Here is a 57272-nt window from a genome sequence, read left to right as displayed (position 1 = left end):
TCGCCGGCGGCCGCGATGATTGCCGCGGTGGTCCGCCGGCGGTCGATCGGGCCGCGGTGGTGCGGCCGACGCCGCCGGGTGGCGCGCTGCGGCAGCCCGGGACGGAGCAGCGCCAACATAGCCGACAGCTCCTGCCGCTCGCGGCCGCTGAGCGCGGCGAAGTCCTTCTGCCGCAGTACCTCCGATGCACTTGCCCGCCCACGCACCGGCGCTACCTGCGCCTCGTCCTGGGGTCCGGCGCCGTCGGTCTCGGCGGCGTCCAGCAGCGTGAGTTGCGGCTGCGGCGGGGTGCCGAGCAGCGGCAGCGGCGCGCCTCCCCGGCCATAGCAGATGGCGAAAACCTTGTCGTAGACGTCGATGTCGTCAACGCAGCCGAGCAGGGTGAGCCGCCCGGCCCAGTACACCTGCAGCGGCTCGGTGCCCAGCTCGCGAACCGCCGACAAGAAGGTCGCGGTCCGATCGGTGCCGACCGGCACCCCGGCCATCGCCAACCGGCGGGTAAAGGCGACCAGCGACGGCAGCACTGGCGGCGTCGTCAGCCCGGTGGGTGCCGTCAGCCCGGGGGGTGCCGCCGGCCCCGGCGGCGATCCGGTCGCCGGACCGCGGCCGCTCATGCCGACCCGGTCAGCAGGGCCCCCGAAGCCCGCACCACTTCGATGTCCTCGCGGTACTTGAGCGCCGCACCGATGGTCGCCAGTCCGCTGCGCTCGTCCAGCCGGGTCACCCCGATGGCGGTCAACGCCCGCGCCCAGTCGAGCGACTCGGCCACTCCCGGCGGCTTCAGCAGTGCGGCGCCGCGCAGCCGCGCCGAGGCACCAGCCACGTCGGCGGCCAGCTGCTCGTCGATGCCGGGCAGCCGCCGACGCAGGATCTGCACCTCGCGGACCAACGTCGGGTGCTCCAGCCAGTGGTAGAGGCAGCGGCGTTTCAGCGCGTCGTGCACCTCGCGGGTGCGGTTGCTGGTGATCACCACCATCGGCGGCTGCTGGGCGACCACCCGACCCAGTTCCGGGATGGTCACCGCGTAGTCCGCCAACACCTCGAGCAGAAACGCCTCGAACTCGTCGTCGGCGCGGTCGATCTCGTCGATCAGCAGCACCGCGTCCGGCGTCCGGAGCGCGGCCAGCACCGGCCGGGCGAGCAGGAACCGCTCGCTGTACAGCTCGTCCTCGACGGCCGCTACTTCCTCGGGGGTGGTGTCGGTATCCGTTCGCAGCGCCTGCACCGCCCGCAGATGCAGCACCTGCCGCGGGAAGTCCCAGTCGTAGAGCGCCTGGGAGGCATCGATGCCCTCGTAGCACTGCAACCGGATCAGGGTCGAGCCCTTGATCTGGGCCAACGCCTCGGCCAGCGAGGTCTTGCCCACCCCCGCCTCGCCCTCCAGCAACAGGGGGCGCTGCAGCCGGGCGGCCAGGAACACGGCGGTGGCCAGCGCCGGGTCCGGCAGGTAGCCGGTGCCGCTCAATGCCCGTTCCACCGCGTCCGGACTCTCGAATGCCACCCCAGTGTCCGTCATCGGCTCCGTCATGCCCTCCACTATCCCCGACGGCGCTTATCGTCTTCGCAGGCGCTTCTGAACGTGTCGATCCTGGTACTGGAGTGACAAAAGTGAACGGTTTCGCAAGCGCCTGCGATGTTGATAAGCGGTGCACGGGGGCACGGCTACGCTGGGCGACATGCCTCCCGTGTCGCTCGGACTGCCGTCGGTCGACCGCCGGCCCGACGCGGCCGCCGGCCCGGCACCGGCCGACCGGCCGGACTCGCCGTTCCTGATCGACTCCTACGGCCGGCGGGCGACCGACCTGCGGGTATCGCTGACCGACCGGTGCAACCTGCGCTGCACCTACTGCATGCCGGCCGACGGCCTGGACTGGCTGCCGACCCCCGACGTCCTCACCGACGACGAACTGATCCGACTGATCCGCATCGCCACCGACTCGCTCGGCGTCGACGAGGTCCGGTTCACCGGCGGAGAACCGTTGCTGCGCAAGGGCATTGTCGACATCATCGGCGCCGTCGCCGGCCTACCGCACCGACCCCGGATGTCACTGACCACCAACGGGCTCGGCCTTGCCCGCAAGGCCAAGGCGCTGGCCGCTGCCGGACTCGACCGGGTGAACATCTCGCTGGACACGCTGCGCCGGGATCGGTATGCCGAGCTGACCCGCCGGGACCGGATCGACGACGTGTTCGGCGCGCTGACGGCGGCGACGGCGGCCGGGCTGACGCCGGTCAAGATCAACACCGTGTTGATGCGCGACGTCAACGACGACGAGGCGCCCGAGTTGGTCGCGTTCGCCCTGCAGCACGGCTACCAGGTCCGGTTCATCGAGCAGATGCCGTTGGACGCCGGACACGGCTGGGACCGCGGAACCATGGTGACGGCGGAGGAGATCCAGGCGGCGCTGGCCGGCCGGTTCCGGTTGTCGCCGCACCGCGAGCCGCGGGCGGGCGCGCCGGCCGAGCTCTTCGACGTCCGCAGCGGCGGCGGCGACCTGCTCGGCACGGTCGGGATCATCGCGTCGGTGAGCCGGCCGTTCTGCGGCGACTGCGACCGGACCAGGCTGACGGCCGACGGGCAGCTGCGCACCTGCCTGTTCTCCCGGACCGAGACCGACCTGCGCGTTCTGCTGCGCGGCGGCAGTACCGATGACGAGATCGCGAACGTCTGGCGCACCGCCATGTGGGGCAAGCTGCCTGGTCACGGCATCAACGATCCGTCGTTCCTGCAGCCGGACCGGCCGATGAGCGCGATCGGTGGTTGATCCGATGACCAGCACGACGCCGGGCACCCGAGCGACCGCCGACACCGTCACCGTGCGGTATTTCGCGGCGGCGAAGGCCGCCGCGGGGCGCACCGAGGAGCAGCTCCTGCTGCCCGATCCGGCCGAACTCGGCGCCTTGCTGGACCGGCTGCGCGGCGCCCACGGCGAGGTGCTGAGCGCAGTGCTGCAGCGCTGTTCGTACCTGATCGACGAGGTGGCGGCGCACGACGGCGGAGCGCAGCTGCGGCCCGGCGCCGTGGTCGACGTGCTCCCGCCATTCGCCGGCGGCTGACGGCCCCGGTATCCGCCGCGCGGCATCCAGCCTCTTGGAACCGTGGGGATTCGCCACCGAAACGCCGCGCAGGCTGATGCTCTTTGGGTGCGGCTGACGGATAATCGCGACGACGATCTTCACGATCCCTCGCACGACCGGGCGTCCGTCACCATCGGTGACCAGCCGGCGTGCCCTGTAGATGCGGAGCAGCTATGACCCAGCCCCCGACTCCTCCCCCAGGCGACCAGGGCGGTTATCCGAACCCCGCTCAGCCGCCTCCGACGCCCGAGCAGCCGGCCGGTGCGGGTTACCCGCAGCCCGGCCAGCAGCCGCCCCCACCGCCGCCGAACCAGCAGTTCCAGGCGCCGCAGGGCCAGCAGTTCCCGCCGCCACCGCAGAACCAACAGTTCCAGGCACCCGGCGCACCGGCCCGGCCGGCGGCGGCGTTCGACCCGGCCTCGGTGTCCAAGAGTGACTGGACCGTGTTGGGTGTCGGCGTGCTGATGCTGATCTTCAGCTTCTTCGGCTGGTACAGCGTCAGCAGCACCCTGGGCGGCGGCGGCAGCCTCGGCGGCTGGAACCGCTGGTGGATCATCATCCAACTGCTGCTGCTCGCCGTGCTGGTGATCAAGGCGGTCCAGATCTTCACCGGGAACCTGAAGAAGGAGGTCCCCGGCATCGCACTGGTCGGCCTCGGTGTCCTCATCGTGGTGCTCAGCCTGATCGCGCTGATCGAGAACTTTGCCAACTCGACGTCCGAGACCGTCGGCGCCTTCACCGTGTCCGGCGGCCCCGGCTTCGGCATCTGGGCCTACCTGATCCTGTCCATCGTGTTCACCTATTTCCTGGCACTCGGCGCGCAGAAGGAAGGCGGCAAGCTGCCGTTCAAGGTTCCCGGGCCGGCCGGCTTCTGAACCGACTCGCTGGACCGTCAGACCCGATTTTGCGTTGAGCCCGGCCGGGCATGTGCGTTCATCGCACATGCCCGGCCGGACCGCGTTACGGTGCTCGATGCGCGTCCAACGGCCGCGCGTGACGTGACGATCCAGGAGGAACAGTGACTCAGCCCCCACCGGGTGGTTATCCCCAGCAGGGTGGCCAGCCGCAGCAGAACCCGCAGCAGGGACAACCGCCGCAGGGTCAACCGGGCTACGGGCAGCAGGGCGGCGATCAGGGGTACGGCCAGCATTCCGGACCACAGCCCGGCTACCAGCAACCGCAACAGCAGGGCTACGGCCAACAAGGCCAGCCCGGGCAGCAGGGCTACGGCCAGCAGCCGCAGCAACAGGGCTACGGCCAACAGAGCTACGGCCAGCAACAACCAGGCCAACAGCAGTACGGCCAGCCGCAGCAACAGGGCTACGGCCAACAAGCCGGCCAGCAACAACCAGGCCAGCAACCGTACGGCCAGCCGCAGTACGGCCAGTACCCCCAGGGCGGCTACGCCGGCCCGGGCTACGGGCAGCAGACTGCCGGTGGCTTCAATCCGGCCGCGGTGCACTGGTCGGCCTGGGCCGCGATGGGCGCGGCGCTGCTCGCCTTCATCTCCGGGTTCCTCCCGTATTGGGGCGGCACCGCCGAGTTCCAGGGCATCTCACAGTCCGACTCGCTCAACAGCTGGACGAAGTGGTGGTGGCTGCCGAGCATCCTCGCGCTGGTGGTCGGCGTCCTGTTGGCGCTGCTCGTGTTCAACCTGGTGAAGTCGTCCCAGCTGCAGCCGATGTGGTTGTTCTACGCGGCCCTCGTCGTCGTGGTGGCGACCATCGGCGTCGTGATCCATGCCCTCACCGTCGACCGGTTCTGCTTCGGTGGCGAGTGCGGGTCCATCGACGAGGCGAAGGCATCGATCGAATCGGCCGGCGGCAAATTGGACGTCGGCGCCTCGTGGGGGCTGTGGGTCACCCTGGTGCTGTCCATCGCATTGGCCTACTTCCTGTTCGAGTACGCCCGCCGGAGCAAGGCGGCACCGCAGGCCGCGGGTGGCTTCCAGCCGCCATACCCGCCGCAGCAGCAGCCCTGGCGCTGAGCCGTCAGCGGCGCCCCGATCGCTGCTGACCGGACCCGGACGGCGGTCGCACCTCGGTGCGGCCGCCGTTCGGCGTCATCCGGGTCCGAACCCGCCGCGTCGGCCCCAGGTGAACCGCGTGCAGTCGGTGGGGAACGAGAACCAGGCCAGCGCCCGCTGCGGGGTGATCACCCGCAGGCCACCGCCGTCTTCGCCGGACCACGAGTCCGGACCGGGCTGGTAGCCGAGGTCGTGGTACTTGCCGAAGGCTGCGGCCAGTTCCGCGCCGAGACCGTCCGGCTCGGCCCTTGTCGGCTCCGAGATGCCCTCGATGATCACCGATTCCTTGCCGTCCTCCAGGCTCAGCGACACGTGCGGGTTGGCCTGCAGGTTCCGGGCGTGCACGGTGGTCGGGGCACCGTCGTAGAAGAACTTCCCGGCGACCCAGACACCCCAGCGCGGGATCAGGTGCGGCCGGCCGTCCGGCCGGACCGTGGCCAGCCAGTAGTGCAGGGCGGGAACCAGCCTGGCCTGGACCTGATCCCAGGTCAGCAGGCCGTCAGCGGTGTCGGGCAGGCCGTAGCCCTCCGGAAGGGTCGGCCGCTGCGCGACCGGGGAATCGCTGAACTGCTCTGTGCTTTCGGTCATGCCGCGGACCGTACGACAGCGGACCGACACTCGCGCTGCGGCAGAAGGTCAGGTCTGCTACGGCCAGTCGCCCATTCCGGCCGAAATCGGGCGGAATCGCGGCACTGGCCGCAGCACAGCTGAATCTTCCGGTGCAACACCACCGGCCGCGCTGGCGGATCGCCGGTGGCCGGGGAACGATCATCGTCATGAAGCTCGCAGACCAGATCGTCCAGCAACTCCAGCAGGCAGGCGTCCGGCGGATCTACGGCATCGTCGGCGACAGCCTGAACCCGATCGTCGACGCCGTCCGCCGGACCGGCGGCGCCTCCAACGGCGGCATCGACTGGATCCACGTCCGGCATGAAGAAGTGGCCGCCTTCGCGGCAGGCGCCGATGCCCAGCTCACCGGCGAACTCGCGGTCTGCGCCGGATCCTGCGGCCCCGGCAACCTGCACCTGATCAACGGCCTGTACGACGCGAACAGGTCGGGTGCGCCGGTGCTGGCCATCGCCAGCCACATCCCGAGCGCGCAGATCGGCCAGGGCTACTTCCAGGAGACCCACCCGGACCGGATCTTCACCGAGTGCTCGGTCTACTCGGAGCTGATCAGCACGCCCGCCCAGTCCCCGCGGGTGGTGCAGGCGGCGATCCAGCACGCGATCGGCATCGGCGGCGTCGCGGTGATCACCCTGCCGGGCGACATCGCCGACGAGGAGGCGACGAAACCGACGCCGATGCATGTGCCGTTCCGCCGCGGCGTGCTGACTCCGTGCGAGGAATCGGTGCAAGAACTGGCCGACGCGATCAACACGGCGAAGACCGTCGCGATCTTCGCCGGCGCCGGGGTGGCCGGCGCCCACGACGAGGTGCTGGCGCTGGCCGAGCTGATCGGTGCGCCGGTCGGACACTCGTTGCGCGGCAAGGACTTCATCCAGTTCGACAACCCCCACGACGTCGGCATGACGGGCCTGCTCGGCTACGGCGCGGCCGCCGACGGCATCGAGGGTGCCGAGCTGCTTCTGCTCCTGGGCACCGACTTCCCGTACGACCAATTCCTGCCGGAGGTGAAGACCGCCCAGGTGGACCGCAGGCCCGAGGTGCTCGGCCGGCGCACCCACGTCGATGTGCCGGTGCACGGCGACGTCGGCGCCACCCTGCGGGCGCTGGCCGGCCGGGTCCGGCCGAAGACCGACCGGAAGTTCCTGGAGAAGACGCTCAAGAAGCACGACAAACTGATGACGAAGGCCGTCGGCGCCTACACCCGCAAGGTCGAGACGATCACCCCGATCCATCCCGAGTACGCCGCCTCGGTGCTGGACGAGCTGCTGGCCGACGACGCAATCGTCACCGCCGACACCGGGATGTGCAACGTCTGGTCGGCGCGGTACATCAACCCGACCGGCGACCGCCGGTTGATCGGCTCCTTCCTGCACGGCTCGATGGCCAACGCGCTGCCGCAGGCGATCGGCGCCCAGTTCGCCTACCCGGGACGGCAGGTGGTGTCGATGTCCGGCGACGGCGGGCTGTCCATGTTGCTGGGCGACATGATCACCGCCGTCAGCTACCGGCTGCCGCTGACCGTCGCCCTGTTCAACAACTCGACGCTGGGCATGGTCAAGCTGGAGATGCTGGTCGACAAGCTGCCGGATTTCGGCGTCGACGTGCCGTCCACCGACTACGCGGCGATCGCCGCCGCGATGGGCTGGCATGCCGTGCGGGTGGAGGATCCGCGGCACTTGCGTGACGCGTACGCGGCTGCGTTGGCGCACCCCGGCCCGTCGCTGGTGGACATCGTCACCGACCCGCGCGCGCTGTCCATCCCGCCGAAGATCACCTCGGGGCAGGTGTTCGGCTTCGCCACCGCGATGAGCAAGATCGTGCTGAACGGCGGCGCCGGTGAGGCGGTCGCGATGGCCAGATCCAACCTGCGGAACATCCCCCGCCGGTGAATCACGACTGCGCGAGTCGGTGCCCGGAACTAGGGTGACGGGATGCTGCTCGCCGAGGCCCTCGCCCATCGCGCCGATCTCAACGCCAGGATGAGCCAACTGGCCGCGCGGGCGGTGAGCAACGCCCGGCTGCAGGAGGGCGACGCGCCCGTCGAGGACCCGGCGGCGTTGCTGGACCAGCACCTGCGGTTGGCCGACGAACTGGCCGAGCTGATCACCAGGATCAATGTCACGAACATCGGTGTGCAGGTACAACCGGGTCTGACGATGACCGCAGCGCTGGCCCGCCGGGACCGGCTGCGCACGCTGCACCGGGTCCGGACCGCGGTGGCCGATGCCGCATCGCAGCGGCAGGACAGGTTCACCCGCAGCGAGATCAAGTTCATCCCGGCGGTCGACGTCGGCGGTCTGCGCAGCGCCGCCGACGATGTCGCGCGGGAGCTTCGCGAACTCGACACCAGGATCCAGGAGGTGAACTGGACCAGCGAACTGCAGCAGTAGCAGGTCGGCCATTCGGGTCGGACCGACGGGTCGGTAGTTCCACCGACGGGAGCGAGCGCAAGGCCCACCCAGTCACCCCGGGCCTCGTGAGGGGTGACTCAGCAGGACCGAGGGGCCGGTCCGGACCGGGAAGCCGGTACACAACGCAGGCCCGTCACCGCGCACATGCGCACCGTGCCACGGCACATTCATCCTGCACCGTTCACCACCGCGCGCTGGCCCGTCCTGGGACGAGGGCGGGCACGGGGATCTCGTCGGTCCGGTCCGGATCCTGCGCGCCGGTGCCGGTGGGTGCAGGATCGATGCGGCAGACTGACGTCCGAACCTCCCCGGTCCGCCGGGCCGGCAGCGAAGGAGCGAGTTGATGAGCGAGCGGCCCCCAGACGGTCCGATGACTCCGCCGGTGGCACCGACCGAGCCGGGCACCACCGCACCGGCGGTACCGGTTGCGGGCAGCGAGCAGGACGGGGATGACGGAGACCGCACCCAGCGCATCCCTGCGACGCCGGCCACCCCGCCGCCGGGCGGGCCGGACGACCCGGAGAAGCGCAGGGTGACGCCGATCGCGCATCCGCCCGTCACCCTGCCGCCGAACCCGCCGGCCCAGCGCAAGGCCGGGCTCAACGAGGTGATCATCGCCGTCACCGGCATCCTGACGTTGGTCTCGACGTTCCTGGCCTGGGTGACGCACGACTTCGGCGGCTGGTCGTCCGCCTGGAGCACCGGGCTGTGGCCGGCCGGCGTGCTCGGCTTCGTCGCCGCGGGGTTCCATCTGGTGCGGATGCTGCCGCCGGCCGACAAGGCGATGGGTGCGCTGGTGCCGATGCTGCTGAGCACCGCGGCGGTCTGGATCCCGATCGCCGCGCTGCCGGACAACGGCAATGCCTGGGGGATCTGGCTGTGTCTGATCCCGGGCATCATCCTCACCGGCTCGCTGATCATTGCCGCGATGAGTGACCCGGCGCTGCGCCGGGCCGACGACCCGAACGACCTGTTCAACTGACCCCCGCGGTGCCCGTCCCGGCGTAGCGTGCCTGTCCCGGCGTAGCGTGCCTGTCCCGGCGTAGCGTGCCTGTCCCGGCGTAGCGTGCCTGTCCCGCCTAAGCGGATCCGACCCATTCGTCGGTGCCGTCGGCGAAGATCTGCCGTTTCCACACCGGCAGGCGATGCTTGACCTGCTCCACCAGCTCGGCGCAGGCCTCGAACGCCTCCCGTCGGTGGGCGGCCGAAACCGCGGCCCCCAAAGCGATGTCGCCGACGGTGAGCAACCCGACCCGGTGCTGCACCGCCACCGCGATGACGTCGAACTTCTCGGCGATCTCGGCCGCGACCTCGGCGACCACCCGGTCCGCGGACGGATGCTGGTGGTACTCCAGATCACTGACCGACTGTCCGTGGTCGTGATCGCGGACCACGCCGGAGAAAGTGACCACGGCGCCGCCAGCGGCGTCGCCGACCGCCGTCGCCAGCGCGTCCACGTCCACCGCCGTTTCGCTGACGCCGGCCAGCGTCACCCGGCCCGTCATCCCGCGTCCCCGGCCGGCGACTGATCGGCGGGTCGGTGATCTCCACCGGCCAGCTGATCGAGAGCGTGATCGAGCACCTGGTCCAGCACCGCAAGCCCATCCCTGACCCCGCCGGTCGACCCCGGCAGGTTGACCACCAGGCATCGCCCGGCCACCCCGACCAGGCCGCGGGACAGCACCGCGGTCGGCACCCCGTTGTCGACGCCGCGCCGGCGCAAAGCGTCGGCCAGGCCGGGGATCTCGTAGTCGAGCACGGCGCTGGTCTGTCGCGGGGTACCGTCCGTCGGCGAGATCCCGGTGCCGCCCGAGGTGATCACCACCACCGCGTCGGTGACGGCAGTCCGCAACGCCGCACCGACCGGATCGCCGTCGGGCACCACCGTCGGCTCACCGACGGTGAAGCCCTTGGCCCGCAACCATTCCACGATGAGCGGCCCGGTCCGGTCGGGATACACCCCGGCCGCCGCGCGGGTGGATGCGACGAGCACCGCGGCCCGCCTCATCGGTCCGCCGGACGGGCCCAGTGGCCGGTCTTGCCACCGTCCTTGGACTCCACCCGCACCGCGTCCAGCACCGCCGCCGGATCGACGGCCTTGATCATGTCGTGCAGGGTCAACCCCGCTACGGCCACCGCGGTCAGCGCCTCCATCTCCACCCCGGTCCGATCCGTGGTCCGGACCGTCGCGGTGATCGCGATCGCGTCACCGACCGGCACCAGTTCCACCGACACCGCCGACAACGACAGCGGGTGGCACAACGGGATCAACTCCGAGGTGCGTTTGGCCGCCATGATCCCGGCGATCCGCGCGGTGGCCAGCGCATCGCCCTTCGGCAACGATCCGTCGGCGATCAGCGCGATCACCGCCGCCGTGGTGCGCACCACCCCGGTCGCCACCGCCACCCGCGCCGTCACCTCCTTGCCGGACACGTCGACCATCCGGGCCGCGCCGGAGGCGTCGACATGCGTCAGCCCGGTCCCCGGACCGGACGCACCGGGGGTCGACACGTCAGCTCTCTACGACCGAATACAGAGCCGATTCCTTCGCCCCACCACCGGTTCTCGGACCACCGCCGGCCGCCGAGACAATGGCCCTGGCCACTGCCGGCACCACCTTCTCGTCGAACACGCTGGGCACGATGTACGAGGAATTCAGCTGATCCGGCGCCACCACATCGGCCAGCGCCTCGGCGGCCGCCAGCAGCATCTGGTCGGTGATCTCGGTCGCCTGCCCGTCGAGCAGGCCGCGGAACACCGCGGGGAAGGCCAGCACGTTGTTGATCTGGTTCGGGAAGTCGGACCGGCCGGTGGCGACCACCGCGGCGTACCGCTGGGCCTCGATCGGGTCGATCTCCGGGTCCGGATTGGCCAGCGCGAAGACGATCGCGTCCGAATTCATGGTGGCCACGTTCTCGGCCTTGAGGATGTTCGGCGCGCTGACGCCGATGAAGACGTCGGCGCCGACCACCGCGTCGGCCAGCTTTCCCGTCATCCCCGTAGCGTTGGTGAGACCGGCGATGTCGACCAGGTTCGGGTCCATGCCCGGCCGACTCGGGTGCACGATGCCGTCGATGTCGACTGCGATGATGTTCTTCGGGTTGCTGTGCCCGAGCAGCCGGATGATCGCGCTGCCGGCCGCGCCGACCCCGGACACCACGATGGTGACCTCGGACATCTGCTTGCCGACCACCCGCAGCGCGTTGCGCAGCGCCGCGGTGGCCACGATCGCGGTGCCGTGCTGGTCGTCGTGGAACACCGGGATGTCAAGCTTTTCCCGCAGCCTGGCCTCGATCTCGAAGCACCGCGGTGCCGAGATGTCCTCCAGGTTGATCCCGCCGTACACGGGCGCCAGCACCTCGACGGTCCGGATGATCTCCTCGGTGTCGGTGGTGTCCAGGCACACCGGCCAGGCGTCGACGTTGGCGAACTTCTTGAACAGCGCGGCCTTTCCCTCCATCACCGGCAGCGCGGCGGCCGGCCCGATGTTGCCGAGGCCGAGTACAGCGGTGCCGTCGGTGACGACTGCGATGGTGTTCCGCTTGATCGTCAGCCGGCGGGCGTCATCGGGGTTCTTGGCGATCGCCTGGCAGACCCGGGCGACGCCCGGGGTGTAGGCGCGGGACAGGTCGTCCCGGGTGCGTAGCGGGACCTTGCTGGTGACCTCGATCTTGCCGCCGAGGTGCACCAGGAAGGTGCGGTCGGAGACCTTGCGGACGTCGACCCCGGGCAAGGCGTCGACGGCATCGGTGATCTTTTCGGCGTGCTCCTCCGACTGCGCATTGCAGGAAAGGTCCACCACCATCTGCCCGGCGGCGGACTCGACCACGTCGAAACCGGTGATCACCCCGCCGGCCCGGCCGACTGCGCCGGTGAGATCGCCGGCGGTGGTCGCCGACGGAGGTGCGGAGATCCGCATGGTGATCGAATATCCGGGGCCGGGAACGGCCATCGCCGGTCACTTCCTTCCTGGTGTGGTGCCGACCCGCCGCGGCTGTTGCCGCCGCACAGATCGCCGCTCGAGCCTAAACCGTGCCGGCCGACGGATCTGCCGACGCCGGGCCGGGTCGGTCGACCGGCCCCGGAATCCGGCCGTCGGCGGCGTCGTCGCTGGTGTCCTGGTCGGTCCCGCCGGCCAGGTCCCCGCACTCGATCTCGGTGGCAGCGTTCACCCCGAGGTAGCGCCCGGCGCCGCTGTCCGGCCCGCCCCTGGCCAACGCCTGGAGCACCCCGGCCAGGTGATCGGCGCCGATCAGTACCGGGTGACCCGGCCGACCACCGAAGACCGCCCTGGCCAGCGCCGTCCGCGGCTGCCGCCCGGCGGCGGCCAGCACCCGCCCGGTGACCGCGGCGGTCAGGTCCGGCAGATCCACCAGGGTGACGACAACCGCGTCGACCTCCGCCGGGACGCTCTGCAATCCGATCCGCAGACTGGAGGCCATGCCGGTCGGATGGTCCGGGTTGACGACCACGGCGACCTCGGCGGGCAACAACGACGCCACCCGGTCCGCCTGCGCGCCGATCACCACGATCCGCAGGTCGCAGGGTGCGAGGGTGTCAAGGGCCCGCAGTACCCAGGGTCCGCGACCGGTGTCGGCCAGTGCCTTGGGCATTCCGAACCGACGACCGGAGCCGGCCGCAAGCAGGATGCCGGCGGTCCGGCAGCTCGCCGTCAGCGGTTGATCACCGTGTTCGGGTGCCGATACGGGAGCTCTTGGGGGTCCCTGGGGAACTCGATGTCGCCGAACGGCGACAGCGATCCCTGCCGGTCGGTGGTGAACTCGGTCATCACGTGCTCGCCCTCGTCGACCACCGGCCACGTCGGGTCGACGCCTTTGCCGCGCTTGCCGGACACTCTGCCTCCCGCATCTACCGTGGTCGCGCCCTCGACCGGACGGAACTTCGCCGAGCCTATCGTGACCCGGCCGCCGCGGGGCGACAGCAGCTCCCGCGGGTCGCTAGCGTGGAGGCGATGCCTCCCGCACCCTCGATTCTCGCCTGGCTGCGCTCGCGCGACGACGAGCAGCTGACGGCGCTGCTGCGCGCCCGGCCGGACCTGGCGGTGCCGGCGCCGTCCGACCTGTCGGTGCTGGCCCGGCGGCTGGACAATCCGACCTCGGTGTTCCGGGCGTTGGAGGGGCTGACGGCGTTCTCGGTGACGGTGCTCGCGGCGCTGCTGGTGGCGCGCGCCCCGTTCGCGCCGGTGCACCGGACGAAGGTCGGCGAGCTGATGGGTCCCGACGCCGATCCGGCGGCGACCGACGCGGCGCTCGACGCGCTCGAGTTGCTCGGCCTGGTCCGATCGGACGACGACGGCGCGCTGACCGCGCCGATGCAGCTGCAGGACGCCCTCGGGCCGTACCCGGCAGGACTGGGGCCGGCCACCGGATTGGATCCCGAGGCGGTTGCCGCCGCGCTGGCCGCCATCGACCAGCAGCAGCGCGGGGTGCTGGAGATCCTCGACCGGTCCTCGCCGCGCGGCTATTGCCCGCCGACAGCACCGGCGGCGGTGCCGGTATCGAAGCTGGTGACGGCCGGACTGCTGATCCGGGTGGATGCCTCCACCGTCGAGCTGCCGATGGAGGTCGGCCTGGCGCTGCGTGGTGACCGGCCGATGGGCGTCATTCCGTCACCCCCGCCGTTGCCGACGAAGCCCGCGGACCCGCGCCGGATCGACGGGACCGCCGCCGGCCAGGGGCTGGCCGCGGTCCAGCTGATGAACCGGTTGGTGACCGAGCTGGGCGGTTCGCCGGCGCCAGCGCTCAAGGCCGGCGGCATCGGCATTCGGGAGGTGCGGCGACTGGCCAAACTGTTCGGCATCGAGGAGCACCGGATCGCGCTCGGTCTTGAACTGCTGGCCGCCGCCGGCATCATCACCAGCGACGAGACCCGGACGGGTCGGGGCACCGGCTGGCAGCCGACAGTGGCGGCCGACGAGTTCGCCGCCGCCGCTGACGAGGTCGCCTGGTTGCAGCTCGCCGAGCTGTGGCTGGATCTGCGCCGGGATCCGTCCAGGGTGGGCCAGCGCGACGAGGCGGCCAGGACCCTGAACGTGCTCTCGCCGGAGCTGTCCTGGCTGCGCGGGCCGGGCGATCGCCGGTTCGTGCTCGCCGCGCTCGCCGACCTGCCGGCCGGCACCGGCGTCGGCGGCGACCAGCTGGCCGCCTACCTGGCCTGGCGGGGTCCGATGCGAGCGGCGGAACGCCGTGCGGCACTGCAGGAATCGACGATGACGGAAGGTACCTGGCTGGGTCTGGTTGCCTTCGACGGCATCACCACCGCGGCCCGCGCCCTGCTGGCCGGCGACTCCGACGCAGCGCAGGCGGCGATGGCCGATGCGCTGCCGGAACCGGTGGATCAGGTGCTCGTGCAGGCCGATCTGACGGTGGTCGCGCCCGGCCGGCTCGACCCGGCGCTGGCCGCCCGGCTCGAACAGGTCGCGGTGGTCGAGTCCAGCGGCACCGCAACGGTGTACCGGGTGACCCCGCAGAGCGTGCGAGCGGCACTGGACACCGGCCACGCCGCCGCCGACCTGCACGAGTTGTTCGCCCGGCATTCGGCCACCGAAGTCCCGCAGGCGTTGAGCTACCTGATCGACGACACGGCCCGCCGGCACGGGGTGCTGCGGATCGGCGAGGCCGGTACCTATCTGCGCAGCGACGATCCGGCGGCACTGGCCGACGCGGTGAGCGCGGCGCAGGCCGCCGGGTTCACCCTTCGGCTGATCGCGCCGACCGTCGCCATCTCGGTGGTGTCACCGACCGATCTGGTGGAGGCGTTGGGCGACAACGGGATCGCGCTGACGGCCGAGGATGCCGGTGGCTCCGTGGTGGCCCTGACGCCGCGCCGCAGACGCACCGGGCGGCCGCTGGTGACGCACCAGCGGTGGCGCGAGCCACCCGTGCCGTCGGAGCAGCAGTTGCGGTCGCTGGCCGAGCGGATGCGCGAGGCGGACGGCGCCGCTGTGCGGGCCGGCGGCAGCCGGCAGAGCGCCACCGAGGCGATGTCCACGCTGCGGACCGCGGCCGCCGACCACCGGTCGGTGTGGATCGGCTACGTCGATTCCGAGGGTTCGACGTCGCGCCGGGTGATCGAGCCGGTCGTGGTCGCCGGAGGCCAGGTGGTCGCCTTCGACCGCCTCCGCGGCTCGATGAGAAGCTTTGCCCTGCACCGGATCACCGATGCCCGGATCGATCCCCAGATTCCGCCGAGCGAGCATACCGGGCTCGCTGCCGGCGATCCGCTGACGACGGTCGCCGACGAAGACTGAGCCCAGTGATGGACAGGCGAGCCGCCGGACTGTTGGTCGTGGTGGTGGGGCTGCTCGCCGCGGTGGTCGTCCCGGCCGTGGGCGGCCGGGGCATACCTGGCGTGGCCCAGCCGGTTCCGGTGCCCGGACCACCGGCGATCGGTGCCTGCGTCGGGCTGCCGTTCGACACCACCTTTGACCGGTTCGGCGCCGACTCGACCGACGACCGATATCCGGAATTGGGCCTGGGCGAGTGCGACCAGGCGCATGTCGGCGAAGTGGTATCCGTGATCGCCCAGCCACTGCCGACAAAGGTGACCGGCACCCCGGATGGCGGCAGTGACGTCGAGGACAGGAACTCCACGGCGTGCTACCTGGCGACCGGAAGTTTCCTCGGGACGCTTGACCCGGCCGGCAAAGCGGGCCCGGCCCTGTTCGGATACTGGGGATGGGTTGCGTCCCCAGGATCCGTGCCGTTGATGCCGACCGCTCGGCAACAGGCCGCCGGAGCGAAATGGTTGGCCTGCGTCACGTATTTGGTGGACCAACCACTCATCGGCGGAGAGTCGCTCGTTCACTATCAGGGAACACTGCGGGACGCCTTGTCCACCGGGGTCGGTCGTGACTACCTTGGCTACTGCCCGACCGAGGCCGATTGGAACCGGGCGAGCTCGTTCAGTTGCGCGAGGCCGCACCACGGAGAGGTCTTCGGCTACACCAGCGTGTCCCAGGAGGTCGCGCGGACAACCTTGACCGCGAGCTGCGCGAAGCTGGTCGAGCGGGTGACGAAGAACCCTGATCTGGTCCGCGACAACCAATTTGTCGTCAGCATCCAGGCAAACCTGACCGGCCAGGCCATCACGGGTGCGACGATCCCCAGCGGTTCCACCGTGCAGTGCGGCGTACTGGCCAACGACGGGCGGATGGTGCAGGGCAGCCTGATCGCGATCGGAACCGACCCGATCCCCTGGGCCTGATCAGCAACCCACCCCGAGGTAGCGCAAGTTTCACCTGACACGCAGCGACACGCCCGCCAACCGGTCAACTTTGCGCTACCTCCGGGGTGCTAATTCCACAACGTTCCTGCCGGAGGGGGCTGGCGGTACAGGTCCACCCAGTCGGCGATCACCAGGTTCTGGAACGCGAAAGTGCGGTGCCGGTAGGGCAGATCGGGATGCAACTCGGCCAGCTCAACGGTCAGGCCGAGTATGTCGGGCACATCGTCGATCGGCACATCAGCGCCTGCCATCACCGCGTCCCAGTCGAGGTCCTGTGACGCACCGTCCCGGTCGACGACGAACCCGATCGTCTCCGCGGCGTGATCATGAATCCGGTCGAGCAGGTCGTGGACGACCCGATCCAGGTCTCGCACACCATCGAGAAGGAACTCGTGTAAGACGCCACCCGCCGACCGCCGTCTGATTCCGTAGTGGACATTCCCCGACCCACCGTCCAGCCACCAGTCCGTGTGCAGGTCGTCAATCTCGCCCTCGAGCGCCATCGCCGCCAGCAAGCCGCTGCGATCCATCCGGACCTGACCGCTCAGAGTCAATTTGCTGATGACTCCAGTACTAGGGCTGACCAGCGTCCACCCGGCAGCCTCAAGCGCTTCGACCAGATCGACCGCTGCGGCCGCTGACCACTGGGATTGATACCAGTAGACGAATCTGTACGACATGGGCGTCTCCCGATCTAGCTGAACACGTGGACATGGTCGGCGCCGAGCACCTTTGCCGCCTCATCCAACAGGATCTGTGGCGAGCCCTTTTCGAAGTAGGCGCGGGCGGGCACCCCGGCTTCATCCGCGACCTCCTTGAGAACCTCCAGGTTTTCGATTGTGTCCTTGAGAGATCTCGCCTTCGCAGGGCCGCCCACCGCGATGTAGGAACCGTCACCGCCAATGACGTCGACGTCCGTCTCTCGGCCGCTCTTCCCCTTGATCAGCGTGCCCGGCCTACCCGGCTCGGTGCTCATCACCCGACCGTGCGTCAGCTCCGCCACCCGCACCTCTCGCTGGTAACCGACGGCCAACCGGTGACTGGTCCCTTTCGCGGCCTTGGCCGCCGCCCTAGCATCGGCGGCGGCCTTCAGCCGAGCCTCGCGAGCTGCCCGAGAGGCCGCCTTCGATGCCTCGATCGCCTCCTTGCTGACCTTCGCCACCCGGCCGCCGGGGACCAGCATCATGGCCACACCGGCGATGCAGTCGTCCACCGGGCCGCCGAAACAGTCGCCCACCCCGGCCAGATCGGCGAACAGACTGCCGGCCATCGCGAAGCCCTCACCGATGGCGGCCCAGCCGCCCGGCAACGGGCTGGCCGGGTACCCCGCCATCGGCCACTTCTCCAGGACCTGAGTCATGATCGCCGGATCCGCCACGGCAGAGTCGGCGATGGCGGTGCAGTACATCTCGATGTCCGGATCGGTGTTCCCGAACGCGGTGGTGCCCTGCTCGTAACTGCAGGCAGCCACGATCCGGCGATGCAGGTCGGCCGGGGAACCAGCGATCGGATCGACCGGGTCCGCGCCGGCCGATCCACCGCCGGACGGTCCGTCACTGGGGATCGACGCGAAGGTGTGCCCGCCGCGTAGCGCTGAGCCCAACCGATCGGCGTAACCGGTGCTGGTGCCCGCGGCGATCTTCAGCCCGGCGGCCAGCATCGTCAGCCGGGACGGTTCGGCCCCCGCGGCAACCGCCGGCCGGGCCGCGCCGGTGGACGTACCCGGGCCGGGCGCCGGCGCCAGCGACGCCGCCCGATCGATCACGCGGCAGCAAGCCCGCTGCGCCTGGTCATGGCGCCACCGCACGGCGATTGCCCGCTCCTGCAACGCTTCCAGCCCGCGCTGCGCCTCCATCAGCGCGGGTTCCGGGGTCCGGTCCGAAGCCGGCCGGGTCCGCTGAGTCGTCATCCACGGACCCTGATCCAGCACCGCCTGATCGGCCGCGGCCAGCGCCGCCAGCCGACCCAGTTCTCCCTGGCAGTCCTCGAGCTCGGCGGCGAAGACCGTCAGCGCCACGCCGACCTGGCTCCAGGCGTCGGCGACCATCGTCAGCTGCGGCGACAGCACCGTCCGCAACCGATCCGCATGCAGGGCACCTTCGTCACCGATGAACTCGGCGTCCGACACCACTGCCATCGCACCCACCGCGGTCGCCGCAACCCTCGCCGCGACCGCGAACGTCTGCCAACACCTCGCCGAAGCCCGAATCGCGGACGGCACGCCACCGAGGACGAACCGTCGGGCATCGAGCCCGACGACCGCCGGCCCGTTCGTCCTGCTGCCCATTCGCCGAACGATGGCAGGTTTCCCGGACTCGCCCGATGGTTTTCCACAACGTGCAGGTCACCGGGTCGGTGTGCGGCGGCACTGCCGATGACGGAGACTGATACGAATGAGCGAGGGCGCGCTGCTTCCCGAATGGTCATCAGGGCCGCCCACCGGGGGTCCGGTGACCGATCGACGAGCGGTTGGGGTGTTGCTCATCGTGCTGGGGCTGCTGGCCGCGGTGATCGTTCCGAACGTCATCGGTCGGGGCATTCCGGGGTCGGCCCAGCCCGTTGCGGTACCCGCGGCACCGTCGATCGGCGACTGCGTCGGGCAGCCGTTCGACGTGCAGTGGAACTGGGTGACCGACTCGGCGGCCTACCACTATCCGGACCTGAGCCTGGGCGGGTGCGAACTGGCGCACTACGGCGAAGTGGTTTCGGTGATCACCCATCCGACACCGGTGAAGATGACCGACAGTTCCGAGGGCGGGCTGACCGTCGACGACCAGAATTACCAATCCTGCAACGATGGCGCAGGGCCATTCATCGGACTGCCGGATGCAGCCGGTCGGCCGCCATCGACCCTGTTCGGCTATTGGTGGCTGACCATCTTCGTGGGCTTCGCGCCGCTGGCACCGACCGCCCAACAGCGAGCCGCCGGAGCGCAATGGTTGGCCTGCACCGTGTATTTGACCGACCGGGACACGGACGGAGAGTCGCTCGTTCGCTATCGGGGCACCCTGCACGATGCGGTATCAACCGGGGTCGGCCGCGACTACCTCGGCTATTGCCCGGCTGAAGCCGACTGGACTCAGGCGACTTCGGCCAGTTGTACGAACGCGCACCACGGAGAGGTTTTCGGCTACGCGATGGTGACCGAGGACGTGGCGCGGGCCACCCTGGTGTCGAGTTGCGCGAAGTTGGCCGAGCAGGTGACGAAGAATCCTGATCTCTTCGGTGACGGCCGGCTGGTCGTCAGCGTCCAGGCCATCGACAACAACGGCCAGACCATCAAGGGTGCGACGATCCCGCAGGATTCCACCCCGCAGTGCGGCGTCCTGGCCGCCGGCGGCCGAGAGCTGACGGGCAGCCTGATCGCGATCGGCTCGGACCCGATCCCGTGGGCCTGACCAGCTTTCGGTGTCCCACGGAGCTGTCGTCGAAACGGTTCAGCCGGTCATCGGCCCGACCGCAACCAGGCTCACGACAGCCTCGCCGGCCTCGTCACTGGCCGCCAGGTCGATGTCGGCGACGATGCCCCAGTCCCGGTCGCCCTCCGGGTCGTCGAAGGCCTGCCGGACCCGCCACTGGCCCGATTGCTTGGCGATGGTGATCATGCCGGCGCTGCGGGCATCCGGGCCGACGCCGAGATCGGGGTACTCGTCGAAGTACTCGTCCATCGCCTCGGCCCACCGGGTCGCAGTCCAGCCGGCGGCGGAGTCCAACTCCCCCAACGCGTCCCAGGCGCCCCGGGCGGCCAGCTCCACCCGCCGGAACATGGCGTTGCGCACCAGGATCGTGAAACCCCGCTCGTTGGCGGTGATCCCGCGGGCGGCCGTCGGCGGCCGCAGCTGCCCGTCGACCAACACGGCGTCATCCGGGTGGGCCAGCGCCTCCCACTCGTCCAGCAGGCTGGAATCGATGCCGCGCACCAGTTCTCCCAGCCAGTTGATCAGGTCGTCGACCTCTTCGGTGCGGGCCGCCGCCGGTACCGTGCGGCGCATGGTGCGATACGCGTCGGCCAGGTAGCGCAGCAGCACGCCCTCGGACCGGGACAGGCCGTAGAACGACACGTACTCGTTGAAGGTCATCGCCCGCTCGTACAGGTCCCGGACGATCGACTTGGGTTCCGGCTGGAACTCGGCGATCCACGGATGGCCGGCCCGGTACGACCCGTACGCCACCTCGATCAGGTCTTCCAGCGGCTTCGGGTAGTCGATCTGATCGAGCAGCTCCATTCGCTCCTCGTACTCGATGCCGTCGGCCTTCATCGACGCGACCGCCTCGCCGCGGGCGTGGAAGCGCTGCGCGTTCAGCACCGTTCCCGGACCTTCCAGCGTCGCCTCGAACAACGACACCACGTCCAGCGGATAGCTCTCGTTCTCCCGATCCAGAATGTCGATCGCCGCCATCGCCAGCGGTGAGAGCGGCTGGTCGAGCGCGAAATCCGGTGGCAGATCGACGGTCAGCGCAAACCGGCGACCCAGCTCGTCGACCTCGGGCAACCGCACGACGACGCCGGCCGAGAGCAGAGCCTTACCGATGGCGATGGCCCGCAACAGGTGTCGCAGCTGACGTTCCCGCGGCTCGTGCGAGTCCTCGATCAGCGCCCGGGTGGCAGCTACCGCGTCGCCCGGCCGGGACAACAGCGCCAGCATCACCGAGTGGCTGATCTTCAGGTGCGAGCGCAACTGCTCCGGCTCGGCCGCGACCAACCGGTCGAAGGTGCTCTCCGACCAGTTGACGAACCCCTCAGGGGCCTTGCGCCGCACCACCTTTCGCCGCTTGGCGGCGTCGTCACCGGCCTTCTTCACGGCCTTGGCATTCTCGATCTCGTGCTCGGGCGCGAGCACTACGACGTCACCGGAGGTGTCGAAGCCGGCCCGGCCGGCCCGGCCGGCGATCTGGTGGAACTCACGAGCAGACAGCAGCCGGGTGCGCCGGCCGTCGTACTTCGACAGCGAGGTGAGCAGCACCGTGCGGATCGGCACATTGATGCCGACGCCGAGGGTGTCGGTCCCGCAGATCACCTTGAGCAGACCGGACTGCGCGAGCTTCTCCACCAGGCGCCGGTACTTGGGCAGCATCCCGGCGTGGTGCACGCCGATGCCGTGCCGGATCAGCCTGGACAGCGTCTTGCCGAAGCCGGAGGAGAAGCGGAAATCGCCGATCAGCTCGGCGATCTTGTCCCGGTCCTCGCGGCTCGCGACGTTGATGCTGGACAGCGCCTGCGCCCGTTCCAATGCCGCAGCCTGGGTGAAATGGACGATATAGACGGGCGCCCGCCCGGTGAACAGCAACTCCTCCAGGGTTTCCTGCAGCGCCCGGATCTCGTAGCTGAAGTGCAGTGGGACCGGCCTTTCCACCCCGTCCAGGACCGCGACCTCGCGACCGGAGCGGGCCAGCAGGTCCTCGGCGAAGAACGAGACGTCGCCCAGCGTCGCCGACATCAACACGAACTGCGTCCGCGGCAGCTGCAGCAACGGCACCTGCCAGGCCCAGCCCCGTTGCGGGTCGCCGTAGTAGTGGAACTCGTCGAGCACCGCGACGCCGACCTCGGCCTGGTCACCGGGTTCGGCGCCGCCGCGCAGCGCCACCCCGGCCAGGATCTCCGCCGTGCAGCAGATGATCGGCGCCTGCGCGTTGACCGACGAGTCGCCGGTCACCATCCCGACGTTGTCGGTACCGAAGATCTCCACCAGTTCGAAGAACTTCTCGCTGACGAGGGCCTTGATCGGCGCGGTGTAGTAGGCCCGCTTACCGGTCGCCATGGCGCTGAACAGCGCAGCGGTGGCGATCAGGCTCTTGCCGGAACCCGTTGGGGTGGCGGCGATCACGTGCGAGCCGGCGACGATCTCCAGCAGCGCCACCTCCTGATGGCTGTACAGCGGGCGGCCCGACGCGGCCGCCCACTCGGCGAAGACGTCCAGCAACTGGCCCTCGTCGAGATCGCCCGGGGCGCCGAGCCGGTCGATCAGTCGGTCGGTCATCGGGAGCTCGCACTGCGGTCGCGCGCCGCATCCGGGAGGCGGCCGGTCGACCCGCCGTTGGCGATGATCAGCTGACCTTCGCGAAGCAGTACAGCACCTTGCGCTTCGGGAACTCGTACGGCGAGGTGTTCTTCGCGCACTTGCTGACGTCGGCGGTACTGGTGCTGGCGTAGGCGACCTTGCTGTCGCCGGCTTTCGCCTCGGCACACGGGATCTTCTCGTAGTCGCCGTTCGCGGCGCCGGCGGTCCGGAAACAATCGCCCTGCTTCAGGGTGGGCAGCAGGCACAGGGTCTTGCCGGTGAGTCCACCCTTGATCCCCGACCAGTTCGCCTCGTTCTTGTCGCAGGCGGACTTGCTGGTGCCGATCACGGTGATCCGGTAGACGGCCGTGGGGTCACTGCAGGCGACGCCGGCCTCGTTCAGATCGACCTGGGTCGCGTTCTCGATGTGGACGCAGTCCCCGACCTTGACCTTCACCGCAGCGGCTGCGGTGGTCACCCGGGTCGTCGACACCTCGGTCGTCGATGCCGCTGCGGTCGACTCCTCCGTCGTCGATGCCGCCGTGGTCGACTCCTCCGCCGTCGACTCGGCCGCCGTCGACTGCTCGGTGGTCGATTCCGCGGTTGTCGATTCGGCGGTGGTCGATGCTGCCGTGGTGTCGACGGTCCCGGCGTCGGCGCTGGACGGCGGGACCGGCGGCGTCATCGATGCGGTGCTCGTCGGGCCGCCGTCAGCGGTGTTGTCGGACTTGTTCGCCACCACCACCCAGGTGACGACCCCCGCGACGACCAGCACCAGCACCACACCCAGCGCGACCCACAGGTTCGTCCGCCGGCGCGGCGGTTCGCCGCCGGGACCGGCCGGCGGCCAGCCGCCCGGACCGGGCGGAGGCCCCGGTGGCTGCCAGCCGAACTGCCCCGGTCCGCCCGGGTAGCCCTGTGTCGGCTGGCCCCCGCCGGCAGCTTCCGGCTGCCAGCCGAATGACGGTTGTCCCGGTTGCTGTCCGTACCCCGGACCGCCCGGACCTGCCTGGTTCCAGCTCCCGGGGTCGCCCTGACCCGGCTGCCCGCCCTGGTTCCAGCCCGGTCCGTCGCTCCGGCCCTGCTGGCCGCCCTGCCATGAGCCCTGGTTCGGGTCGTACGGATTCGTCATTCCTCGTCCTTCCGCCCTTGTTCCGGACCCCCGACGAGGCCGACTGTTGCGTTCGAGGGTATCGGTCGCAGCCGGCCGTCACCCGCGACGGCCGCGCCCGCGCTCGACCCGTGGATCAGGACTTCGCGGCAGCGAAGCAGTAGACGACGTTGCGTTTGGGCAGGTCCAGCGCGAGCTGATCCTCCGAGCACTTGCTCGCATCGGAACTGTTGGTGTCCAGCAACACGAGCTTGACGTCGTCGGCCGTGGCAGTGGCGCAGTCGATGATCTCCATATCGCCGTTCGCGGCGCTGGTGCCGACCTTTGCGCAGTCGCCCTCCTGCATGTTCGGACGCATGCACACCACGGTGTCCCCCTCGGTGTAACTGGTTTCGTTCTCTTCGCAGTCGATCTTCTTGCCGGTCTCGGTGACGATATAGCCGGCCTTGGGGTCGCCGCAGTCGATCTGCTCGGTCTTGGCGTTGGTGGCGCTGGCCTCGATCACGTTGATGCAGGCCCCGACCGCCGCGTTCTTGGTGTCGTTCTTCTGCGACTGCCAGACGAAGAAACCGACGACGGCGACGGCGATCACCACCGCGACCGCAATGATGATGTTCCGGTTCTTGTTCTTGGCCGGCGGGGTCGGAGGTGCCGGCTGGAACCCCGGCGGCACCCCCTGCTGGAACCCGGGCTGATCCGGCTGGAAGCCGGGCTGTGCCTGCTGGTAGTTGGGCTGGTAACCGCCGGAACCGGGGCCGGTGGAGCCGGCGCTGCCGTACGGATCCGCGGGCTGCCGGCTCTTGTCCAGCGACGGCGCCTGCGCATTCGGATCGGCATCCGGGCCGGCCGGGGTCTGCGCTGCCGGCGGCGCCTGAGGCACCTGCGGTGTCTGTGGTGACGACCCGTCCGCCGGATCGTAGGGACGCTGCGGGTCCTGTGGTGTCGACATGGGAGACCTCCGATAGGTGTCGATCGTGCTCAGCTGCGGCCTGGATCACCGACCACTGGAGTGCTGGTCATGGGGCGTTGCCGGGGGGCATTTCGGTTGCATGCCGGCCCACCGTCCGCGGCAGACCCTATCGGCTGATTCGTGGCGCGATGGCCGTTCGAGCAGGTTCATGGGTGTGATCTGGTGCTCGTCAGCCCTGTTCCGGCGCCTCGACGGCGCCGATCCTGGCGCCTTGCCGGCCAGGCCGGGCACTGGGAATGGGCGTTGTCGGCGTCTCGTTGGACAATGGGTGTCCCACCCGGGAACGCGAGAAAGGATCTGCCAGTGACCGACGGCCCGTTGATCGTCCAATCCGACAAGACCGTCCTGCTGGAGATCGCCCACGCCGACGCGCCCGCCGCCAGGGCGGCGATCGCCCCGTTCGCCGAACTCGAACGCTCCCCCGAGCACATCCACACCTACCGGATCACCCCGCTGGCGCTGTGGAACGCCCGCGCTGCCGGGCACGATGCCGAGCAGGTGGTGGACGCGTTGGTCCGCTGGTCGCGCTTCCCGGTGCCGCAGGCGTTGTTGGTCGACGTGGTCGACACCATGGCGCGTTACGGCCGGCTGGTCTTGCGGACCCACCCGGCCCACGGATTGATCATGCACAGCACCGACCGGGCCGTGCTCGAAGAGATCCTGCGGCACAAGAAGGTCGCCCCGATGCTGGGCCAGCGGATCGACGACGACACGGTGATCGTGCATCCCTCCGAGCGGGGCCGGCTCAAGCAGATCCTGCTCAAGGTCGGCTGGCCGGCCGAGGACGAGGCCGGCTACGTCGACGGCAAGGCCCACCCGATCACCCTGCACACCGACGGCTGGGAGCTGCGGCCGTACCAGTCCGAGGCGGTGGCCGGCTTCTGGCAGGGCGGGTCCGGAGTCGTGGTGCTGCCCTGCGGCGCCGGCAAGACCATCGTCGGCGCCGCGGCCATGGCCGAGGCCGCCGCCACCACGCTGATCCTGGTCACCAACACCGTCGCCGGCCGGCAGTGGAAACGCGAGCTGATCGCCCGTACCTCGCTCACCGAGGACGAGATCGGTGAGTACTCCGGCGAGCGCAAGGAGATCAGGCCGGTCACCATCGCCACCTACCAGGTGATGACCAGGCGGACGAAGGGCGTGTACGCCCACCTCGATCTGTTCGATTCGCACGACTGGGGACTGGTGATCTACGACGAGGTGCACCTGCTGCCCGCTCCGGTCTTCAGGATGACGGCGGACCTGCAGTCCCGGCGCCGTTTGGGGCTGACGGCAACCCTGGTCCGTGAGGACGGCCGCGAGGGTGACGTCTTCTCGCTGATCGGGCCGAAGCGGTACGACGCTCCGTGGAAGGACATCGAGACCCAGGGCTGGATCGCGCCGGCCGACTGCATCGAGGTGCGGGTGACACCGACCGAGTCCGAACGACTGAACTACGCCACCGCCGAGCCGGACGAGCGGTACCGGCTCGCCTCCACCCTGCGGACGAAACTGCCTGTGGTGCAATCGATCCTGGATCGTCATCCCGGCGAGCCGGCGCTGGTGATCGGCGCCTACCTCGACCAGCTCGACGAGCTGGGCGAGGCGCTCGACGCGCCGATCATCCAGGGCTCGACGAAGACGGCGGAGCGCGAACGGCTGTATGACGCCTTCCGGGCCGGCGAGATCCCGACGCTGGTGGTGTCCAAGGTGGCGAACTTCTCCATCGACCTACCGGAAGCCTCGGTGGCGGTGCAGGTGTCCGGCACCTTCGGGTCCCGCCAGGAGGAGGCGCAGCGGCTCGGCCGGCTGTTGCGGCCGAAGGCAGACGGGAAACAGGCGCACTTCTACTCGGTCGTCACCCGCGACACCGTCGACACCGACTACGCCGCGCACCGGCAGCGGTTCCTGGCCGAACAGGGATACGCCTACCGGATCATCGACGCCGACGATCTGCTCGGCCCCGCCATCGGCGAAGCCGCCGAGTGAGCCGGATCCGGGCCGCCACACCGGAGGACGCCGCCGCCATCGCCGGCATCTACCGGTACTACGTGGAGAACACGGTGATCTCGTTCGAGGAGACTGCCCCGGACGCCGATCAGCTGGCGGCCCGGATGCTCGCCGAGCCGCGGCTGCCGTGGCTGGTGGTCGAGATCGACGGCGCCGTTGCCGGCTATGCCTACGCATCGCGTCATCGGGCCCGCGATGCCTACCGGTGGGCGGCGGACTGTTCGATCTACCTGTCGCCGGGCATCCAGCGGGGCGGCTGGGGACGGCGGCTGTACACCGAACTGGTCGACCTCCTGCGCACGCTCAACTACACGGCGGCGTTCGCCGGCGTGACGCTGCCGAATCCCGCCTCCGAACGGCTGCACGAGGTCATGGGATTTCAGCCGGTCGGGGTCTATCGCGGCGTCGGTTACAAGGCGGCCCGCTGGTGGGATGTCGGTTGGTGGCAACTGGATCTGTCGCCGGAACGGCCGGCACGGCCGGCCGCACCGTTGGCCTGGCAGCCGTCGACTGACCACCAGCCGACTCACACACCGTCGACGTAGTCCTTCGCCTCCCGCAGGCCACATCCGGTGTGTTCGCGGACCAGCTTGATCGCCGCGATCTGCTCGCCCTGCGACTTCAACAACAGCACCTGCGCCGCAATGTCCGGCGGGACGGCGGGGACTCCTTGCGTCTTCGTCTGCGGCACGGCCGGCGCTGCCGCCGGCGAGGTCATCCGGTCGACGATGGCCTTCGCGGCGGCCAGCCCGAGTCCGGGGGTGCCGCTGCGCAGGGTCGCGATCGCCTGCACCTTCTGCCCCGACTCGGCCAGCGAGCGCACCTGCGCCATCAGGGTCGGATCGAGCAGCAGCTGGGTCGGATCGACCCGGCCGACTGCGGTCCGCCTGGCCAGCACCACCACCAGCACCACCAGCAGGACAGCGACAACGACCCACAACCAGGCATCCACGACTACGCAGTCTAGGGCGCACAGTAGGTTGGTCTGGTGCGCCGATCCCGCCCAGCAGTCGCCGCGCTGATCATCACCGGCGGGTTGTTGACGAGCGCCTGCACATCCACCGCGACGCCCGACGGCCCGACCCCCGGCACCGCGGTCGCCACCTCGGGATCGGGCGGCCGGACCCCGGCACCGACGACGGCACCATCGGTGGTCCCGGTGACCGTTGACGGCATGCTGACCGGCCCCGGCGTCGACGATGCCTCCATCTCGCTCGGTCTGCTGGTCGACCCGGCCACAGACCGCGGCTTCACCGCGGGCGTGAATCTCTGGCGGGACACGGTGAACAACACCGGCGGGATCTGCAACCGCACCATCCAGATCGCCGGGCCGGACCCGTCGACCGCGGCCACTCTCGACGAGTCGTACGAGAACCTGGGCCGCAGCACGCTCGGTCTGATCACCCTCGAGCCGGGTGCCAAGGGGTTGAGCCTGGCCAGCCGGATCCGGGCCGACGGCGTCCAGGCGTTCACCCCCGAGGGCCTCTCCGAGCAACTCGCCTGGCCGTCGCCGGTGGTGCTCGGCGCGACCGACGACATCCTGGCGATCAACGCCGCCGCGTACCTGCTGTCGGCGAAGGTGCTGACCGCCGGCAGCACCCTCGGCGTGCTGGTCGACGATTCGGCCAGGGCGACCGACGCGCTGACCGGCCTCGCCTGGTGGGCCAAGACCAACGGCGTGACGCTCCGGGTCCTGAGGAGCGGAGACGCTGTGCCGCAAGACATTCCGGCAGTCTTCGCGGCGACGACCCCGGAGCAGGTGGCCACCCTGCTCACCGCAACAGCACCGGGGGCATCTCCCGGTTCGGCCGTGGCCAGCGGCGCATCATCGGCCGCCGGCACCGGTACGGCGGGATCGGCGATCTCCGAGCCGGCGACGGAATCCGGAACCGCCGGCTCCGAGCCCGCCACCAGCGGCGGCACCGCCGACGACGGCGCGGCGACCGGGCCGATCGTCGTCACCACGCTCGACGGCTACCTGCCCGCCGGAATGCCGGCCGGACAGTGGAACCGGTTGCTGGTCGCCACCGTCACCCCATCCTCCGGCGCCGACCATCCGGGCGTGCTGGCCGTCGACACCGCTTTCGCCGACGCCGGCGGCACCGATCCCGGCCCACGGATGCTGGAGGGGTACGCAACCGGTGAGGCCTGGTCCCGGCTGTTGGAGCCGATGTGCGCCGCGAAGAAGCTCACCAGGGCGTCGGCCGCCGAGGTGCTGAAGGGCCTGGCACCGGCGTCACCGGATTCGCTGTTCGGACCGACCAACCCGGCCGCGCAAGTCACCGCCGGTCAGGCAGCGAGCCGGGTCTCGGCCATCTCCCGGGCCGACCCCGGCCTGTCCACCGGCCTCAAGTCCGTCACCTTGTTGGAATCCGCGCCGGGCATCGCCGATTACCGCCCCGGCTGACTATGACCGACCGGCGCCGGCCGTCCAGGCGGCGGCGACCGCGCTGGTCACCGCCGGCACCACCCGCGGGTCGAAGGGGTCCGGCACGATCCGGTCCGCGGCCAGTTCGTCGCGCACCACGTCGGCGATGGCCAGCGCGGCGGCGATCTTCATCGGCTCGGTGATCGCCGTCGCGCCGACGTCAAGGGCTCCGCGGAACACTCCCGGGAAGGCCAGCACATTGTTGATCTGATTCGGGAAGTCGCTGCGCCCGGTGGCCACCACCGCCGCCCGGCGGGCCGCCGCTCTCGGGTCGATCTCGGGGTTCGGGTTGGACAGCGCGAAGACGATCGGCTCCGGGTTCATCGTGGCGATGGATTCCGGGTCGATGGTCCCGCCGGACAGTCCGATGAAGCAATCGGTACCGGCCAGCACCTCCTCGGTGGTGCCGGAGACGTTGCCGGAGTTGGTGAACGCGAGCAGTTCCTGCTTGGAGCTGTGCAGGTCGGTGCGACCGGAATGGATCGCGCCCCTGCTGTCGGTGACGATGATGTCACTGACCCCGGCGGCGTGCAGCATCTTCGCGCAGGCGACGCCGGCGGCGCCGGCGCCGGCGATCACCACCCGCAGATCACCGTCCGCCCGCCCGGTGACGATCCGGGCGTTGCGCAGCGCCGCGGTCACCACGATGGCCGTGCCGTGCTGGTCGTCGTGCATCACCGGGATGTCCAACGCAGCGATGACCCGTCGCTCGATCTCGAAGCACCGTGGCGCCGCGATGTCCTCGAGGTTGATACCGCCGAAGCTGGGCGCCATCGCGATCACCGCGTCGACGATCCGGTCGGTGTCGGTGGTGTCGAGGACGATCGGGAACGCGTCGAGGCCACCGAACTGCTTGAACAGGCAGGCTTTTCCCTCCATCACCGGTAGCGACGCGGACGGCCCGATGTTGCCGAGCCCGAGCACCGCGGTGCCGTCGCTGATCACCGCGATGGTGCGGGTCGCTGCTGTGTACCTGGCCTTGTCGGCGGGATTGCTGACCAGGTGCTCGCAGACCTCGGCCACCCCCGGGGTGTAGACCTTCGACAGATCGTCGCGGTCGCGGATCGGCTGCTTGAGCTCGACCGAGATCTTCCCGCCTTCGTGCAGATCGAAGATCGGCCGCAGGTGGGGCAGGATGGCCGCCGGGTGCGGCCGGGACGAGGTCGGCGCTGGTGTCGGGTCAGTTCCCGCCGAAACTCCAGGCGGCGAAACAGGATCGGTCATCAGGACTCCAAGATCGGCGCGAATCGCGGACATCGAGCGAGTGTTGCTGCTTCGGTGCCGCCCGGCGTCTGGGGATTGCCCGAACCGTGAACATGGCACCGGTGGCTGGTGCGCCACCGATGTCGCAATCATCCCACATCCGGTTCGGGCGTGTTGCTCCGCGGTGGCGGCCGGGCGGGTCGCGGTCGGCCGGGCGGGATCAGTCGCGGCGGGCCGGTCGGGTCGCGGCGGGCCGGGCGGGCCGGGCGGGCTCAGTCGCGGTGGAACTCAGCCTGCCAGTAGCGGCTTCCGTCATCGTCGGCCACCTGGTCGAGGCGAACCTGCCGCAGCCCCCCGGCGCCGAAAGCCTCGACCTGCTCCCGGCTCAGCAACCACGGTGGTCCCGACCCGTCGTCATCGGGGCCGGGCTCGACCTGGATGGCGAGCAGCGTTCCCGACGGGGCGACCAACTCCCCGACCGCGGCGGTGGCCGCTGCGCGGACGGCCGGCGGCATCGCCTGCACGGTGTAGATCTCCACCACGAGGTCGAAGGAGCGGTGCCATTTCGGCGGCAGCTGGAAGAGGTCGGCGACCGCGTAGTTCACCGACGAATCCGGGTAGCGCCGGGTCGCGGTGCGGATCGCGGTCGGTGACAGATCGAACCCGGTGGTCTGAAATCCGCGTGCGGCCAGGAACTCGGCGTCGGCCCCGAGCCCGCATCCCACCACCACCGCGGACTCGGGTCCGGCCGCTGACTCCGCCGGCCTGGAGTTCACCCATCGCTCGAGCAGTGGCATCGGTGCCGACCGGTCCCAGGCCATCGTTACTTCGCCCGATTCGCCTGCGGCATAGAGGATTTCGAACCAACCGGTCGGATCGCCGCGTCCGACGGACTCATTGGCCAGTCGGTCGGCCTCGGATTGCCAGCGTCGTTGTTCAGTGGGCATCCGACTACCGTAGCCAGATTCAGCTGAGGCGCGGCCAGTGGCCCGTTTCGACCCAGAATCGGGCACATCCCGGCACTGGCCGGAGCTGAACTGAATCTCCGGTCCCACCGGACGCGAAACGGCCCGCCACCTCGAAAGGTGACGGGCCGTTCGTTGGTGCAAGGCAGGCTTCGTCAGAAGTCCATATCCGACTGACTTCCTCCTCACCTTCCGCTTCGGCCGGACCTCGCTCCGCTCGGTCCAACCTCCGCTTCAGGCTTCGTCAGAAGTCCATGCCGCCCATGCCGCCGTCGCCACCGGGCATGGCCGGAGCGGCCTTTTCCGGCTTGTCGGCGACAACCACCTCGGTGGTCAGGAACAGCGCGGCGATCGACGCGGCGTTCTGCAGCGCCGAGCGAGTCACCTTGGCCGGATCCGGAACACCGGCGGCCAGCAGATCCTCGTACACGCCGGTAGCGGCGTTCAGGCCGTGCCCGGCGGGCAGACCCTTCACCTTGTCGGCGACGACGCCACCCTCGAGACCGGCGTTGATCGCGATCTGCTTGAGCGGAGCCTCGACGGCAACCCGGACGATGTTGAGGCCGGTGGCCTCGTCACCCTCGAGCTTGAGGTTCGCCAGCGCCTTGGTGGCGGCCTGCAGCAGCCCGACACCACCGCCGGCGACGATGCCCTCTTCGACCGCAGCCTTGGCATTGCGCACGGCATCTTCGATGCGGTGCTTGCGCTCCTTCAGCTCGACCTCGGTGGCGGCACCGGCCTTGATCACCGCAACGCCGCCGGCCAGCTTGGCCAGCCGCTCCTGCAGCTTCTCGCGGTCGTAGTCGGAATCCGACTTCTCGATCTCGGCGCGGATCTGGTTGACCCGTCCCTCGATCTGCGAGGCCTCGCCGGCACCGTCGACGATGGTGGTCTCGTCCTTGGTGACGACGACCTTGCGGGCGGTGCCCAGCAGCGAGATGTCAGCGCTCTCCAGCTTGAGCCCGACGTCCTCGCTGATCACCTGGCCACCGGTCAGGATCGCGATGTCCTGCAGCATGGCCTTGCGACGGTCACCGAAGCCGGGGGCCTTGACGGCGACCGACTTGAAGGTGCCCTTGATCTTGTTGACCACCAGGGTGGCCAGCGCTTCGCCCTCGACGTCCTCGGCGATGATCAGCAGCGGCTTGCCGGCCTGCATGATCTTCTCCAGGACCGGCAGCAGGTCCTTGATGGCCGAGATCTTGCTGCCGTAGAGCAGGATGTACGGATCGTCGAGAACCGCTTCCTGACGCTCAAGGTCGGTCGCGAAGTACAGCGACGTGTAGCCCTTGTCGAAGCGCATGCCCTCGGTGAGCTCGAGCTCGAGGCCGAAGGTGTTGCTCTCCTCGACGGTGATGACACCTTCCTTGCCGACCTTGTCCATCGCCTCGGCGATCAGCTCTCCGATCGCGGAGTCGCCACCGGCGGAGATGGTCGCGGTGGCCGCGATCTGCTCCTTGGTCTCGACATCCTTGGCGTCGGCAAGCAGTTGCTGCGCAACGGCTTCGGTGGCCTTCTCGATGCCCCGCTTGATGCCCATCGGGTTGGCGCCGGCGGCCACGTTGCGCAGGCCCTCGCGGACCATCGCCTGGGCGAGCACGGTGGCGGTGGTGGTGCCGTCACCCGCGACGTCGTCGGTCTTCTTGGCAACTTCCTTGACGAGCTCGGCGCCGATCTTCTCGTACGGATCCTCGAGCTCGATCTCCTTGGCGATCGACACACCATCGTTGGTGATGGTCGGCGCGCCCCACTTCTTTTCCAGCACGACGTTGCGGCCACGCGGCCCCAAGGTCACCTTGACGGCGTCGGCGAGGATGTTCATCCCGCGCTCGAGACCGCGGCGCGCTTCCTCATCGAAAGCGATCAGCTTCGACATAAGTAGGTCCAGTCCTCCAGTGTTCACCCGCGACGGAGGTCCGTGATCGGCTCCACCGTGGGCGGTTCAATTGGGTCTGGCCGGCACCGATGCCCGCGACGGACGGAGCATCCGGACGACGCCCATGGGGGCGGCTGCCGAGGTACTCCTCATCGCACCGACCTGGCACTCGAGAGACCCGAGTGCCAATGCCGAGTCTGGCACTCGATGCCCGAGAGTGCAAGGCACCGCCCTTCGCCGGTGGCGAACCGCGCGGGGATGACGGGGCCGCCCCCCCGACGCCGGTCGCAGTGCCAGGGGACGGCCGCCGGTCAGGGGCTGACGGCAGGGACGCTGAGCCCGGTCACGTCGGTGATCTGACTCGGGTTGATCAGTGTCGGCAACACCCCGGTGGCCGCTGGGCCGGTGGTCGATCGCTCGGCACTGCCCGCCGGGCTGGTGGCCGCCGCCGTCGAGCTCTGCACCGTGTCCGAGACCGGCGACGTGGCAGGGACGTTCGGTCCGCCCGGGTTGTCGCCGGGACGGTTGAGCACGATGATCAGCACCACGACGACGGCGATCGTCAGCACGACGATGGCGATCGCCCACGGCCAGACGGCGGTACGCCGGGCGGCCCGGTGGCGCCCGTCGGGCCCGTCCGGCCGGGGGTCGCCCGGCGGCATCCACGGCATCCCGGGGCCGCCCGGTCCGTTCGGCGGTCCGGACCGCTGCCCTGGTCCGCCGGTGCCGCCGGGATCCGCCGCCCGGGCCGTGCCGCCGGCGCCACGGGCCCCGCCGGCAGCGAACGCCGGCGGCATCGAGGACGACCCGCCCGGGCCCGGCCGCTCGTCGTTGATCGACCGGCCCAGCAGCGGCTGACGGCCACCGACCCCCGGGCCTTGCAGCGTCGGTTCGTCACCCTCGTCGACGCCCGCGCCCTGGTGCCGTGCGCCGGACCTGGTCGCTTCCGGGCCGGCCGGCGCAGAACCGGCCGGCGTAGAACCGGCCGGCGCAGAGCCGGCCGGCGTCGCTGTCGGCGGTCCGGCAACCAGGTCCACCGACTGGATCTGGGTGTCATGTGGCCGGCTGTCATCCGGCGATTCCGCCGCGGATCCTGCGATGTCGGCGATGGCTGCCCCGCCGACCGCGGAACCGGCGACCGCGGTGTCGGTGACCGCGGTGTCGGTGACCGCGGTGTCGGTGACCGCGGTGTCGGTAACCGCGGTGTCGGTGACCGCGGTGTCGTCATCCCCGCCGGCCGAGGCCCGATCGCCGAGTCCGGATGCCGTCGGAAGTCCGGCGGCCGGAACTCCGGCCGAACCGAAGGGTTCGGCGCCGAACGCGGTGAGCGCGCGCCGGGCGCTGCCGAGCAAATCGGCACTGGAGGCGTAGCGCAACGCGGGGTCGGCCGCCATCCCGCGGGCGATCACCCGGTCGATCGCGGACGGCAGTCCGGTGAGCGCCGCGAGCGAGGGCACCTGGCCGCGCAAGTGACCCGACACCACGTCCTTCACCGTGCCGACGAACGGTGCCCGGCCGGCCAGACAGCTGAACAGCACGCAGGTCAGCGAATAGAGATCGGAGGTGGCCAGCACCGGATCGCCGCGCAGATGTTCCGGTGACGCATAGGTCGGTGAGCCCAGGAAATCGCCCGAAGCGGTGCGATGCCCGGAGGTGCCGCGGCGGGTGAGTCCGAAGTCGGCCAGGTAGACGTGTTCGCGACCGACCGACTCGTTGCGGGTGATCAGTACGTTCGCCGGCTTCACATCCAGGTGCACCAGCCCCCGTTCGTGCAGCATGTCCAGCGCCTCGCCGACCTGGCCGAGCAGCCCCAGCGCCCGCCGCTCCGGCAGCGGCCCGTCGGCGATCTCCCTGGCCAGGTCGGTGCCGTCCACCAGGCGCATCGCGATGTACAGCCAGTCGCCGGTCTGGGCGCCGTCCGCATCGAGCATCGGACCGGAGCCGAAGTCGTAGAGCGGCACCACGTTCACGTGATCGATGGCCGAGGCCGCTCTGGCCTCTTCGACGAACCGCTGCCGGAACTCCTCGTCGGCCGACAGGTTCTCGCTGATCACCTTGAGCGCCACCGGCCGGTCCAGCCGCTCGTCGACCGCCCGGTAGACGATGCTCATCCCGCCCCTGCCCAGCACCGACTGCACCAGGTAGTGACCGAGGCGCTGCCCGGTGAGATCCGCCGACACGACACCGACCCTAGTGCCGCCACCGGTTCGATTCGGCAGGTTCGGCAACCCCGTGCCCGAGACGAGCGCCACGCCGGTCGACGGGCCGTCGGGTCGAACACCGATCCGGGTGCCGGCAGCGGGGGTGATCGGACCGGTCGGCTGCCAGTAGGGTCGCACCATGGCCCATGCGCCCGCCCCAGCAGCCGTGCCGGAACGCGCGGCACCGGCCGCGCCGGAACCCTCCGTACAGGTACCCGCCGAGCCGGTGGAACTGCGGCTGTTGACCGGTCCGAACCTGTACTTCTCCCGGCCGGCGGTCAAGCTCACCCTGGACGCGGCAGCGGCGTTGGCCGCCGACACCTCGACGGTGTTGGAGTGGCAGGGCCGGCTGAAGATGCACGGCGTCCCGGTCGGGCTGCCCGGCTCCCCGGCCAGGGCGGACGGGGTCGCCGAACTCGCCGCCACCCTGGTCCGGCGGGCGGCCTCGGCGATCAGGACCAGGCTGCCGGCGGTGGCCCACCCCGGGGATGACGACACCGTCGTGGTGGCCTTCCCGTTCCGGAACGTCGGCACCGCCAAGGCGTTCGGTGCGGCGGTCGCGGCGGCCTTCGGCGCCATTTCGGCCGGTGTCCCGGTCCGAACGGTGCTGTCCGCCATCCCCGGCGCGATGGCCGGACACGATCCCGGCGAGGAGATCCGGCCGAGCCGCCCGCGGATACCGGTGATCGCGGTGACCGGCACCAACGGCAAGACCACCACCACCCGGCTGATCGCGCACCTGGTGCGGGCGGGTGGGCGCACCCCCGGCTGGTCGTCGACGGACGGCATCTTCATCGACGGTGTCGAGGTGGAGCGCGGCGACTGGTCGGGGCCCGGCGGGGCGGCAAGGGTGCTGGCCGACCCGAGCGTCGAGGTGGCCGTCACCGAGACCGCCCGCGGCGGAATCCTGTTGCGCGGCTTGGGAACTCCGGTCAACGACGTCTCGGTGGTGACGAACATCTCGGCCGACCATCTCGGCCTGCTCGGGGTGCACACGGTGCAGCGGTTGGCCGAGGTCAAGTCGGTGATCGTCCGGGTCACCAAGCCGACCGGCTGGTGTGTACTGAACGCCGACGACCCGCTGGTGCTGGCGATGCGCCGGTTCACCAGGGCCCGCCCGTGGTTCTACTCCCCCGATCCGACGAATCCGAAGCTCACCGAGGCGCTGGATGCCGGTGGCCGGGCGATCACCATCGTTGACGACGAGATCGTCGTCTTGGCAAGGGGTTCGGACCCGACCCGGATCGTCCCGGTCACCCAGGTGCCGCTCACCCTGGCCGGCGCGTCCAGGGTGAACGTCCAGAACGTGCTGGCCGCTGCGGCCGCGGCGTTGGCGATCGGGGTCAAACGCGACCAGGTCGCGGCCGGCCTGCGCACCTTCGCCGCCGACGCCGAACACAACGCCGGCCGGCTGAACAGCTACCTGGTCGGCGACACCGTGGTGGTGCTGGACCTGGCGCACAACGAGGCCTCGCTGGAGTCGCTGCTCGAGGTCACCGGGGCGTTGCGGGCCGCCGGCGGTTCACTCGCGGTGGTCACCTCCACCGCTGGTGATCGCAGCGACGAGGCGATCCACGCGATGGGCGCGATGGCGGCAGCGGCCGCCGACGCCATGGTGATCGCCGGCAAGGCCAAGTACCTGCGCGACCGCGAACCCGGTGCGATGGAGGAACTCTGGGCCGGCGGTGCGGCCGAGGCCGGCATCGCCGACGTGCCGAGGGCGGCCGACGAGCTGTCGGCACTCACCCTGCTGCTGGACGGCGACCTGCCGCCCGGATCGGCGGTCGCGGTCTGCACGCTGGAGCAGCGGGAGCAGCTGGTTGCGGAGATCGTCCGGCGCGGTGGGCACGAGATGACGCCGGACGAGATCGCCGCCAGGGTCGCCGGCCGGGCCGGCATGTCGACCGCGGGAACGCACTGATGGCGCCCGCGTTTCGTTCGGTCGCAGAACACGCGGCCGTGGTGGCCGCACTGCTGGCCCGCACCCCGACCGGACGGTTGCCGCTGCAGCAGACCCGCGGACTAGCGCTGGCCGACGACGTGATTGCCGCGGTCGACCTGCCGCCGTTCGCGAACTCGGCGATGGACGGCTACGCGGTTCGTGCTGTCGAGCTCGCGGAGCTGCCCAACGACGCGGAACTGGTTGTTTCGCAAGACATTCCGGCCGGCCGTACCGACGTGCAGCCGCTGCAACCGGGCACTGTCGCCCGGATCATGACCGGTGCACCGATCCCGGACGGCGCCGACGCGGTGATACCGGTGGAGCAGATCTCCGTGGTCACCTCCCCGGTCGAACTGATCCGGATCGACACCCGGGTCGAGCCCGGCAAGCACGTCCGGGGTCGGGGCAGCGATGTCGGCGTCGGCGCCGTCGTGCTGCCCGCCGGTAGCGTCGTCGGGCCACCGCAGATCGGCCTGCTGGCCGCGCTCGGCGAGTCGACCGCCGTCGTGCACCGCCCGCTACGGGTGCTGCTGCTGTCCACCGGCGACGAGCTGGTGGCGGCTGGGAGTCCGTTGCTGTCGGGGCAGATCTACGAATCGAATTCGCCGATGCTGGCCGCTGCCGTGTCCGCGATCGGTGGTGAGCCGACGGTGGCACACTTCGTCAGCGACGATGTCGACGCCTTCCGCGCCTCGTTCGCCGAGGCAGCCGCCGGGATGGATCTGGTCGTCACCTCGGGCGGGGTGTCGGCCGGCGCCTTCGAGGTGGTGAAGGACGCGCTGTCCGGACGGGGCGTCGAGTTCGTCAAGGTCGGGATGCAGCCCGGCATGCCGCAGGGCGCCGGTGTCGTGCGGCTCGACGGCGGCGGTGCGGTACCGGTGGTCACCCTGCCGGGCAATCCGGTCTCGTCCTTCGTGTCGTTCGAGGTCTTCCTCCGACCGGCGATGCTGGCGGCGATGGGACACCCTGCGGCGCACCGTCATCGGCCGTCATCGCTGCTTCCGCTGAGCGAGCCGATCACCTCGGTCCCCGGCAAGCGACAGTTCCGGCGCGGGGTCGTCGACCGGGAGGCCGGCACCGTTCGGCCGTACGGCGGGCCCGGTTCGCACCTACTCGGTTGGCTGGCCGGCGCCGATAGCCTGCTGGTGATTCCGGAGGACGTCACCGAACTGCCGGCCGGCGCTGCGGTCGAGGTCTGGGACCTGACCGGCTGATCTGCCGCCCCTACCCCGGCCGCAGATTCAGGGTCGGACTCCGGGGATTCCGGGCCGAACCCTGATCCGCCGCACCCGGCCGCCGCACCAGACTCTTGACCATGATCACCGTGAGCGATGTCTCCAAGTCCTACGGCCGGGGCAAGGGTGGGCGGGCCTTGTTGGCCGTCGACCATGTCAGCTTCACCGCCCGCCCCGGTCGAGTCACCGGCTTCCTCGGCCCGAACGGCGCCGGCAAGTCGACCACTCTCCGCGTCGTCGCCGGACTGACCCCGGCGGACGCCGGCTCCGCCACCGTCCTCGGCGAACCGATTGCCGCACTGCCCAATCCCGGGGTGCAGGTGGGTGTCCTGCTGGACGCCTCCGCCCAACACGCCGGCCGCACCGGCCGGGAAACCCTCATCCTGTCCCAGCTGACGATGGGGCTGCCTCGAGCCCGGGTCGCCGAGATGCTCGAACTGGTCAGCCTGACCGCCGACGAGGCCGATCGCCGGGTCCGCAACTACTCCCTCGGGATGCGGCAGCGGCTCGGCATCGCGACCGCGCTGATGGGCGAGCCAGAGGTGCTGATCCTGGACGAGCCGGCCAACGGGCTCGACCCCGCCGGGATCCGCTGGATGCGGGACCTGCTGCGGGACTACGCCAATCGTGGCAACACCGTGCTGCTGTCCTCGCACCTGCTGCACGAGATCGAGGTCGTCGCCGACGATCTCGTGGTGATCGGCAACGGCCGGATCGTCGCCGACGGCACCAAGGAGCAGCTGCTCTCGTCAGCCGGGACCTTCGCCGCAGCAGCCGACCTCGACGCGCTGCAAGGCGCGCTTCAGGCTGCCGGTGTCGGCGTCAGCGGCGGAACCGGCGGACTCACCGTCGACGCCGAGGCCGACCAGGTCGGCCGGATCGCGCTGGCCGCCGGAATCCCGCTGCGTGAACTGCGACCGGCCGGCAGTGCCGGCCTGGAAGAGATGTTCCTGCAGCTCACCGCCGACACGCAGCGCGAGGGCGTGGCGGCATGAGCAGCAACGAGACCCTCGTCAAACCCGAGCCGAACGCCCCGAAAGGCATCCAGATGACCACCGCCACCGTCGGCGCCCCGCGGCGCACCGCAGCAGCGCCGGCCCCGATCCCGTTCGCCCGCCTGGCCAAGGTGGAACTGCGCAAGATGTTCGACACCCGCTCCGGGCTGTGGCTGATGATCAGCATCGCGGCCGTTGCGGTGATCGCCTCGATCGCGGTGATCGCCTTCGCTCCGGACTCCGCGATCACCTTCCAGAGCTTCGCCGCTGCCATCGGCTTCCCGATGGCGATCGTGCTGCCGATCATCGCCATCATGTCCGTCACCTCCGAGTACAGCCAGCGGTCGGGCCTCACCACGTTCACCCTGGTGCCGCAGCGCGGGCGGGTGATCGGCGCGAAGGCGGCGATTTCGCTGCTCGTTGCGATCGTCTCGATGGTGGTGGCCGGCGTTGTCGGTGCGCTGGGCAATCTGCTCGGCGCCGCGATCGCCGGGGTCGACACCGTCTGGAACGTCTCGGTCGCGCAGTTCACCGGGATCGTGCTGGCGAATGTGCTCGGCATGGCGGTCGGTTTCGCCTACGCGATCCTGATCCGCAACACCCCCGGCGCGGTGGTCGCCTACTTCGTGTACGCCCTGGCGCTGCCGACGGTGACCGGGCTGCTGGCCGGGCTGCAGGACTGGTTCAACACCGCCCGCCCGTGGGTCGACTTCAACTACACCGTCACCGGGTTGTTCGACAAGTTGCCGGACGGCGGCCAGGGGTGGGCGCAGCTGGCCACCTCCGGCGCCATCTGGCTGCTGCTGCCGGCGGCGATCGGGCTCCGGCAGGTGCTGCGCTCCGAGGTCAAGTAGCCGGCCCCGGCGACGCGTCAGACCCGTCCCTCGTCCTCCTCCTCGGAGGCCGCGCCGGCCTGCGCCACCTGACCGATCGCCTGCAGTTCGTCCCAGACCGCCCTGGCCCGATCGACGCACAGCACCACCAGATCGCCGGCGTTCGCCCTGGTCATCGCTGCTCTGGTGGCGTCGATCTCGTCCAGCACGATCTCGATGTCCTTGACCCGGTTCGCGCCGTCCGGCTCGCGGGCACCCTGCTCGATCAGGGCGGCGGTGGCGCCGGCCGGCCGGCCGCGCAGTGCGTCGTCCTCCCTGATCACCAGCACGTCGAAGTGCCTGGCCGCTTCCCGGCCGAGGTCGAGCATGTCCTGGTCCCGCCGGTCGCCGGCGGTGGCGATCACGCCGATCTTCTGCGGACGTTCGAAACCCGTTGTGTCGTCGAAGAAGCGGTCGACGAAGTCGCCGAGTGCCGCCATCCCCGGGGCGTTGTGGCAGTAGTCGACGATCACCTTGACCCCGTGCACCTCGGTGAGGTTCATCCGGCCCGGCGCCTGGTAGTAGCTCGGGGTGAACGAGCGCAGCCCGGCCCTGATGTCGTGCAGCGGGGCGCCGGCGCAATAGGCGGCAGCGGCCGCCGCCATCGCGTTCTGCACGTTGAAGGTGGCCTTGCCGTTGAAGGTGGCGGGAAGCAGATGCGTGTAGGCCAACGGCATCCGGCGACGGCCGTGCAACAGCACGATCAGCTCGCCCAGCTCGCTCGGCTCCAGGATCACGGCCTTGCCACCGCGCCGGCAGTGGTCGGCGATCCGCCGGTTGTTCGGCTGGATGGAGAACCAGACCACCTCGCCGGAGCAGGCCCGGCGCATCCCGGCGACCAACTCGTCATCGGCGTTGAGCACCGCGGCACCTGAGCGTGGCACCGCCTCCACCACCACCTGCTTGACCCTGGCCAGCTGCTCGACGGTGTCGATCCCGCGCAGCCCCAAGTGATCAGGCGCCACGTTGAGCACCACCGCGATGTCGTTGCGGTTGTACCCCAGGCCCTCCCGCAGGATGCCGCCGCGGGCCACCTCGAACACCGCGAAGTCGACCCGCGGGTTCTGCAGCACCATCCTGGCCGACCGCGGGCCCGAGGCATCGGCCCGGATCACCAGCCGGTCGTCGATCACCACGCCGTCGGTGGAGGTCATCCCGACCTTGTTGCCCATGCCCTTGAAGATGTGCGCGATCATCCGGCTGGTGGTCGTCTTGCCGTTGGTCCCGGTCACCGCGACGATCGGGATCCGGGAACTGGAGCCGGGCGGAAACAGCAGGTCCACCACCGGCTTTGCCACGTACTGCGGTTCACCGATGGTCGGATGGGTGTGCATCCGGAAGCCGGGCGCGGCGTTCACCTCGCAGATCCCGCCGCCGGTCTCCCGTACCGGCTGGGTGATGTCCGGGCAGAGGAAGTCGATGCCGGCGATGTCCAGCCCGACCACCCTGGCCGCCTCCTCGGCGATGTCCACGTTGTCCGGGTGCGCCTCAAAGGTCCGGTCGATCGAAACCCCGCCGGTGGACATGTTGCCGGTCAGGGCGAGCTTCACCATCTCGCCGCGGGGCGGCACATCCGTCAGCTCGAAGCCTTGTGCCCGAACGAGTTCCACCGCGGTGTCGGTCACCGCGATCCTGGTCAGCACCTTCTCGTGCCCGACGCCGCGGCGCGGATCGGCGTTGGTGATCTCGACCAGCTCGTCGACGGTGTGCTCGCCGTCGCCGATCACGTGCGCCGGCACCCGCTCGGCGATGGCGACGATGTTGCCGCCGATCACCAGGCAGCGGTAGTCCTTGCCGGTGATGAACGATTCGACGATCACCTGTCCGCGCCGGGATTCGGCGTCGGCGGTCGGATAGGCGGCCCGCACCGCGTCCGCGTCGTTCAGGTTGATGGCCACCCCACGGCCGTGGTTGCCGTCCAACGGCTTGACCACCACCGGGTAACCGATCCGGCGGGCCTGTCGGACCGCGTCGTCCACCGAGCGCACCACCTCCGACTTCGGCACCGGCAGTCCGGCGGCGGCCAGCAACCGGTTCGTCAGCTCCTTGTCGCTGGCGATGTCGACGGCCAGCGAGCTGGTCACCGACGTCATGGTGGCCCGGATCCGGCGCTGGTGAACGCCGTGGCCCAGCTGCACCAGGGACGCGGAATTGAGTCGCTGCCAAGGGATGTCGCGGGAGATCGCCTCCTCCAGGATCGCCTGGGTTGAGGGCCCGAAGGCCACCCGCTGGCTGGTCCGCAGGAACGCCTCGTGCTCGGACTCGAAATCGAAATCCGGATTCGGCTCGACCAGGTGGTTCACCAGCCGCACCGACAGCTTGGCGGCCATGGTCGCCACCGTCTCGTCGGAAAACCCGAAAATGATGTTGTAGACACCGGTCTCTCCGGCCGAGCGGGTCTTGCCGCGGGTGATCTCGTGGCCGGCCGTGCGCTGCAACTCCAACGCGACATGCTCGGCGACATGGCCGAGCCAGGTGCCCTCGACCAGTCGCTCGACGAACCCGCCGTCCCGGCCGCGGGAACACTGGTGCTCGCCAAGGCCGGGTAGCGCCGCCAGCAACTGTTCGGTGAACCCCGGCAGGGTGTTGGTCGGTTCGTTCTCCAGCGCACCGATGTCCACCACCAGATGGATGCACGGTTCGTAGGAGTAGTAGTTCGGTCCACGCAGCACCCGCAGCTCGCGGATCTCGATGCTGCGGCGTCCGGTCTCGGGCACCGGCGAATCGGACATCGGCGAACCTCTTTCCTCCCGGGGAGCCGGGACGCGATGCGGGTGCGCCGATTGTGCACCGCCGCACCCGGCGAGCGATACCCGACGCTAGCTGGAGGCGCGTCGCTCCGGCCGGCGGCGCAGCTCCGCGACGGTCTCGTGCCGCCCCTCGGCGGCGATCCTGCGGGTCCGCGGGCGGGCGCCGTCCGGCACGTCGGCCAGGGTGGCCACCGCGGTCGGCTCGTCCTGGTCGAAGAGCCCCGGTGCGCTCACCAGCTGGCGGGTGGTCAGGTCGAAGACCGCACCCCGCGGCAGCGTGTGCATCCGGATCCCGGAGATCATCAGCGGCTGGGTGCCGGTGGCCGTGTAGGCGGTGGTCACCACGTCTGAACCGTCGAAGATGGTCACCACACCCCTGCCCTTCACCTCCAGGCGCCCGTCCGCGGAGATCAGCGCGGCGGTGTCCTCGTCGATCCCGATGCCCAGCTGCGCCGGGTTCGCCGCGATCAGCGCGATCAGCCGGCCGAACCGGTTCCGCTGGGTGAAGTGCTGATCGATGATCGCCGTGCGGACCAGGCCGAGACCCTCGGAGACCTGCCCGACCCGGAACTTCGGCGTGCTGCCGCCGGAGCCGAACGACACCATGTGCAGCGAGCAGATGCTGGCCCCGGCCGATGTCCCGGCCACCACAGCACCCCGCTGGTGAGCGCGGACGATGGCATCGCCGACCGGCGTTCCGACGATCAGCGTCGCGAGCTTGGTCTGGTTTCCGCCGGTCATGAACACGCCGGTGGCGCCGTCCAAGGCGGCGACCAGGGCCGGGTCCGCGGCATGTGCCCGCGACTCGGGCCGCAGGCCCTGCACGTCGGCGGCCCCGAGAGTGGCGAACAACCGCAGGTAGGCGTGGGTGATCTCGTCGCCGAGCGACGACGCCGTCGACAGCACGACGATCCTGGCCTGCGCACCGCCGGCCAGCCTGACCACCTCGCGCAGCACCGTCATCCGGCCGATCTTGTCCTCGGCGCCACCGATCGGCATCACCACGCCCGGACCGGGGTCGCCCACGGCGGCTGGATGATTCGTCATGCAGTGAAGGTAGTCGCCGTCGGCCGCTGTCCCCGCATGCCCCTGCCGGGCGGCGCCGCCGAATCCGTGCCGCGGAGCGCGTGGCGGCCGGCAGCGTCAGGCGTGGATGTGCTCGGGTTCGACGCCCTGCGCGCGCAGATTGCGGTTGCGGACGATCGAGCTGATGAAGGCCGCGCCGATGAAGGCCACCCCGACCAGGCCGGTGATGATCTCGTTCACGTGCACGCCGATCGAGATCAGCAGGATCACCGCCAGCGCGCCGATCGCCCAGTGCGCCCCGTGCTCCAGGAACACGTACTCGCTCAGGGTGCCCTTGCGGACCAGGTAGATGGTCAGCGAGCGGACGAACAACGCTCCGATGACGCCGAGGCCGAGGGCGATCAGGATCGGGTCGGAGGTGATCGCGAAGGCGCCGATCACCCCGTCGAAGGAGAACGACGCGTCCAGCACTTCCAGGTAGAGGAACAGGAAGAAGCCCGCCTTGCCGACGGCCTTCACCAGCTGCCCGTTGCCGGATTTCTTCGGCGCACCGTCCGCGCCGGCGGCGGCGCCCTCGATGGCATCTTCGTCAGCCCCGCTGCCCTCGAACAGCGTGCCGAGCCCGTTCACGGCGATGTAGGTGATGATGCCCAGCACGCCGGAGATCAGCACCGCCTCGGGGTTCGGTGCCATCGTCTCGGCGAACACCACCAGCAGCACGCCGGCGATCACCACGCTCAGCTGATCGAGCTTGCCGATCCGCGCCAGCGGGCGTTCCAGCCAGCTCAGCCAGGTGATCTCCCGCTCCTCGAAGATGTAGTTCAGGAACAGCATCAGCAGGAACATGCCGCCGAACGCGGCGATCTGCGGATGCGCCTCGTTCAGCAGGTAGCCGTAGGTTCCCGGAACCTCCGGATCGCCCTTCTCCATGGCCAGCCGGAACGCCTCGACCGGGTTGAGGCCAGCGGTGAACTCGACGATCAGTAGCGGGAAGACCAGCCGCATACCGAACACCGCGATGACGATGCCGACGGTCAGGAAGATCTTCTGCCAGAACTCGCTCATCCGCTCCAGCACGGTGGCGTTGACCACCGCGTTGTCGAACGACAGCGACACCTCAAGGATGCCCAGGATCAGGCACAGCGCCAACCCCGACCAGCCGCCGTAGAAGAAGGCGACCACCAGCGCGACGATCGACAGGATGAACGACCAGAGGAAAATGCGTGCTGACACGTGAGGTGGGTCCTAGCGGTCGATGGCCCGGCGGGCGCGGGCGGGACGGTGGTCGTGATCGGTGCTCACCCTATGCCAGCGAATCGGCGGCGGCAGGTCCGTGAACACGGCTCCACCTGGCTCGATCGGCGCAGGCGGTGCCGGTCACCCAGGTACAACGCGCGGAAGCTACCGCTGGTTCCGGATGCCGCCGAAGGTGATCAGGCAGATGGCATCGGCGAGCCTGGCGACGTCGGCCTCGTCCCCCGGCACCGGCCGGACCCACTCGGTGAGCGAGTTGACCATGCCGAACAGCAGCCGGGCGGTGAGTGCCGGATCGATGTCCGGCCGGACGGCACCCTCGGCGGCGGCCTGCTCCACCAGCTCGGCGACGTAGGCGTCGAACGCCCGGCGCCGCTGCAGTGCCCGGCGCTCCACATCGGTGTTGCCCCTGACCCGCAGCAGCAGGGTGACGAACGGCTTCTGCTTGACCAGCACGGTGACGCTGGCCCTGATCAGGTGATCCAGCCGGACGATCGCGGCGGCCCGCAGCCGGCGGGTGCGCTCGACCGCGTCGGCGAGGCCGTCCAGGGCCTGCCCGATGGCCAGCTCCAGCAGCTCGTTCTTGCTCGACACGTGGTGGTAGATGGCGGATTTCGAGATCCCCAGGCGCTGGGACAGATCCTCCATCGAGGTACCGTCGAAGCCGCGCTCGTTGAACACCTCGACCACCGTCTGCAGCAACGATTCGAGATCGTAACCGGGTCGTCCGCGGCGCCGGGTAGGCTCCGGATCGGCGCCGGGACGGATCGTGGTCATGCCGAACAGTATGCGGGCAGACCCTCCGCCGACCGACGGACAGCGCACGCTCAGACAGGCGGGAGAGTCGATGACCGCACCCGACGGCCGGCCCGCCACCGTGCCCGCCTACCGCATCGCCGAGCTGACCATCGACGACGGCCTGGACATCGCGATGTGGCCGACGCCCGGCCCGTGGGCGATCCAGGACAGCCTGCAGGCACCCCGGCCGGACGAGGGCTACTGGGCGATCCGGGGCACCGGCGAGGCCGGACTGATCGGCTACTGCTGCTTCGGTGCCGCCGCCCGTCCGCCGGGGTTCGCCGGCAGCCAGGCCGTATTGGATGTCGCCTTCGGGCTCTCGCCGGCGCTCACCGGCCGCCACCTGGCCACCGGGGTGGCCGCCGCGGTGGTCGCGCACGGCGTCACCGTGGCCAAGGATCGCCGGCTGCGGTGCGCGGTGGCCTCCTGGAATGACGCCGGCCGCCGGGCGGCGGAGGCCGCCGGGTTCGGCGCCACCGGGGTGCATGAATTCCGCGGTGGCTCGGGCGTCACCACCTACTTCGTCTACGAGAGGTGACTCCGATGACGGCATCAACAGAATCGGGGCTGACGGACCGGCGCGGTGCCGATTTCGGCTCCGTCGGGGTGGTCGGCGGCGGCACCATGGGCTCGGGGATCGTGCACGTACTGCTGGCCGCCGGCCTTGCGGTGGTGCTGGTGGAATCCGACGACGACGCGCTGGCCAGGGCCGACCGGCTGCTGCGGGCGAGTCTGGACGGCGCCGCGCGCCGGGGCAAGCTGACCGGCACGGCCGAGTCCCTGCTGGAGCGGCTGACGGCGACCACCGACCGGAACGCGCTGGCCGGCTGCACGCTGGTGGTCGAGGCGGTGCCGGAGATCCCGGAGCTGAAGACCTCGCTGCTCGGCGCGATCGAATCCGTCATCGCGGAGACCGCGGTGCTGGCCAGCAACACCAGTTCGCTGTCGCTCACCGGGCTCGGCGCCCAGCTGCGGCGGCCGGGCCGGTTCGTCGGCATGCACTTCTTCAACCCGGTGCCGGCCCAGGCGCTGCTGGAGATCGTCCGCACCGGGGTGACCGAAGCCGATGCGCTGCAACGGGTGCACACGTTGGCCGGGCTGATCGGCAAGCAGACGATCGAGATCAGCGATTCGCCCGGGTTCGCCACCAGCCGGCTCGGGGTGCTGCTGGGGCTGGAGGCGATCCGGATGGTCGAAGAGGGCGTCGCCTCACCGCAGGACATCGACACCGCGATGGAGCTCGGCTATCGGCACCCGATGGGACCGTGCCGGCTCGGCGACCTGGTCGGGCACGACGTCCGGCTGGGCATCGCCGAGTACCTCGCCGAGCAGCTCGGGCCGCGATTCGAGCCGCCGGCGCTGCTGCGGCAGATGGTCGCCGATGGCAGGCTCGGCAAGAAATCGGGGCAGGGCTTCTACATCTGGGAATGACGGCCCCGTCACCGGTCCGAAGCAGCGGTCCTACACTTCGCGGGTCGGCCCTGCCGTCCTCGATCAACACCGGATGCATGAACACCGCATGAATCAACACCGCGCCAGGAGGCCACCATGTCCAGTCCAGCGGCACCGACTCCGGGACTGTCCGTCCAGCTCTACACGGTGCGCGCCGCACTGGCCGCCGACCTCCCCGGCACCCTGCAACGGATCGCCGACATCGGCTTCCGTGACGTCGAACCGTTCGGGTTCGTCGATCAGGCCGACGCCTACCTGGAAGGTCTTGCCGCTGCCGGTCTTTCGGCACCGTCGGCGCATGCGGCCCTGATCGGCCAGGACACGGCGGCGGCGTTCGCGGCGGCGAAACGGCTCGGCGTGCAGACGCTGATTGATCCGATGGTGGACCGGGCGTTGTGGACCCGCCGGGAAGATGTCGAACAGACCGCACGGCAGCTCAACGAGATCGCCGCCGCCGCGGCCGCCCACGGGCTCACCGTCGGCTACCACAACCACTGGTGGGAGACCGAGAACCGGATCGACGGTGCGACGGCGTTGGAGGTGCTGGCCGGCATGCTCGACGATGCCGTGGTGCTGGAGGTCGACACCTACTGGGCGGACGTCGGCGGAGCCTCGGCGCCGGAACTGTTGCGGCGGCTGGGCGATCGGGTCGCCCTGATCCACGTCAAGGACGGGCCGGCCACCCAGCAGAACATCGACCAGACCGCCGTCGGCAGCGGGACGCTGGACATCCCGGCCATTCTGGCGGCCGCTCCGCAGGCCCGCCGGGTGGTGGAACTGGACGACTTCGCCGGCGACGTGTTCGACGCGGTGCGAGACAGCTACGCCTGGATGGGCGCTAACGGCGGCGCCGCGTGACCAGGCCGGTGGGGCCGGTCGGCGTCGGGGTGATCGGCGCCGGGGTGATCAGCGATCAGTACCTGGAGAACCTGACGGTGTTCCCGGACGTCCGGGTGCTGTTCGTGGCGGACCTCGACGTGGCACGGGCCACCGCCCAGGCCGACAAGTACGGAATCGCGGGCAGCGGCACCGTCGAGGAGCTGTTGGCGCACCCGGAGATCGAGATCGTGGTGAATCTGACCATCCCGGCGGCGCACGTCGAGGTGGCGACGGCTGCGCTGGCCGCCGGCAAGAACGTCTGGAGCGAGAAGCCGTTCGCGCTGGACCGCGACAGCGGACGGCGGCTGCTGGCCGACGCCGCCGACCGCGGCCTGCGGGTGGCCACCGCACCCGACACCTTTCTCGGCGCCGGGCTGCAGACGGGGCTGCGGTTGATCGCCGACGGCACCATCGGGACTCCGCTGACGGCGTTGGCCCTGATGCAGTCCCCCGGCCCCGAGTCCTGGCATCCCAGCCCGGAGTTCCTGTTCCAGACCGGCGGTGGCCCGCTGTTCGACATCGGCCCGTACTACCTGACCACGCTGGTGCAGGTGTTCGGCGCTGCCCGCAAGGTGACGGCGGCGGCCTCCACCGCGAGGCCGGTGCGCACCATCGGTTCCGGGCCGCGGGCGGGCACCGAGTTCGACGTCACCGTGCCCTCCCACCACGGCGCGCTGATCGAGTTCGCCGGCGGGGGTTCGGCGCAGATCATCTTCAGCTTCGAGTCGTTCCGCAGCCGGACCGGTTTCGTCGAGGTGAACGGCAGCGCGGGAACGCTGGCCTTCCCCGATCCGAACCAGTTCGACGGCGCCACAACGGTTTTCGATGGCACCTCGGATGACGGGATCGAGCATCCGCCGGTCGGCTCGCTGTCCGGCCGCGGCACCGGAGTGGCCGAACTGGCGCAGGCGATCCGCGCCGGACGGCCGGAGCGGGCCAGTGGCGAGCAGGCCTTCCACGTGCTGGACCTGATGGTCTCGATCGCCGAGTCGGCCGAGCGCGGCGAGTCGGTGACCCTGGACAGTGGCTTCACCAGGGCCCCGCCGGTGCCGGCCGACTGGGATCCGAAGGTCGCAACGCTCTGAGTCAGCCGGTTGCCGTCAGCCCGGTGCCGTTGCTCTCGGGGGCTCCCTGGGCCGGGCGTTTGGACCACCACGCCAACAAGGTGATCCCGCCCGGCACCAGCGGGAAGATGAGGGTTGCCGCGCGCCAGACCAACAGGGCGCCGACCAGGTCCGCCTCCACGAAGGTACCGACGTCGTTCAGCAGCACGATCAGGGCGGCCTCCATCACCCCGAACCCGTTGAACGGGAAGATGGTGAGCGGATAGACGCAGAGGAACGCCGTCATCATCGCGAGCAGCGACACGCTGGATGCCGACACCCCGATGAAGCGCATGCAGAGCAGCAGGACGATGCCGTCGGCCACCACGAACGCGGTCATCACCAGTCCACCGGGGACCAGTCGCCCGACCAGATTCTCCGACGAGTCCCGCTGAAACTGGACCAAGGTGCGCGACCATGCCTGCGGATCGACCTTGTGCCGCACCTTGTGCACCAGGGACCCGACCGTGCGCCCTACCTTTGCGGCCGCCGGCTCGCCCCGGCTGACGACGAAAAGCAGCACGATCAGCAGGATCGCCAATCCCCCGCTCCAGGCGGCGTTCCACCAGTACGCCGACGAGGCGGTCAGCTGGGCGATTGCCAGCAGCAACGCCAGCACCGGGACCGCCAACCGGACCAGATAGCTCAGGTAGGTGTACAGGGCGAGGGCGGCGGCGCCCTTGGTGAGGTCGATCCGCCACGACTTGAACATCGCCATCCGCAACACGAGCTCCGACGGCGGCGGGGTGAAGGTGGTGATCAGGGTGCCGACCAACCCGTTCGCCACCGCCCGGGGGACGCCAAGGCCCGGCAGCAGGTTACTCAGCGGACTGCCCAGCAGGGCCTGCCGCAGCAGCACCACCAGCAGCACGATCGCCACCTGCCACCAATGCATCCGGGCCGCCGCGTCGGCCACCCCGGCCCAGTCGATCCGGCCGATCACCCCCAGCACCAAGTAGACCGCGAGCACGACGATCGCGAACTTCAGCACCAGGAGCGCCACCTGTCGCCAGCGATGCTTGTCAGGCGCCGGCCCTTGTTCCTCGCCGGTCACCGTCAGCGGCCTTCCCGGTCAACTTCGTCTGCCGTCTCGGCCGTCCCATTCCCGACCACCGTTGTGGTGTATCGCACAACGCCTCCGTCCGTCGTCCCCGACTCAATGCTGCCCAGCGGCGTCGCCGTCCGCATCAGCAGGGTCCGCTGGCGGCAGCGTCGGACCAACTCGAGTTCGCCGAGCCGGGCACCGCGTCGCGACGCCGCCTGTGGTAGACCATGATCACCATGGTCCCGATCCCGTGACCTGCCCCACCCGGCTGACGCGGAGGACCGATGACCGAAGCCGGGAGGGCTGCCGGCAAGGCGGCCAGGGAACAGGCACCGCTGCGCGACCTCGGCATCTGGGATCCCGCGCGCCGGGGACACGATCCGCTGGCGACGCTGACCGCCCAGGGGTCGATCCGGGATGGTTCGCTGCTGGCGCTGCGGTACGAACGGATGGCGTTGTCCCCCTGGAACTACTACCGCGGCGCCGCCGCGGTCGCCGCCGCCGACCTCGGATCCCGGCCGGACAGCGGGATCCGGGTACAACTGTGCGGCGATGCGCACCTGCTGAATTTCGGCCTCTGGGCGACGCCCGAGCGCAACCTGTTCTTCGACCTGCGCGATTTCGACGAGACGCTGCCGGGACCCTTCGAGTGGGATGTGGCCCGGCTGGCCGCGAGCATCGTCGTGCTGGCCAGGGAGACCGGCGTCAAGGCGTCGGTTGCCGAACGTGCGGTGGCCGCGTGTCTGCTCGCCTATCGACAGCGGATGGCCGGCTATGCCGCCGCCCGGCAGCTCGACATCTGGTACGACAGGGTCACTGTCGACGCGCTGATCGGCCTGTTCCGGCCCGCCGATCAGGATCGGGCGGTGTCCCACATCGCCCGCCAGGCGCGCCGACGGACCAGCGCGGGCGCAGCCCGCAAGCTCACCGAGCAGATCGACGGGCGATTGCGGATCACCGAGGATCCGCCGCTCCGAACCCATCTGGCGGCGGCCGACGCCCAACCGGTCTTCGATCTCTATCGGCAGTCGCTGCGCGAGGACCGGCGTCAGCTGCTGAGCAGGTTCACCCCGGTCGACGCTGTCCAGCAGGTGGTCGGCGTCGGCAGCGTCGGCATGCGCGTCTACCTCGTCCTGCTGATCGGCAGCGGCGTCGACGATCCGTTGTTCCTGCAGATCAAACAGGCGGGTCCCTCGGTGTACGAATCGTTCTGTGGAGCCGCAGCGCATGCCAACCACGGCGAGCGGGTGGTCGCCGGGAAGCGGCTGTTGCAAAGTGCCACCGACATCTTCGTCGGCTGGACGCAGTACCACGGGTTCGACTTCTACGTCCGGCAGTTCCGGGACATGAAGATCATCCCGGACACCGCGATCGTCGCGCCGCGGCTGGTCGAATTCAGCACCGCCTGCGGCGGCGTGCTGGCCCGGGCACATGCCAGAACGGGTGACCCACAGGCGATCTCGGGGTACATCGGCAAGGGGAAGCGATTCGATGCCGGGCTGGCCGACTTCGCCCAGGCCTACGCCGACCAGACCGAACGCGACCACCGGCAGTTGGTGGACGCTGTTGCTGCCGGAACCCTGCCGGCGCCGGAACGCCAGCCGTTGGCCTGACCGGGCCTCGAGATCGTCCTAGCGGGATTCCACCCGACCGCGTCAGCGCTCCGCTTCGGAGGGTTCGTCGGCGAGTTGGCGCAGGACGCGTTCGTTGAGGGTGGCGATGGTGTCGAGTTCGGCGGGGCTGAACAGGTCGATGAAGTGCTGACGGACGTGCTCTACGTGCGCCGGTGCGGCTTCTTCGATCGCGCGGCGCCCGGCGGGCAGTAGGCGGACGACGACGCTGCGGGCGTCGTCAGGGTTGGGTTCGCGGGCAATCAGTCCCCGCTTCTGCATGCCACGGACCTGGTGGGAAAGCCGACTCTTCTCCCAGGTCAGTGTGGCGCACAGGTCCTGGGCGGACATGCGCTCGACTGAGGGATCGGAGAGCACGGCGAGGACTTCGTAGTCGGCTTGGGTGAGCCCGGAGTCTTGGAGCAGCTCGCGGCTCAGGCGCACGTCGAGTTGATAACTGGCGTGCTTGAACGCGCGCCAGGCTCGATCTTCGCGGGCACTGAGCCATCTCGGTTCGTTCGGCATGTCTACAGGATAGCTCTTGGTTGACTCCTCAACCAATCGTGTTATGGTTGAGGAGTCAACCACTAGCGTCCCTGCTCGGCAGGCAGGCCCGAATTCGGAAAGTAGGCACGCAACATGAGCAGCATCAGCATCGTTGGCCTGGGAAACATGGCCCAGGCCATAGCAACCCGCGCCCTTGAAGCCGACAACAGCGTCGAGCTCATCGGCCGCGCCCCGGCCAAGACGGCCGCTCTGGCAGAGACCCTCGGCGCCGGCGCCACGACTCGGGAAATGGGTGCCGCTCCCACCGGCGACATCGTGATCCTGGCAGTGCCCTACGCCAGCGTGGTCCCGATCGTCAGCCAATTTGGCGACGGGTTGTCCGGAAAGGTCATCATCGACATCAGCAATGCCTTCGCGCCCGGATTCACCGGGCTGCTGACCCCTGACGGAAGCTCGGTCGCCGAACAGGCCGCCGCCGCCGCGCCCGCGGATGCACATGTGGTCAAGGCGTTCAACACCACCTTCGGTCACCTGCTGGCCGCCAAACCCGAGCACCCGCGTCAGCTGGACGTCTTCCTCGCCGGCGACGACGAGCGGGCCAAGCAACAAGTGTCGTCATTCATTGACAGCCTCGGCCTACGCCCCTTGGATACCGGCCCGCTGGCGATGGCACGTGTTCTCGAACAGGCCGGCCTGTTGGTGATGGGACTGGCCGGCCACGGCGTTGGCCACTACAACTTCTATCTCGGCGTCACCGCTCTCGACTGAGCGCGGCGCGCTCAGCACTCTCGATCAATCAATCACCCCACCCAACCCCACCCCACCCAACCTGAGGAGAAATCCATGTCCGAGACCACCCAGGCCGTCTCCGAATTGACCGGCGAGTACATCATCGATCCCGGCCACAGCCGCATTGGCTTTGTGGCCCGCCACGCCATGGTGACAAAAGTGCGTGGCTCGTTCACCCGCTTCGAAGGTGCCGTTCACTTCGACGCGTCCGATCCGTCCCGATCGACCGCGCACATCGTGATCGAAACTCAGAGCATCGACACCGGCAACCCCGAACGTGACGCTCACCTGCGCGGTAACGAATTCCTCGCGATGGATGCGTTCCCGGAAATTACCTTCACCAGCACCGCAGCCGAGAAGCGGAGCGAGGAGGACTTCACCGTCACCGGAGATCTGACGGTGAAGGGCGTCAGCAAACCAGTCGTCATCGAGTTCGCCTACCAGGGCACGGCAAAAGATCCGTACGGCAACGTGCGAGCCGGATTCGAGGGCAAGGCCATCATCAACCGCCGAGACTTCGGCGTCACCACCAACCTGGCATTGGAGACAGGTGGCGTTCTGGTCGGAGACAAGATCGCGCTCGAGTTCGACATCTCACTGATCCGCTCCTGACCCGCTGCAACCGGCCATCACGAAACGGCCCGGCGCCATCCGGCCATCTTCGACCCATCATTGCCGTCAACGAGCGGCACACCAAGACCACGGAGACCATCATGACAATCCCATCACCAGGCACACAATCACCGGACTACCACAGGGCTTCCGTCCGAAATGGTCCCGCGACCCCCGCTCGACCAGGAATGGTCAAGGCGGCTGCGGTCTTGGCCTTCGTCTGGGCCGGACTGACGATCGTGTCGTCACTGGTCAGCATCGCCGCCGGCGGTCTCCTCCCCGGCTTCGACAGCGCGTGCGCCGAGAACGATCAATCCGGGCTATGCGCGTTCGTCGGCGACTCGGACAGCATGCTGCTCGTCGTCGGCATCGCACTCATCGTGGCAGCAGCGCTGGTGATCTGGGGTGGTGTCGTCGCGTTGAACGGTACCGGCGCCAAGGTGCTGGTCGTCGCCGGCGGAATTCAGGTTCTCATCCAAATCGTCTGGATGATCGATACCGGCTCCATTGCGTTCGGCATCGTTGGCGTCATCGTGCCATTGGCGATCATCTCGCTCATGTTGAACCCGGTGTCGAAGAGTTGGTTCCAGTCCAAAGGCAAGGCCACCTTCTAGGCCTCACCCCGCGTCCGTCCAGTCGGTGAGTGCCCGCAGGTCCAAGGTCCACGCAGCTGTGCCCGAACCTTTCGGTGCTGGCCGGCAGGCCAGTTTGTCGGTCGGGGTGCGGGAGCCATTCGGCACGACGGACGGCGGTGCAGTCGGGCCGGCGGTGTCCACGCGCCGGTGTGCAACCTGGGCGTACGCTCGTTCCGTCCTGCTGCCGCACCCGAGTCCGGCTGTCGGACGGATGCGCTGGGGAGGTTGCGATGCCCGGACACTGGCGGGCGGTCGGCGGGCTGGCGATCTGGCTGACGCTGATCGCCGGCTGCGCCGGCCCCATCCCGCCGCCGGCCACCCTGGCACCGGCCTCGGCATCTTCATCGGCGTCGTCATCAGCGTCGGTGTCGTCATCGCCTTTGGCGTCGTCATCGGCGTCAGTCTCGTTACCGTCATTCTCGCCGTCAGCTGCCTCGCTCCCGTCATCCGCATCACCGCCGGCCTCGTCGCCGGAGACAACAACCACGGCACCCCCGCCGGACTCGCTTCCGGCGCCTCTCCCTGGCAGTCCGCTGGCGCCCACGGACCCGCACATTGCCCGGGCGGACGCCCTGGTACACCAGTGGTTGGCGACGATTCCGGTCTATCCGGGTGCCGCGACGACCGGTGGCGATCCGTGGTCATTGGGTAACACCATGGATGCGTTCCTCACGATGACCGCGTTCCACAACTGGACCAGCGCGGCAGCGGCCGAGACGGTACTGCACTGGTACGAACAACACGTGCCCAACGGAACTCTTGGCGGCACCGTGGGAACAACCGGAACCACCGGGAGCGGCGGCGGGGTGAGCAGCTATTCGTTCGATGTGCAGGTGCCGGTCTCCGCTGCCGACGCCGCGGCGCTCGGCGACATTTCCGTGACCGTTGGCATCGCGGTCACACCCACCGGCTCGCGGATCAGCGCGGTCGCCAAGGGCAATGTCCGGCCTACCCGACCGGCCACATCGCTGGTCCCCGATTCGGTGACCGGTATGACCGTCCACTACTCGCAGCTGAACTCGAAAACGCGCGTGGACAAGACCTTTCCTGCCCGGGCGGCCCGTGCGGTGGCTCGGGCGGTGGACAGCCTTCCGGCCGGTACCGGCGCGCTGCACGGCTGTCCGATGATCGCCGCGACACTCACCCTGGACTTCGTGTCCGGCGTCCATCACCAGACGGTGACCGACAGCCTGTGTCAGTCGGTCGTCGTGTCCACCGCGCCGCAGCTGAGCCTGTCAGGATCGGTGGTCGACGTGCTGGAACAGCAGACCGGACTGAAGTTCCCGTCGAGCTGACCATGCCGACCGGCACTCCACCCGGGGCAGCGCATAGCCTTTCGCCGTGACCGCGATCCGACTGACCACCACGCAGGCCCGGCGGTTCGAAAGTGGTTGCGCGACAAAGAATCCTTCCGGCGTGAGGTCCTGACGCGGTTGTCCCAGTCCGGTCCACTGACGTCCCGGGATACTCCAGACACCGACTGCCGGTCGAGCGCCGCCGGCAGATCCTGGATGCTGCCACCATGCTGTTGGCCAGGGATGGCGTCGACACCGCGTCCTACAACGAGATCCTGCGCACGGCGAAGCTGCCGAAAGCGTCGGCGTACCACTACTTCGACGGCCGGGCGGACCTGGTCGAGACGGTAGCGTTCGACGTCGCGACGCAATTGGTGGCCGTGTTCGGGCCTTGGTCTCCACAGGCGACCACTGCCGGGTTCCGGTCGACCCTCGCGGCGGGCTCCGAACGACTGACCGCTCACCTGCTGACACACCCCGAGCACCTGGCGCTCTCGGCGACCGTGATCCCACTCGAGATGAGCGTGCCCGGCCCCCGAGCATGGGTGGGCGACGTGGTCGACAACGGTCGGGACCTCGGCCTGATCCGGACCGACATCGACCGCGAACTGATCGTGGCTGCCACCCTCGCCACGCTGCAGGCCGTGGACAGCTGGGCGGTCGCCCGACTCGCTGCCGACCCCCAGCTGCCGGTCGAGCCATCGGTCACCATCACCCTGCTCGAAGGCCTGTGGGCGCCGCCGAGGAGCCGGTCATGAACCCGTGGACCCGATTGGTCGGCCCGGCGAGCCGAGCGGAGTCGGTGGCGATCCTGGTGCCGGCGGTCATCGGCGGCGCGCTCGTGGCCCGTTCGACCGCCCGGCGTCGCGGACTCGTGCGAGGCGCGGCCGCGGCGGCCGTCGCCGTGGACCTGATCGGCGGGGTGGTCGCGTTCCAGACCTCGAGCGCCAGGTCGCGCTACGCGGAGTCGACGGCGAGCGCTCGAATGCTGTTCACCGCAGCGCATCTGCAGCCCGCGATCATGCCATTGATCGGAGAAGGCAACTGGCCCACGGCGACCCGCCGCTATCTGTTGTCGTTGGGCGGCAGCGCCCTGCTCACCCGGATGCCGGCTGCTCGACGACGCGTTGCCGGCCTGGCCGTCACGCTCGCGGCGGTGGCCATCGAGCGCATCGGAGCGACCGGGACCGATCGCTGGCTCGGACCCGTCTATCTGACCAAGTTGCTTGCCGGACACGGCACCCTCGCCGATCGGCCCGTCAGCCGATCTTGATACTGGTTCCGGGCATGCCGGTTTGGTGGGGTGGCAGGGTGGCGTATCGGTGGCCGGTGGGGGTGG

Annotated in this window: 53 protein-coding genes (1 of these 53 running past the window's edge); 28 read left to right on the top strand and 25 right to left on the bottom strand. The window is 69.8% G+C overall.

Annotated features, from left to right (window positions below):
* Positions 1-614 carry the 5' portion of a vWA domain-containing protein gene (locus tag K340_RS0117940; RefSeq protein ID WP_084614615.1) on the bottom strand. 568 nt of this gene lie to the left of the window's left edge, so 614 of the gene's 1182 nt are visible here — the first part of the coding sequence; the start codon lies at positions 612-614; its stop codon lies beyond the left edge, outside the window.
* Positions 611-1528 carry an AAA family ATPase gene (locus tag K340_RS0117935; protein ID WP_037365466.1) on the bottom strand — a complete coding sequence of 306 codons (918 nt, stop codon included), beginning with the start codon at positions 1526-1528 and terminating at the stop codon, positions 611-613. The genes K340_RS0117940 and K340_RS0117935 overlap by 4 nt, the downstream gene beginning before the upstream one ends.
* 148 nt (positions 1529-1676) lie before the next feature.
* On the opposite strand from K340_RS0117935, the gene moaA reads away from it, so the two are divergent.
* From moaA to K340_RS36725, 4 genes are all read left to right on the top strand, one after another.
* Positions 1677-2765 carry a GTP 3',8-cyclase MoaA gene (gene moaA / locus K340_RS0117930; RefSeq protein ID WP_029137719.1) on the top strand — a complete coding sequence of 363 codons (1089 nt, stop codon included), beginning with the start codon at positions 1677-1679 and terminating at the stop codon, positions 2763-2765.
* Between the two features lie 4 nt (positions 2766-2769).
* Positions 2770-3057, top strand: coding sequence for a MoaD/ThiS family protein (locus K340_RS0117925; protein ID WP_029137718.1), 288 nt, complete (start codon positions 2770-2772; stop codon positions 3055-3057).
* 194 nt (positions 3058-3251) lie between these two features.
* The gene (locus K340_RS0117920) at positions 3252-3953 is read left to right on the top strand and encodes a hypothetical protein (RefSeq protein ID WP_029137717.1); all 702 of its coding nucleotides are present in this window, start codon (positions 3252-3254) and stop codon (positions 3951-3953) included.
* 143 nt (positions 3954-4096) lie between these two features.
* A complete protein-coding gene (locus tag K340_RS36725) occupies positions 4097-5065 on the top strand; it encodes a hypothetical protein (protein ID WP_211229517.1) in 969 nt (322 codons plus the stop codon).
* A gap of 75 nt (positions 5066-5140) precedes the next feature.
* On the opposite strand, the gene K340_RS0117905 is transcribed toward K340_RS36725, so the two are convergent.
* Positions 5141-5692, bottom strand: a complete 552-nt coding sequence (locus tag K340_RS0117905; RefSeq protein ID WP_029137714.1) for a pyridoxamine 5'-phosphate oxidase family protein — start codon at positions 5690-5692, stop codon at positions 5141-5143.
* Positions 5693-5880: 188 nt separating this feature from the next.
* Between K340_RS0117905 and K340_RS0117900 the strand changes: the two genes are divergently transcribed.
* From K340_RS0117900 to K340_RS0117890, 3 genes are all read left to right on the top strand, one after another.
* On the top strand, positions 5881-7623 hold the full coding sequence (locus tag K340_RS0117900; protein ID WP_029137713.1) for a pyruvate dehydrogenase: 1743 nt from the start codon (positions 5881-5883) through the stop codon (positions 7621-7623).
* A gap of 42 nt (positions 7624-7665) precedes the next feature.
* Positions 7666-8124 carry a DIP1984 family protein gene (locus K340_RS0117895; protein WP_029137712.1) on the top strand — a complete coding sequence of 153 codons (459 nt, stop codon included), beginning with the start codon at positions 7666-7668 and terminating at the stop codon, positions 8122-8124.
* 364 nt (positions 8125-8488) lie between these two features.
* Positions 8489-9127 carry a hypothetical protein gene (locus tag K340_RS0117890; protein WP_154674341.1) on the top strand — a complete coding sequence of 213 codons (639 nt, stop codon included), beginning with the start codon at positions 8489-8491 and terminating at the stop codon, positions 9125-9127.
* 97 nt (positions 9128-9224) lie between these two features.
* Here the strand turns inward: K340_RS0117890 and K340_RS0117885 are convergent, their stop codons facing one another.
* The 6 genes from K340_RS0117885 to K340_RS0117860 form a co-directional block, all read right to left on the bottom strand.
* A complete protein-coding gene (locus K340_RS0117885; RefSeq protein WP_029137710.1) occupies positions 9225-9650 on the bottom strand; it encodes a molybdenum cofactor biosynthesis protein MoaE in 426 nt (141 codons plus the stop codon).
* A complete protein-coding gene (locus K340_RS31215; protein ID WP_051266740.1) occupies positions 9647-10153 on the bottom strand; it encodes a MogA/MoaB family molybdenum cofactor biosynthesis protein in 507 nt (168 codons plus the stop codon). Before K340_RS31215 ends, K340_RS0117885 begins: the two co-directional genes overlap by 4 nt.
* A complete protein-coding gene (gene moaC, locus K340_RS0117875; RefSeq protein ID WP_051266776.1) occupies positions 10150-10587 on the bottom strand; it encodes a cyclic pyranopterin monophosphate synthase MoaC in 438 nt (145 codons plus the stop codon). Before moaC ends, K340_RS31215 begins: the two co-directional genes overlap by 4 nt.
* Positions 10588-10657: 70 nt before the next feature.
* Positions 10658-12097, bottom strand: coding sequence for an NAD-dependent malic enzyme (locus tag K340_RS0117870; protein WP_029137708.1), 1440 nt, complete (start codon positions 12095-12097; stop codon positions 10658-10660).
* A 73-nt stretch (positions 12098-12170) separates the two neighbouring features.
* Positions 12171-12791: a nucleotidyltransferase family protein gene (locus K340_RS31210; RefSeq protein WP_281170743.1), complete on the bottom strand. Its 621-nt coding sequence runs from the start codon at positions 12789-12791 to the stop codon at positions 12171-12173.
* Positions 12792-12817: 26 nt separating this feature from the next.
* A complete protein-coding gene (locus K340_RS0117860) occupies positions 12818-13000 on the bottom strand; it encodes a hypothetical protein (RefSeq protein WP_029137795.1) in 183 nt (60 codons plus the stop codon).
* 117 nt (positions 13001-13117) lie between these two features.
* Here K340_RS0117860 and K340_RS31205 point away from each other — a divergent pair, with 117 nt between their 5' ends.
* The gene (locus K340_RS31205) at positions 13118-15415 is read left to right on the top strand and encodes a helicase-associated domain-containing protein (RefSeq protein ID WP_154674340.1); all 2298 of its coding nucleotides are present in this window, start codon (positions 13118-13120) and stop codon (positions 15413-15415) included.
* Positions 15416-15420: 5 nt separating this feature from the next.
* Positions 15421-16371 (top strand): septum formation family protein, encoded by a 951-nt coding sequence (locus tag K340_RS0117850; protein ID WP_211229516.1) that lies wholly within the window; start codon positions 15421-15423, stop codon positions 16369-16371.
* Between the two features lie 89 nt (positions 16372-16460).
* On the opposite strand, the gene K340_RS0117845 is transcribed toward K340_RS0117850, so the two are convergent.
* Both K340_RS0117845 and K340_RS34510 read right to left on the bottom strand, forming a co-directional pair.
* Positions 16461-17072, bottom strand: a complete 612-nt coding sequence (locus tag K340_RS0117845) for a hypothetical protein (protein WP_154674339.1) — start codon at positions 17070-17072, stop codon at positions 16461-16463.
* 14 nt (positions 17073-17086) lie between these two features.
* Entirely contained in the window at positions 17087-18679 is a 1593-nt protein-coding gene (locus K340_RS34510; RefSeq protein ID WP_029137705.1) for a hypothetical protein, read from the bottom strand.
* 106 nt (positions 18680-18785) lie between these two features.
* Between K340_RS34510 and K340_RS0117835 the strand changes: the two genes are divergently transcribed.
* Positions 18786-19790 (top strand): hypothetical protein, encoded by a 1005-nt coding sequence (locus K340_RS0117835; RefSeq protein ID WP_154674338.1) that lies wholly within the window; start codon positions 18786-18788, stop codon positions 19788-19790.
* Positions 19791-19829: 39 nt separating this feature from the next.
* Here K340_RS0117835 and K340_RS0117830 read toward each other — a convergent pair whose 3' ends face one another.
* The 3 genes from K340_RS0117830 to K340_RS34500 form a co-directional block, all read right to left on the bottom strand.
* Positions 19830-22370, bottom strand: coding sequence for a DEAD/DEAH box helicase (locus tag K340_RS0117830; RefSeq protein ID WP_029137703.1), 2541 nt, complete (start codon positions 22368-22370; stop codon positions 19830-19832).
* Positions 22371-22437: 67 nt separating this feature from the next.
* Positions 22438-23523, bottom strand: coding sequence for an LppU/SCO3897 family protein (locus K340_RS34505; RefSeq protein WP_029137702.1), 1086 nt, complete (start codon positions 23521-23523; stop codon positions 22438-22440).
* Between the two features lie 115 nt (positions 23524-23638).
* On the bottom strand, positions 23639-24451 hold the full coding sequence (locus tag K340_RS34500; protein ID WP_051266737.1) for an LppU/SCO3897 family protein: 813 nt from the start codon (positions 24449-24451) through the stop codon (positions 23639-23641).
* Positions 24452-24775: 324 nt separating this feature from the next.
* On the opposite strand from K340_RS34500, the gene K340_RS0117815 reads away from it, so the two are divergent.
* Complete coding sequence (locus K340_RS0117815; RefSeq protein ID WP_029137701.1) at positions 24776-26440, top strand: DNA repair helicase XPB; 1665 nt, start codon at positions 24776-24778, stop codon at positions 26438-26440.
* On the top strand, positions 26437-27006 hold the full coding sequence (locus tag K340_RS0117810) for a GNAT family N-acetyltransferase (protein WP_029137700.1): 570 nt from the start codon (positions 26437-26439) through the stop codon (positions 27004-27006). Before K340_RS0117815 ends, K340_RS0117810 begins: the two co-directional genes overlap by 4 nt.
* On the opposite strand, the gene K340_RS31185 is transcribed toward K340_RS0117810, so the two are convergent.
* Positions 26988-27413: a ribosomal protein L7/L12 gene (locus tag K340_RS31185; RefSeq protein ID WP_037365461.1), complete on the bottom strand. Its 426-nt coding sequence runs from the start codon at positions 27411-27413 to the stop codon at positions 26988-26990. The two genes, K340_RS0117810 and K340_RS31185, sit on opposite strands and share 19 nt — an antisense overlap.
* A gap of 36 nt (positions 27414-27449) precedes the next feature.
* On the opposite strand from K340_RS31185, the gene K340_RS0117795 reads away from it, so the two are divergent.
* Complete coding sequence (locus K340_RS0117795; protein ID WP_154674337.1) at positions 27450-28868, top strand: hypothetical protein; 1419 nt, start codon at positions 27450-27452, stop codon at positions 28866-28868.
* Here K340_RS0117795 and K340_RS31180 read toward each other — a convergent pair whose 3' ends face one another.
* From K340_RS31180 to K340_RS36720, 4 genes are all read right to left on the bottom strand, one after another.
* Positions 28869-30113 carry an NAD(P)-dependent malic enzyme gene (locus K340_RS31180; RefSeq protein ID WP_084614639.1) on the bottom strand — a complete coding sequence of 415 codons (1245 nt, stop codon included), beginning with the start codon at positions 30111-30113 and terminating at the stop codon, positions 28869-28871.
* Positions 30114-30364: 251 nt separating this feature from the next.
* On the bottom strand, positions 30365-31039 hold the full coding sequence (locus K340_RS0117785) for a class I SAM-dependent methyltransferase (RefSeq protein WP_029137697.1): 675 nt from the start codon (positions 31037-31039) through the stop codon (positions 30365-30367).
* Positions 31040-31301: 262 nt separating this feature from the next.
* Positions 31302-32933: a chaperonin GroEL gene (groL, locus tag K340_RS0117780; protein WP_029137696.1), complete on the bottom strand. Its 1632-nt coding sequence runs from the start codon at positions 32931-32933 to the stop codon at positions 31302-31304.
* A 311-nt stretch (positions 32934-33244) separates the two neighbouring features.
* Positions 33245-35113, bottom strand: a complete 1869-nt coding sequence (locus K340_RS36720; RefSeq protein WP_211229515.1) for a protein kinase domain-containing protein — start codon at positions 35111-35113, stop codon at positions 33245-33247.
* Positions 35114-35273: 160 nt separating this feature from the next.
* Between K340_RS36720 and K340_RS0117770 the strand changes: the two genes are divergently transcribed.
* The 4 genes from K340_RS0117770 (at position 35274) to K340_RS0117755 (ending at position 40160) form a co-directional block, all read left to right on the top strand.
* Positions 35274-37055 carry a Mur ligase family protein gene (locus K340_RS0117770; RefSeq protein WP_051266733.1) on the top strand — a complete coding sequence of 594 codons (1782 nt, stop codon included), beginning with the start codon at positions 35274-35276 and terminating at the stop codon, positions 37053-37055.
* Complete coding sequence (locus K340_RS0117765) at positions 37055-38290, top strand: molybdopterin molybdotransferase MoeA (protein ID WP_037365458.1); 1236 nt, start codon at positions 37055-37057, stop codon at positions 38288-38290. Before K340_RS0117770 ends, K340_RS0117765 begins: the two co-directional genes overlap by 1 nt.
* A gap of 101 nt (positions 38291-38391) precedes the next feature.
* Entirely contained in the window at positions 38392-39306 is a 915-nt protein-coding gene (locus K340_RS0117760; protein ID WP_029137693.1) for an ABC transporter ATP-binding protein, read from the top strand.
* Positions 39303-40160 (top strand): ABC transporter permease, encoded by an 858-nt coding sequence (locus K340_RS0117755; protein ID WP_211229514.1) that lies wholly within the window; start codon positions 39303-39305, stop codon positions 40158-40160. The genes K340_RS0117760 and K340_RS0117755 overlap by 4 nt, the downstream gene beginning before the upstream one ends.
* 17 nt (positions 40161-40177) lie before the next feature.
* Here the strand turns inward: K340_RS0117755 and cphA are convergent, their stop codons facing one another.
* From cphA to K340_RS0117735, 4 genes are all read right to left on the bottom strand, one after another.
* On the bottom strand, positions 40178-42910 hold the full coding sequence (cphA, locus tag K340_RS31170) for a cyanophycin synthetase (protein ID WP_051266731.1): 2733 nt from the start codon (positions 42908-42910) through the stop codon (positions 40178-40180).
* Between the two features lie 87 nt (positions 42911-42997).
* A complete protein-coding gene (locus tag K340_RS31165; protein WP_037365457.1) occupies positions 42998-43975 on the bottom strand; it encodes a cyanophycinase in 978 nt (325 codons plus the stop codon).
* 96 nt (positions 43976-44071) lie between these two features.
* A complete protein-coding gene (locus tag K340_RS0117740) occupies positions 44072-45187 on the bottom strand; it encodes a DUF475 domain-containing protein (RefSeq protein ID WP_029137691.1) in 1116 nt (371 codons plus the stop codon).
* Positions 45188-45355: 168 nt separating this feature from the next.
* Positions 45356-45985 (bottom strand): TetR/AcrR family transcriptional regulator, encoded by a 630-nt coding sequence (locus tag K340_RS0117735; RefSeq protein WP_051266728.1) that lies wholly within the window; start codon positions 45983-45985, stop codon positions 45356-45358.
* A 70-nt stretch (positions 45986-46055) separates the two neighbouring features.
* On the opposite strand from K340_RS0117735, the gene K340_RS0117730 reads away from it, so the two are divergent.
* The 4 genes from K340_RS0117730 (at position 46056) to K340_RS0117715 (ending at position 49422) form a co-directional block, all read left to right on the top strand.
* Positions 46056-46544: a GNAT family N-acetyltransferase gene (locus K340_RS0117730; RefSeq protein WP_029137689.1), complete on the top strand. Its 489-nt coding sequence runs from the start codon at positions 46056-46058 to the stop codon at positions 46542-46544.
* A 5-nt stretch (positions 46545-46549) separates the two neighbouring features.
* Positions 46550-47437, top strand: coding sequence for a 3-hydroxyacyl-CoA dehydrogenase family protein (locus K340_RS0117725; protein WP_051266726.1), 888 nt, complete (start codon positions 46550-46552; stop codon positions 47435-47437).
* 117 nt (positions 47438-47554) lie between these two features.
* Entirely contained in the window at positions 47555-48316 is a 762-nt protein-coding gene (locus tag K340_RS0117720) for a sugar phosphate isomerase/epimerase family protein (protein ID WP_029137687.1), read from the top strand.
* Entirely contained in the window at positions 48313-49422 is a 1110-nt protein-coding gene (locus tag K340_RS0117715) for a Gfo/Idh/MocA family protein (RefSeq protein ID WP_029137686.1), read from the top strand. The genes K340_RS0117720 and K340_RS0117715 overlap by 4 nt, the downstream gene beginning before the upstream one ends.
* 1 nt (position 49423) lies before the next feature.
* Here the strand turns inward: K340_RS0117715 and K340_RS0117710 are convergent, their stop codons facing one another.
* Positions 49424-50431 (bottom strand): lysylphosphatidylglycerol synthase domain-containing protein, encoded by a 1008-nt coding sequence (locus K340_RS0117710; RefSeq protein ID WP_161632131.1) that lies wholly within the window; start codon positions 50429-50431, stop codon positions 49424-49426.
* Positions 50432-50769: 338 nt separating this feature from the next.
* Here K340_RS0117710 and K340_RS31160 point away from each other — a divergent pair, with 338 nt between their 5' ends.
* Positions 50770-52098 carry a DUF2252 domain-containing protein gene (locus K340_RS31160; protein WP_051266724.1) on the top strand — a complete coding sequence of 443 codons (1329 nt, stop codon included), beginning with the start codon at positions 50770-50772 and terminating at the stop codon, positions 52096-52098.
* 42 nt (positions 52099-52140) lie between these two features.
* Here K340_RS31160 and K340_RS0117700 read toward each other — a convergent pair whose 3' ends face one another.
* Positions 52141-52620 (bottom strand): MarR family winged helix-turn-helix transcriptional regulator, encoded by a 480-nt coding sequence (locus K340_RS0117700; protein ID WP_029137684.1) that lies wholly within the window; start codon positions 52618-52620, stop codon positions 52141-52143.
* Positions 52621-52734: 114 nt separating this feature from the next.
* Between K340_RS0117700 and K340_RS0117695 the strand changes: the two genes are divergently transcribed.
* The 6 genes from K340_RS0117695 to K340_RS34490 all read left to right on the top strand — a co-directional run bounded on the left by K340_RS0117695 (position 52735) and on the right by K340_RS34490 (position 57206).
* Complete coding sequence (locus tag K340_RS0117695) at positions 52735-53370, top strand: NADPH-dependent F420 reductase (protein WP_029137683.1); 636 nt, start codon at positions 52735-52737, stop codon at positions 53368-53370.
* A gap of 75 nt (positions 53371-53445) precedes the next feature.
* Entirely contained in the window at positions 53446-54003 is a 558-nt protein-coding gene (locus K340_RS0117690; protein WP_029137682.1) for a YceI family protein, read from the top strand.
* 209 nt (positions 54004-54212) lie between these two features.
* Positions 54213-54617, top strand: coding sequence for a hypothetical protein (locus K340_RS0117685; RefSeq protein WP_154674335.1), 405 nt, complete (start codon positions 54213-54215; stop codon positions 54615-54617).
* A 251-nt stretch (positions 54618-54868) separates the two neighbouring features.
* A complete protein-coding gene (locus tag K340_RS36005) occupies positions 54869-55933 on the top strand; it encodes a hypothetical protein (RefSeq protein WP_154674334.1) in 1065 nt (354 codons plus the stop codon).
* A 185-nt stretch (positions 55934-56118) separates the two neighbouring features.
* Positions 56119-56691, top strand: a complete 573-nt coding sequence (locus K340_RS31155) for a TetR/AcrR family transcriptional regulator (protein WP_322786041.1) — start codon at positions 56119-56121, stop codon at positions 56689-56691.
* Positions 56688-57206: a hypothetical protein gene (locus K340_RS34490; RefSeq protein WP_154674333.1), complete on the top strand. Its 519-nt coding sequence runs from the start codon at positions 56688-56690 to the stop codon at positions 57204-57206. Before K340_RS31155 ends, K340_RS34490 begins: the two co-directional genes overlap by 4 nt.
* Positions 57207-57272 lie beyond the last annotated feature (66 nt).

The sequence above is a fragment of the Nakamurella lactea DSM 19367 genome (assembly GCF_000426645.1).
In the GTDB taxonomy this organism is placed as follows: domain Bacteria; phylum Actinomycetota; class Actinomycetes; order Mycobacteriales; family Nakamurellaceae; genus Nakamurella; species Nakamurella lactea.
Note: the sequence above shows the minus strand (reverse complement) of the source record. Positions and strands in the feature narration are given on the sequence as shown.

Excerpts from the sequence above, each read along its gene's own strand:
- K340_RS0117935 (WP_037365466.1), bottom strand. The coding sequence starts at position 1,528 with ATGACGGAGCCGATGACGGACACTGGGGTGGCATTCGAGAGTCCGGAC.
- moaA (WP_029137719.1), top strand. The coding sequence starts at position 1,677 with ATGCCTCCCGTGTCGCTCGGACTGCCGTCGGTCGACCGCCGGCCCGAC.
- K340_RS0117925 (WP_029137718.1), top strand. The coding sequence starts at position 2,770 with ATGACCAGCACGACGCCGGGCACCCGAGCGACCGCCGACACCGTCACC.
- K340_RS0117920 (WP_029137717.1), top strand. The coding sequence starts at position 3,252 with ATGACCCAGCCCCCGACTCCTCCCCCAGGCGACCAGGGCGGTTATCCG.
- K340_RS0117905 (WP_029137714.1), bottom strand. The coding sequence starts at position 5,692 with ATGACCGAAAGCACAGAGCAGTTCAGCGATTCCCCGGTCGCGCAGCGG.
- K340_RS0117900 (WP_029137713.1), top strand. The coding sequence starts at position 5,881 with ATGAAGCTCGCAGACCAGATCGTCCAGCAACTCCAGCAGGCAGGCGTC.
- K340_RS0117895 (WP_029137712.1), top strand. The coding sequence starts at position 7,666 with ATGCTGCTCGCCGAGGCCCTCGCCCATCGCGCCGATCTCAACGCCAGG.
- K340_RS0117890 (WP_154674341.1), top strand. The coding sequence starts at position 8,489 with ATGAGCGAGCGGCCCCCAGACGGTCCGATGACTCCGCCGGTGGCACCG.
- K340_RS0117885 (WP_029137710.1), bottom strand. The coding sequence starts at position 9,650 with ATGACGGGCCGGGTGACGCTGGCCGGCGTCAGCGAAACGGCGGTGGAC.
- K340_RS31215 (WP_051266740.1), bottom strand. The coding sequence starts at position 10,153 with ATGAGGCGGGCCGCGGTGCTCGTCGCATCCACCCGCGCGGCGGCCGGG.
- moaC (WP_051266776.1), bottom strand. The coding sequence starts at position 10,587 with ATGGTCGACGTGTCCGGCAAGGAGGTGACGGCGCGGGTGGCGGTGGCG.
- K340_RS0117870 (WP_029137708.1), bottom strand. The coding sequence starts at position 12,097 with ATGGCCGTTCCCGGCCCCGGATATTCGATCACCATGCGGATCTCCGCA.
- K340_RS31205 (WP_154674340.1), top strand. The coding sequence starts at position 13,118 with ATGCCTCCCGCACCCTCGATTCTCGCCTGGCTGCGCTCGCGCGACGAC.
- K340_RS0117845 (WP_154674339.1), bottom strand. The coding sequence starts at position 17,072 with ATGTCGTACAGATTCGTCTACTGGTATCAATCCCAGTGGTCAGCGGCC.
- K340_RS34510 (WP_029137705.1), bottom strand. The coding sequence starts at position 18,679 with ATGGGCAGCAGGACGAACGGGCCGGCGGTCGTCGGGCTCGATGCCCGA.
- K340_RS0117835 (WP_154674338.1), top strand. The coding sequence starts at position 18,786 with ATGAGCGAGGGCGCGCTGCTTCCCGAATGGTCATCAGGGCCGCCCACC.
- K340_RS0117830 (WP_029137703.1), bottom strand. The coding sequence starts at position 22,370 with ATGACCGACCGACTGATCGACCGGCTCGGCGCCCCGGGCGATCTCGAC.
- K340_RS34505 (WP_029137702.1), bottom strand. The coding sequence starts at position 23,523 with ATGACGAATCCGTACGACCCGAACCAGGGCTCATGGCAGGGCGGCCAG.
- K340_RS34500 (WP_051266737.1), bottom strand. The coding sequence starts at position 24,451 with ATGTCGACACCACAGGACCCGCAGCGTCCCTACGATCCGGCGGACGGG.
- K340_RS31180 (WP_084614639.1), bottom strand. The coding sequence starts at position 30,113 with ATGACCGATCCTGTTTCGCCGCCTGGAGTTTCGGCGGGAACTGACCCG.
- K340_RS0117785 (WP_029137697.1), bottom strand. The coding sequence starts at position 31,039 with ATGCCCACTGAACAACGACGCTGGCAATCCGAGGCCGACCGACTGGCC.
- groL (WP_029137696.1), bottom strand. The coding sequence starts at position 32,933 with ATGTCGAAGCTGATCGCTTTCGATGAGGAAGCGCGCCGCGGTCTCGAG.
- K340_RS0117770 (WP_051266733.1), top strand. The coding sequence starts at position 35,274 with ATGGCCCATGCGCCCGCCCCAGCAGCCGTGCCGGAACGCGCGGCACCG.
- K340_RS0117765 (WP_037365458.1), top strand. The coding sequence starts at position 37,055 with ATGGCGCCCGCGTTTCGTTCGGTCGCAGAACACGCGGCCGTGGTGGCC.
- K340_RS0117760 (WP_029137693.1), top strand. The coding sequence starts at position 38,392 with ATGATCACCGTGAGCGATGTCTCCAAGTCCTACGGCCGGGGCAAGGGT.
- K340_RS0117755 (WP_211229514.1), top strand. The coding sequence starts at position 39,303 with ATGAGCAGCAACGAGACCCTCGTCAAACCCGAGCCGAACGCCCCGAAA.
- cphA (WP_051266731.1), bottom strand. The coding sequence starts at position 42,910 with ATGTCCGATTCGCCGGTGCCCGAGACCGGACGCCGCAGCATCGAGATC.
- K340_RS31165 (WP_037365457.1), bottom strand. The coding sequence starts at position 43,975 with ATGACGAATCATCCAGCCGCCGTGGGCGACCCCGGTCCGGGCGTGGTG.
- K340_RS0117735 (WP_051266728.1), bottom strand. The coding sequence starts at position 45,985 with ATGACCACGATCCGTCCCGGCGCCGATCCGGAGCCTACCCGGCGCCGC.
- K340_RS0117730 (WP_029137689.1), top strand. The coding sequence starts at position 46,056 with ATGACCGCACCCGACGGCCGGCCCGCCACCGTGCCCGCCTACCGCATC.
- K340_RS0117725 (WP_051266726.1), top strand. The coding sequence starts at position 46,550 with ATGACGGCATCAACAGAATCGGGGCTGACGGACCGGCGCGGTGCCGAT.
- K340_RS0117720 (WP_029137687.1), top strand. The coding sequence starts at position 47,555 with ATGTCCAGTCCAGCGGCACCGACTCCGGGACTGTCCGTCCAGCTCTAC.
- K340_RS31160 (WP_051266724.1), top strand. The coding sequence starts at position 50,770 with ATGACCGAAGCCGGGAGGGCTGCCGGCAAGGCGGCCAGGGAACAGGCA.
- K340_RS0117700 (WP_029137684.1), bottom strand. The coding sequence starts at position 52,620 with ATGCCGAACGAACCGAGATGGCTCAGTGCCCGCGAAGATCGAGCCTGG.
- K340_RS0117695 (WP_029137683.1), top strand. The coding sequence starts at position 52,735 with ATGAGCAGCATCAGCATCGTTGGCCTGGGAAACATGGCCCAGGCCATA.
- K340_RS0117690 (WP_029137682.1), top strand. The coding sequence starts at position 53,446 with ATGTCCGAGACCACCCAGGCCGTCTCCGAATTGACCGGCGAGTACATC.
- K340_RS36005 (WP_154674334.1), top strand. The coding sequence starts at position 54,869 with ATGCCCGGACACTGGCGGGCGGTCGGCGGGCTGGCGATCTGGCTGACG.
- K340_RS34490 (WP_154674333.1), top strand. The coding sequence starts at position 56,688 with ATGAACCCGTGGACCCGATTGGTCGGCCCGGCGAGCCGAGCGGAGTCG.